The organism is Embleya sp. NPDC001921, from assembly GCF_053594475.1.
The window spans coordinates 1-56,913 of sequence record NZ_JBSFEO010000029.1 but is presented as its reverse complement, the minus strand read 5'-3'; the positions used below and the strand labels follow the sequence as shown (position 1 = coordinate 56,913).

General features: G+C 72.3%; 52 protein-coding genes and 2 tRNA genes (1 of these 54 only partly in view). 35 read left to right on the top strand and 19 right to left on the bottom strand.

Going from position 1 to position 56,913, the window contains the following annotated elements:
• The 5 genes from ffh to ACWCPW_RS30110 all read left to right on the top strand — a co-directional run.
• Window positions 1–886, top strand: partial view of a signal recognition particle protein gene (gene ffh, locus ACWCPW_RS30130; protein ID WP_406298616.1) — the 3' portion only. It extends 680 nt beyond the left edge of the window; 886 of the gene's 1,566 nt are visible here — the last part of the coding sequence; the start codon falls outside the window, past its left edge; the stop codon is at window positions 884–886.
• A 77-nt stretch (window positions 887–963) separates the two neighbouring features.
• Window positions 964–1,527, top strand: a complete 564-nt coding sequence (locus ACWCPW_RS30125) for a GNAT family N-acetyltransferase (protein WP_449764721.1) — start codon at window positions 964–966, stop codon at window positions 1,525–1,527.
• 26 nt (window positions 1,528–1,553) lie between these two features.
• A complete protein-coding gene (locus tag ACWCPW_RS30120) occupies window positions 1,554–3,272 on the top strand; it encodes an alkyl sulfatase dimerization domain-containing protein (RefSeq protein WP_449764720.1) in 1,719 nt (572 codons plus the stop codon).
• 204 nt (window positions 3,273–3,476) lie between these two features.
• Complete coding sequence (locus ACWCPW_RS30115; RefSeq protein ID WP_449764719.1) at window positions 3,477–5,777, top strand: bifunctional serine/threonine-protein kinase/ABC transporter substrate-binding protein; 2,301 nt, start codon at window positions 3,477–3,479, stop codon at window positions 5,775–5,777.
• Window positions 5,778–5,872: 95 nt separating this feature from the next.
• Window positions 5,873–6,409 carry a hypothetical protein gene (locus ACWCPW_RS30110; RefSeq protein ID WP_449764718.1) on the top strand — a complete coding sequence of 179 codons (537 nt, stop codon included), beginning with the start codon at window positions 5,873–5,875 and terminating at the stop codon, window positions 6,407–6,409.
• Between the two features lie 85 nt (window positions 6,410–6,494).
• On the opposite strand, the gene ACWCPW_RS30105 is transcribed toward ACWCPW_RS30110, so the two are convergent.
• The gene (locus tag ACWCPW_RS30105; RefSeq protein WP_449764717.1) at window positions 6,495–8,201 is read right to left on the bottom strand and encodes a proline--tRNA ligase; all 1,707 of its coding nucleotides are present in this window, start codon (window positions 8,199–8,201) and stop codon (window positions 6,495–6,497) included.
• 264 nt (window positions 8,202–8,465) lie between these two features.
• On the opposite strand from ACWCPW_RS30105, the gene rpsP reads away from it, so the two are divergent.
• The 18 genes from rpsP to ACWCPW_RS30015 all read left to right on the top strand — a co-directional run bounded on the left by rpsP (window position 8,466) and on the right by ACWCPW_RS30015 (window position 27,162).
• The gene (gene rpsP, locus ACWCPW_RS30100; RefSeq protein ID WP_360310613.1) at window positions 8,466–8,933 is read left to right on the top strand and encodes a 30S ribosomal protein S16; all 468 of its coding nucleotides are present in this window, start codon (window positions 8,466–8,468) and stop codon (window positions 8,931–8,933) included.
• 2 nt (window positions 8,934–8,935) lie between these two features.
• On the top strand, window positions 8,936–9,175 hold the full coding sequence (locus ACWCPW_RS30095) for an RNA-binding protein (protein WP_020553237.1): 240 nt from the start codon (window positions 8,936–8,938) through the stop codon (window positions 9,173–9,175).
• A 150-nt stretch (window positions 9,176–9,325) separates the two neighbouring features.
• Window positions 9,326–10,033: a ribosome maturation factor RimM gene (rimM, locus tag ACWCPW_RS30090; protein WP_449764716.1), complete on the top strand. Its 708-nt coding sequence runs from the start codon at window positions 9,326–9,328 to the stop codon at window positions 10,031–10,033.
• The gene (gene trmD / locus ACWCPW_RS30085) at window positions 10,030–10,848 is read left to right on the top strand and encodes a tRNA (guanosine(37)-N1)-methyltransferase TrmD (RefSeq protein WP_449764715.1); all 819 of its coding nucleotides are present in this window, start codon (window positions 10,030–10,032) and stop codon (window positions 10,846–10,848) included. The genes rimM and trmD overlap by 4 nt, the downstream gene beginning before the upstream one ends.
• 153 nt (window positions 10,849–11,001) lie before the next feature.
• Window positions 11,002–11,361: a 50S ribosomal protein L19 gene (rplS, locus tag ACWCPW_RS30080; RefSeq protein ID WP_020553234.1), complete on the top strand. Its 360-nt coding sequence runs from the start codon at window positions 11,002–11,004 to the stop codon at window positions 11,359–11,361.
• 65 nt (window positions 11,362–11,426) lie between these two features.
• Window positions 11,427–12,497 (top strand): signal peptidase I, encoded by a 1,071-nt coding sequence (gene lepB, locus ACWCPW_RS30075; protein WP_449764714.1) that lies wholly within the window; start codon window positions 11,427–11,429, stop codon window positions 12,495–12,497.
• Window positions 12,490–13,635, top strand: coding sequence for a signal peptidase I (gene lepB, locus ACWCPW_RS30070; RefSeq protein WP_449764713.1), 1,146 nt, complete (start codon window positions 12,490–12,492; stop codon window positions 13,633–13,635). The genes lepB (ACWCPW_RS30075) and lepB (ACWCPW_RS30070) overlap by 8 nt, the downstream gene beginning before the upstream one ends.
• 140 nt (window positions 13,636–13,775) lie before the next feature.
• Window positions 13,776–14,798 carry a signal peptidase I gene (gene lepB, locus ACWCPW_RS30065; protein WP_449764712.1) on the top strand — a complete coding sequence of 341 codons (1,023 nt, stop codon included), beginning with the start codon at window positions 13,776–13,778 and terminating at the stop codon, window positions 14,796–14,798.
• An 84-nt stretch (window positions 14,799–14,882) separates the two neighbouring features.
• A complete protein-coding gene (locus ACWCPW_RS30060) occupies window positions 14,883–15,452 on the top strand; it encodes an NUDIX hydrolase (protein ID WP_449764711.1) in 570 nt (189 codons plus the stop codon).
• Window positions 15,453–15,591: 139 nt separating this feature from the next.
• Entirely contained in the window at window positions 15,592–15,918 is a 327-nt protein-coding gene (locus ACWCPW_RS30055; RefSeq protein WP_406282178.1) for a DUF2469 domain-containing protein, read from the top strand.
• Between the two features lie 303 nt (window positions 15,919–16,221).
• Window positions 16,222–16,569, top strand: a complete 348-nt coding sequence (locus tag ACWCPW_RS30050; RefSeq protein ID WP_449764710.1) for a YraN family protein — start codon at window positions 16,222–16,224, stop codon at window positions 16,567–16,569.
• Between the two features lie 2 nt (window positions 16,570–16,571).
• Window positions 16,572–18,182 (top strand): YifB family Mg chelatase-like AAA ATPase, encoded by a 1,611-nt coding sequence (locus tag ACWCPW_RS30045; protein WP_449764709.1) that lies wholly within the window; start codon window positions 16,572–16,574, stop codon window positions 18,180–18,182.
• Complete coding sequence (dprA, locus tag ACWCPW_RS30040) at window positions 18,179–19,411, top strand: DNA-processing protein DprA (protein WP_449764708.1); 1,233 nt, start codon at window positions 18,179–18,181, stop codon at window positions 19,409–19,411. The genes ACWCPW_RS30045 and dprA overlap by 4 nt, the downstream gene beginning before the upstream one ends.
• 733 nt (window positions 19,412–20,144) lie before the next feature.
• Window positions 20,145–20,993, top strand: a complete 849-nt coding sequence (gene whiG, locus ACWCPW_RS30035) for an RNA polymerase sigma factor WhiG (protein WP_449764707.1) — start codon at window positions 20,145–20,147, stop codon at window positions 20,991–20,993.
• 114 nt (window positions 20,994–21,107) lie between these two features.
• Complete coding sequence (locus ACWCPW_RS30030; protein ID WP_449764706.1) at window positions 21,108–22,367, top strand: deoxyguanosinetriphosphate triphosphohydrolase; 1,260 nt, start codon at window positions 21,108–21,110, stop codon at window positions 22,365–22,367.
• Window positions 22,368–22,419: 52 nt separating this feature from the next.
• The gene (dnaG, locus tag ACWCPW_RS30025) at window positions 22,420–24,354 is read left to right on the top strand and encodes a DNA primase (protein ID WP_449764705.1); all 1,935 of its coding nucleotides are present in this window, start codon (window positions 22,420–22,422) and stop codon (window positions 24,352–24,354) included.
• 139 nt (window positions 24,355–24,493) lie between these two features.
• Window positions 24,494–25,648 carry an RNA polymerase sigma factor gene (locus tag ACWCPW_RS30020; protein ID WP_449764704.1) on the top strand — a complete coding sequence of 385 codons (1,155 nt, stop codon included), beginning with the start codon at window positions 24,494–24,496 and terminating at the stop codon, window positions 25,646–25,648.
• Between the two features lie 41 nt (window positions 25,649–25,689).
• A complete protein-coding gene (locus ACWCPW_RS30015) occupies window positions 25,690–27,162 on the top strand; it encodes an FGGY-family carbohydrate kinase (RefSeq protein WP_449764703.1) in 1,473 nt (490 codons plus the stop codon).
• A 135-nt stretch (window positions 27,163–27,297) separates the two neighbouring features.
• Here the strand turns inward: ACWCPW_RS30015 and ACWCPW_RS30010 are convergent, their stop codons facing one another.
• Window positions 27,298–27,597 (bottom strand): YtxH domain-containing protein, encoded by a 300-nt coding sequence (locus tag ACWCPW_RS30010; RefSeq protein ID WP_449764702.1) that lies wholly within the window; start codon window positions 27,595–27,597, stop codon window positions 27,298–27,300.
• Window positions 27,598–27,759: 162 nt separating this feature from the next.
• Between ACWCPW_RS30010 and ACWCPW_RS30005 the strand changes: the two genes are divergently transcribed.
• Window positions 27,760–27,832 (top strand) — tRNA-Asn (locus ACWCPW_RS30005).
• A gap of 60 nt (window positions 27,833–27,892) precedes the next feature.
• Here ACWCPW_RS30005 and ACWCPW_RS30000 read toward each other — a convergent pair.
• Window positions 27,893–28,429: a nuclear transport factor 2 family protein gene (locus tag ACWCPW_RS30000; protein ID WP_449764701.1), complete on the bottom strand. Its 537-nt coding sequence runs from the start codon at window positions 28,427–28,429 to the stop codon at window positions 27,893–27,895.
• A gap of 107 nt (window positions 28,430–28,536) precedes the next feature.
• Here ACWCPW_RS30000 and ACWCPW_RS29995 point away from each other — a divergent pair, with 107 nt between their 5' ends.
• On the top strand, window positions 28,537–29,511 hold the full coding sequence (locus ACWCPW_RS29995) for an LLM class flavin-dependent oxidoreductase (protein WP_449764700.1): 975 nt from the start codon (window positions 28,537–28,539) through the stop codon (window positions 29,509–29,511).
• Between the two features lie 125 nt (window positions 29,512–29,636).
• Here the strand turns inward: ACWCPW_RS29995 and ACWCPW_RS29990 are convergent, their stop codons facing one another.
• A complete protein-coding gene (locus ACWCPW_RS29990; RefSeq protein WP_449764699.1) occupies window positions 29,637–30,581 on the bottom strand; it encodes an NADP-dependent oxidoreductase in 945 nt (314 codons plus the stop codon).
• A 258-nt stretch (window positions 30,582–30,839) separates the two neighbouring features.
• Between ACWCPW_RS29990 and ACWCPW_RS29985 the strand changes: the two genes are divergently transcribed.
• Window positions 30,840–30,913: transfer RNA gene (locus tag ACWCPW_RS29985), tRNA-Ile, on the top strand.
• 168 nt (window positions 30,914–31,081) lie between these two features.
• Here the strand turns inward: ACWCPW_RS29985 and ACWCPW_RS29980 are convergent.
• On the bottom strand, window positions 31,082–32,029 hold the full coding sequence (locus ACWCPW_RS29980) for an SGNH/GDSL hydrolase family protein (protein ID WP_449764698.1): 948 nt from the start codon (window positions 32,027–32,029) through the stop codon (window positions 31,082–31,084).
• Between the two features lie 352 nt (window positions 32,030–32,381).
• Between ACWCPW_RS29980 and ACWCPW_RS29975 the strand changes: the two genes are divergently transcribed.
• Window positions 32,382–32,876 carry a DUF3145 domain-containing protein gene (locus tag ACWCPW_RS29975; RefSeq protein WP_026218798.1) on the top strand — a complete coding sequence of 165 codons (495 nt, stop codon included), beginning with the start codon at window positions 32,382–32,384 and terminating at the stop codon, window positions 32,874–32,876.
• Between the two features lie 124 nt (window positions 32,877–33,000).
• Here ACWCPW_RS29975 and ACWCPW_RS29970 read toward each other — a convergent pair whose 3' ends face one another.
• The 10 genes from ACWCPW_RS29970 to ACWCPW_RS29925 all read right to left on the bottom strand — a co-directional run bounded on the left by ACWCPW_RS29970 (window position 33,001) and on the right by ACWCPW_RS29925 (window position 43,859).
• Window positions 33,001–34,446, bottom strand: coding sequence for an acyl-CoA carboxylase subunit beta (locus ACWCPW_RS29970; RefSeq protein WP_449764788.1), 1,446 nt, complete (start codon window positions 34,444–34,446; stop codon window positions 33,001–33,003).
• 103 nt (window positions 34,447–34,549) lie between these two features.
• Window positions 34,550–35,851: a beta-ketoacyl-ACP synthase II gene (gene fabF / locus ACWCPW_RS29965; RefSeq protein WP_449764697.1), complete on the bottom strand. Its 1,302-nt coding sequence runs from the start codon at window positions 35,849–35,851 to the stop codon at window positions 34,550–34,552.
• Between the two features lie 133 nt (window positions 35,852–35,984).
• The gene (locus ACWCPW_RS29960; protein ID WP_395872719.1) at window positions 35,985–36,233 is read right to left on the bottom strand and encodes an acyl carrier protein; all 249 of its coding nucleotides are present in this window, start codon (window positions 36,231–36,233) and stop codon (window positions 35,985–35,987) included.
• Window positions 36,234–36,312: 79 nt separating this feature from the next.
• Window positions 36,313–37,323, bottom strand: a complete 1,011-nt coding sequence (locus ACWCPW_RS29955) for a beta-ketoacyl-ACP synthase III (RefSeq protein WP_449764696.1) — start codon at window positions 37,321–37,323, stop codon at window positions 36,313–36,315.
• A 73-nt stretch (window positions 37,324–37,396) separates the two neighbouring features.
• On the bottom strand, window positions 37,397–38,578 hold the full coding sequence (locus ACWCPW_RS29950) for an acyltransferase domain-containing protein (RefSeq protein ID WP_449764695.1): 1,182 nt from the start codon (window positions 38,576–38,578) through the stop codon (window positions 37,397–37,399).
• A 98-nt stretch (window positions 38,579–38,676) separates the two neighbouring features.
• On the bottom strand, window positions 38,677–39,855 hold the full coding sequence (locus ACWCPW_RS29945) for a PucR family transcriptional regulator (RefSeq protein ID WP_449764694.1): 1,179 nt from the start codon (window positions 39,853–39,855) through the stop codon (window positions 38,677–38,679).
• 369 nt (window positions 39,856–40,224) lie between these two features.
• Window positions 40,225–41,004 carry an adenosylcobinamide amidohydrolase gene (locus ACWCPW_RS29940; protein ID WP_449764693.1) on the bottom strand — a complete coding sequence of 260 codons (780 nt, stop codon included), beginning with the start codon at window positions 41,002–41,004 and terminating at the stop codon, window positions 40,225–40,227.
• A complete protein-coding gene (locus tag ACWCPW_RS29935; RefSeq protein ID WP_449764692.1) occupies window positions 41,001–41,813 on the bottom strand; it encodes an ABC transporter ATP-binding protein in 813 nt (270 codons plus the stop codon). Before ACWCPW_RS29935 ends, ACWCPW_RS29940 begins: the two co-directional genes overlap by 4 nt.
• A complete protein-coding gene (locus ACWCPW_RS29930; RefSeq protein WP_449764691.1) occupies window positions 41,810–42,862 on the bottom strand; it encodes a FecCD family ABC transporter permease in 1,053 nt (350 codons plus the stop codon). Before ACWCPW_RS29930 ends, ACWCPW_RS29935 begins: the two co-directional genes overlap by 4 nt.
• A 10-nt stretch (window positions 42,863–42,872) precedes the next feature.
• Window positions 42,873–43,859 (bottom strand): ABC transporter substrate-binding protein, encoded by a 987-nt coding sequence (locus tag ACWCPW_RS29925; protein WP_449764690.1) that lies wholly within the window; start codon window positions 43,857–43,859, stop codon window positions 42,873–42,875.
• Window positions 43,860–44,207: 348 nt separating this feature from the next.
• Between ACWCPW_RS29925 and ACWCPW_RS29920 the strand changes: the two genes are divergently transcribed.
• The 3 genes from ACWCPW_RS29920 (at window position 44,208) to ACWCPW_RS29910 (ending at window position 46,492) form a co-directional block, all read left to right on the top strand.
• The gene (locus tag ACWCPW_RS29920) at window positions 44,208–44,945 is read left to right on the top strand and encodes a pirin family protein (protein ID WP_449764689.1); all 738 of its coding nucleotides are present in this window, start codon (window positions 44,208–44,210) and stop codon (window positions 44,943–44,945) included.
• A 91-nt stretch (window positions 44,946–45,036) separates the two neighbouring features.
• The gene (locus ACWCPW_RS29915; protein ID WP_449764688.1) at window positions 45,037–45,516 is read left to right on the top strand and encodes a MerR family transcriptional regulator; all 480 of its coding nucleotides are present in this window, start codon (window positions 45,037–45,039) and stop codon (window positions 45,514–45,516) included.
• Window positions 45,479–46,492 (top strand): aldo/keto reductase, encoded by a 1,014-nt coding sequence (locus ACWCPW_RS29910; RefSeq protein WP_449764687.1) that lies wholly within the window; start codon window positions 45,479–45,481, stop codon window positions 46,490–46,492. Before ACWCPW_RS29915 ends, ACWCPW_RS29910 begins: the two co-directional genes overlap by 38 nt.
• 81 nt (window positions 46,493–46,573) lie before the next feature.
• On the opposite strand, the gene ACWCPW_RS29905 is transcribed toward ACWCPW_RS29910, so the two are convergent.
• The 3 genes from ACWCPW_RS29905 to aceE all read right to left on the bottom strand — a co-directional run bounded on the left by ACWCPW_RS29905 (window position 46,574) and on the right by aceE (window position 52,109).
• Window positions 46,574–47,734 (bottom strand): ARPP-2 domain-containing protein, encoded by a 1,161-nt coding sequence (locus ACWCPW_RS29905; RefSeq protein ID WP_449764686.1) that lies wholly within the window; start codon window positions 47,732–47,734, stop codon window positions 46,574–46,576.
• Window positions 47,731–49,119 carry a hypothetical protein gene (locus tag ACWCPW_RS29900; RefSeq protein WP_449764787.1) on the bottom strand — a complete coding sequence of 463 codons (1,389 nt, stop codon included), beginning with the start codon at window positions 49,117–49,119 and terminating at the stop codon, window positions 47,731–47,733. Before ACWCPW_RS29900 ends, ACWCPW_RS29905 begins: the two co-directional genes overlap by 4 nt.
• A 254-nt stretch (window positions 49,120–49,373) precedes the next feature.
• Entirely contained in the window at window positions 49,374–52,109 is a 2,736-nt protein-coding gene (aceE, locus tag ACWCPW_RS29895) for a pyruvate dehydrogenase (acetyl-transferring), homodimeric type (RefSeq protein ID WP_395872735.1), read from the bottom strand.
• 378 nt (window positions 52,110–52,487) lie between these two features.
• On the opposite strand from aceE, the gene ACWCPW_RS29890 reads away from it, so the two are divergent.
• Together ACWCPW_RS29890 and ACWCPW_RS29885 are read left to right on the top strand one after the other, a co-directional pair.
• Window positions 52,488–52,712: a DUF1918 domain-containing protein gene (locus tag ACWCPW_RS29890; RefSeq protein WP_395872736.1), complete on the top strand. Its 225-nt coding sequence runs from the start codon at window positions 52,488–52,490 to the stop codon at window positions 52,710–52,712.
• A 192-nt stretch (window positions 52,713–52,904) separates the two neighbouring features.
• Window positions 52,905–53,348, top strand: a complete 444-nt coding sequence (locus tag ACWCPW_RS29885) for a DUF3052 domain-containing protein (protein WP_026217985.1) — start codon at window positions 52,905–52,907, stop codon at window positions 53,346–53,348.
• Between the two features lie 459 nt (window positions 53,349–53,807).
• On the opposite strand, the gene ACWCPW_RS29880 is transcribed toward ACWCPW_RS29885, so the two are convergent.
• Window positions 53,808–54,761: a maleylpyruvate isomerase N-terminal domain-containing protein gene (locus ACWCPW_RS29880; protein WP_449764685.1), complete on the bottom strand. Its 954-nt coding sequence runs from the start codon at window positions 54,759–54,761 to the stop codon at window positions 53,808–53,810.
• Window positions 54,762–54,889: 128 nt separating this feature from the next.
• Here ACWCPW_RS29880 and ACWCPW_RS29875 point away from each other — a divergent pair, with 128 nt between their 5' ends.
• The 3 genes from ACWCPW_RS29875 (at window position 54,890) to ACWCPW_RS29865 (ending at window position 56,874) form a co-directional block, all read left to right on the top strand.
• The gene (locus tag ACWCPW_RS29875) at window positions 54,890–55,348 is read left to right on the top strand and encodes a peroxiredoxin (protein WP_449764684.1); all 459 of its coding nucleotides are present in this window, start codon (window positions 54,890–54,892) and stop codon (window positions 55,346–55,348) included.
• 176 nt (window positions 55,349–55,524) lie between these two features.
• The gene (locus ACWCPW_RS29870) at window positions 55,525–56,100 is read left to right on the top strand and encodes a TerD family protein (RefSeq protein ID WP_395872739.1); all 576 of its coding nucleotides are present in this window, start codon (window positions 55,525–55,527) and stop codon (window positions 56,098–56,100) included.
• Window positions 56,101–56,295: 195 nt separating this feature from the next.
• A complete protein-coding gene (locus ACWCPW_RS29865; protein WP_395872759.1) occupies window positions 56,296–56,874 on the top strand; it encodes a TerD family protein in 579 nt (192 codons plus the stop codon).
• The last annotated feature ends 39 nt before the right edge of the window (window positions 56,875–56,913 follow it).

Sequence of the window (56,913 nt, the reverse complement as noted above, 5' to 3'; positions counted from 1 at the left end):
CGGCCAGGACGCGGTGGTCACCGCGCAGGCCTTCCTCGACGGCGTCGGCTTCGACGGCGTGGTGCTCTCCAAGCTCGACGGCGACGCGCGCGGTGGTGCGGCGCTGTCGGTCGCGTCGGTGACCGGCCGGCAGATCATGTTCGCCTCCAGCGGCGAGAAGCTCGACGAGTTCGACGCCTTCCACCCGGACCGGATGGCCTCGCGCATCCTGGGCATGGGCGACATGCTCAGCCTGATCGAGATGGCCGAGGCCAAGTACGACCAGGACCTCGCGCTCAAGGCCGCCGAGAAGCTGCACGGCGGCGGCAACAACTTCACGCTGGAGGACTTCCTCCAGCAGATGGAGCAGGTCAAGAAGCTCGGCTCGATCTCGAAGCTGCTCGGCATGCTGCCCGGCATGGGCGCGATGAAGGACCAGATCGACAACATCGACGACCGCGACCTGGACCGGGTCGCGGCGATCATCAAGTCGATGACGCCGGCCGAGCGGGCCGACGTGAAGATCCTCAACGGCTCGCGCCGGGCCCGGATCGCCAAGGGTGCCGGTACCGAGGTCAACGCGGTCAACAACCTGATCGAGCGGTTCGTCGAGGCCCGCAAGATGATGGGCCAGATGGCCAAGGGCGGCGGCATGCCGGGCATGCCCGGGATGCCGGGCATGGGCGGCGGCGCCGGCAAGAAGAAGGGCAAGGCGCCCAAGCAGGCCAAGGGCAAGCGCCAGTCGGGCAACCCGATGAAGCGCAAGCAGGAGGCGGCGGCCGAGGCGGCCCGGCGCGAGGAGCGCGCGGCGAATCCGTTCGGCCTGCCGGCCGGCGGCGCGGGCGGCGCGGCCGACTTCGAACTGCCCGAGGAGTTCAAGAACTTCCTGCCTCCGGGCCAGAAGTAGGGTCGGAGGCGACGCGGCCCGACCGTGCCCCGGGGTTGGCCCGGGGAACGGTCGGCGAGGACGAGAAGGGGACGCGGATGGTCGGGACGCCGGATCTGTACACCGTGCCCGGCTGCCGGGTGGGCATCCGGGCGCCGCGGGCGTCGGACGCGGCGGCCTCCGCCGAGGCGATCCGCCGCTCCGACCACATCGCGCGCTGGAACCCGTCCGACCCGGACGACCTGCCGGACCTGATCCGCCGGCAGAGCGACACCTTCCGCACCTTCCTCGCGGTGGACATCGCCGACCGGGCGCTCGCCGGCCGGATCAACGTGTCGAACATCGTGCGCTCGCGGTTTTGCAACGCCTCGCTCGGCTACGACGCCTACAAGCCGTACGCGGGCACCGGGCGGATGACCGAGGCGCTCGCCCTGGTGATCGACCGGGTGTTCGCCGCGGACGGCTTCGGGCTGCACCGGTTGGAGATCAACGTCCAGCCGGGGAACGAGAATTCGATCGCGCTGGCGCGGCGGATGGGCTTTCGTTACGAGGGCTTCACGCCGCGCATGCTCTTCCTCAACGACGCGTGGCGCGACCACGAACGGTTCGCGCTGACCGCGGAGGAATGGCCCGGGGCGGAGAAGGCGATTCTTCCCTCGTAGGGCCGGACGTGGCAGGCTGCCCGGCCATGACGTACGAGGTCGAGCCTGCCGTTCATCCCGAACTCGCCGCCCACACCGCGCACTTCGCCAAGCGGGTGTACACCGTGGCCGAGCATGTACACGTCGCCGTGGGCTGGTCCTCGGCCAACGCGACGGTGATCGAGGGCCCCGACGGCCTGGTGGTGGTCGACACCGGCAGCGGCGCGGACCTGGCCGCGGTGATCGAGGCGGAGGTACGCCCGCACCTGGACGATCCGCGGGCGCCGGTCCGGGCCGTGGTGGTCACCCACCACCACCCCGATCACGTCAACGGGCTGAGCCACTGGGCCGCGACGCCGGACGTGGACGTGTACGCGCACCGGACCTTCCTGGCCGCGCTGACCGACCAGTCCGGGCCCGCGCTGCACATCATGGGCCTGCGTTCGGTGTACTCGCTGGGCAACCTGCTCGGCCCCTCGGACACCGAGGGCGTCAACGACGCGGTCGGTCCGCACGCGGGGGTCGGCACGCCGTCGTTCGTGATGCCCACGGTGCTGGTGGGCGACGAGTTGGAGACCGAGGTCGCGGGGGTGCGGCTGCGGTTGTTCCACAACCCCGGCGAGACCGACGACGCGATCAGCGTGTACCTCCCGGACAGCGACGTCCTGCTGTGCGGCGACACCATCCAGGGGCCGACCCTGCCGAACATCCACACCCTGCGCGGTTGTCGCTACCGCGACCCGATGCAGTGGGTGCGCAGCATCGACGCGCTGCGCGCCCACCGGGCCGCGCACCTGATCCCCAGCCACGGACAGCCGGTGTCCGGCGCGGCGAAGGTCGCCGAGGTGCTGGGCGTGGAGCGGGACTGCATCCAGTACATCCACGACCAGACCGTGCGCCGGATGAACGAGGGGCTGACCCCGGACGAGTTGGCCGAGACCGTCGAACTGCCCGAGCACCTGGCCTCGTACGCGCCCTACGCGCGGGAGTACTACGGCACGGTCAAGCACACCGTGCGGCAGATCTTCTTCGGCTACCTGGGCTGGTTCGGCGGCGACCCGGTGGACCTGGATCCGCTGCCCCGAGCCGAATACGCGCGCCGGACGGTGGAGTTGATGGGCGGCCGGGAGCGGGTGCTGGCGGCGGCGGGGCAGGCGTACACGGCGGGCGAGTACCAGTGGGCGGCCGAGTTGGCCACGCACCTGACCCGGATCGACCGCGAGGACGCGGACGCGCGCTCGGTCAAGGCCGCCGCGTTTCGCCGGCTCGGCTACGCGCAGCTCAACATCAACTGGCGGAACTGGTACCTGACCAGCGCGGACGAGCTGGAGGACCGGATCCAGCCGATCCTGCCGCTGATCAACTTCGCGGCGATCTTCGCGCCCCGGGACCTGGTCGCCCGGATCCCGGCGGCGTGGCTGATCGAGTTGTACACGACCCGGCTGCGCGCCGAGGAGGCGCTGGAGGTGGACGCCGTGCTGGGCTGGCGGGTCCGCGGCGGCGTGCACGGCGAGGAGGAGGTCGCGCTGCACATCCACCGGGGTGTCGCCCGCTTCCTGCGCGAGATCCCGGCGGATGCCGAGGTGGTCCTCGAACTCCCGCGCGAGACCGTGGAGTCCCTGCACCTGGGTCGCACCGACCTGCGCGGCGCGCTGGCCGGCGGGGACGCGGCGACCACCACCGGCACGCCGGAGCGGGCGGCCGCCCTGCTCGACCTCTTCGACCCGGCCCAACCGAAGAAGCCCACCGAACTCACGCTGCGCTGAACCCGGCCGATTCTCGGCGCGCACGGTGTACGCACGGTGCGCGTCGGGTACGCGGGCGGCCTCATCCGTGCGGTGTGCCTGCGTGGCGGGGTCGGGTTCGGCAACGATTGGGTGCAGCCGTGCACGCGGGGTGTGGCGTGCGTGGGATCTTGCCCGCGGCCGCCGGGTGGGATCGGCGGCCGGAGTCGATGACGGGGGAACCCAGTGGACGCATTGCGCACCGACGATCCGCGTCGGGTGGGGCCGTTCCGGTTGCTCGGCCGGCTCGGGAGCGGCGGCATGGGGCAGGTGTACCTCGGCCGGGGGCCCGCCGGGCGGACCGTGGCGGTCAAGCGGGTGCGGGTCGAACTCCTGGACGACGAGGACGCGTTCCGGCAGCGCTTCGCTCGCGAGGTGGAGGCCGCGGGCCGGGTGCGGGGCGCGTTCACCGCACCGGTCGTGGCCGCCGACGCGTACGCCGAGGTGCCGTGGCTGGCCACCGCGTACATCCCCGGGATGGCGCTCGGCGAGGCGGTCGGCACGTTCGGCCCGCTGCCCGCGCACACGCTCGCCGCGGTGGCCCGCGGTCTGGCCGACGCGCTGGTCGCGATGCACGCGGTGGGCCTGGTGCACCGGGACCTGAAGCCGGCGAACGTGCTGCTCGCGGTCGACGGCCCGATCGTGATCGACTTCGGCATCGCGCTGCTGGACGGGGCGACCGCGCTGACCCGCACCGGGCACACGCTCGGCACGCTCGGGTTCATGTCGCCCGAGCAGTTCGAGCGGGCCGATGTCGGGCCGGCCAGCGACGTCTTCTCCTACGGGGCGGTGCTGGCCTACGCGGCCACCGGACGACTGCCGTTCGGATCCGGGCCCTGGCCGGTCCTGTTGGCCAACCTGACCGGCCGCGATCCGGACCTGGAGGACGCCCCGGAGGCGTTTTTGCCGCTGTTGCGGGCCTGCCTGGACAAGGATCCGAGCCGCCGGCCGACGCCCACCCGGGCCCGCGCGCTGGTGCCGACCCGGACGGAGGAGGACCTGCCGGGCGGCTGGTTGCCGGCGCCGCTCGCGCACGCGCTGCTGCGGATCGCGGGGCGCGCGCTGGACGCCGAGGGCGCGCCGGATCCGCCGCCCGCCGAGGGCTTCGCCGACTCGGCGGGCCGGGAGACGGCCGTCCCGGCGGTCGAGGCGACCGCGGACCCGGCGGGCGCGGGGCTCGCCGACCCGGCGGTCGAGGACACCGGCGACTCGGTCGGATTCGGGCCGACCCGGGTCGGCGCCGAGCCGGCTCGGGACGCGCTGCCGCGGCGCGCGACGGACGCGGCGCTCGGCGAGGCGGCGGACGAGGTGCCGGGCGCGGTCGAACCGGCCGCGGCGCTCGCCCCGCGTGCGCTCGGCGCGGCACGGGGCGGAAGCCATCGACTGCCCCCGACCCGCCCGCGATACGCGGTGGTGGTCGCGGTGGCCGTCGCGGTCGCGCTGACGGCCGGGCTGCTGGTGTGGCGCGGGTTCGGGGGCGGCACGCGGAGCACCGCGAACACGCCCACCGCGTTCCGGATCGGCCTGCTGCTGCCCGACGATCGGGCCGGGGCACGTGTGCGACCGGCGTTCGAGGCGCGGATCCGACAACTGTGTCCCGGCTGCGCGGTGCGGTTCGAGCACGCCCGCCGGCGACCGGACGTGCAGCGCGCGCAGATCGACGCGATGATCTCGGCCGGGGTCCGGGTGCTGGTCCTGGGTCCGGTGGACCCCAAGGACACGGCGTCGGCGGTGACCAGGGCCCGGGAGCACGACATCCCGGTGGTCTCCATCGACAAGTTGGCCGCGGGTCCCGTGGCCGGACACGTCTCGTTCGACTTCCGGGCGGTGGGCCGACTCCAGGCGCAGGCGCTGCTCGACGCGGTGCGCGCGGCGGGCGGACCGCGACGGGGCTCGATCGTGATGCTCAACGGCCGCGCGGGGGACCGGGCCGGGAACGAGATCAAGCGCGGCGCACACGCCGTGCTCGACGGCGAGGTGACGATCGGGCGCGAGTACGACCTCGAGGACCCCGACGGAAACCGGGCCCAGCAGGTGATCGCGGACGCGCTGACCGCGCTCGGCGGGCCGACGCGGGTGATCGGGGTCTACGCGGCGGACGACACGATGGCCGCGGGCGCGCTCCGCGGCCTGACCGCCGCCGGCGTCGCGCCGGCCGTGCCGCTGACCGGACAGGATCCGGACCCGGCCACGCTGCGCCGGATCATCGCGGGCACCCAGACCGTCTCGGTGCTCAAGCCCGGCGGGCCGGAGGCCGAGGCCGCCGCCGAGATGGCGATCTCGCTGGGCCGGGGCGAAGCGTTGTCCCGGGTGGACGCCGCCCGCGACAACGGCACGACCCAGGTGCCGACGGTGGCACTCGCGCCGGTCGCGCTGACCCGGGCCAACCTCAAGGAGGTGTTGCCCCTGCTCGCCGGGACGGTGGATCCGCGCGAGGTGTGCACGGCCGAACTCGCGGCGGAGTGCGCCCGACTCGGGCTCGGCTGAGGCGCGCGGCGGTCGGCGGGGCGTCGGGCACGGCCGCCCGTGCCGGACGACGCGCCGGACGATAACGACGGCCGGGGTCGGTCGTTGATCGGGGCATGACTACTTCTCGACGGTTGCTCGGTGCCCTGATGGCGGGTTTCTGCGCGATCGCGTCGCCGAGCGGGGCGTGGCCGGCCGGGGCGACGCTGCTCGGCGAGTCGGCGGTCGGGCCGGATCCGGCCCGACCGTGGGTGTTGCGCGAGGGGCCGATGACCGTGTCGCCGAAGGACTTCGACTTCCTGTGCCGGGTGCCGGCCCCGACCCCCCGACAGATCACCCTGCGGCTCTTCCCCGACGTGATCGTCAAGGTCGTGGAGGACGCCGTGGAGATCGACGACGAGGGCACCGCGATGTGGTCCGGGCACGTCCTGGACGCCCCCGCGAGCCCGACCAACTTCGCGGTCACCGGCACCTGCCCGGGCGGTCCGGTGTCGGTGGCCGGCGCGGTGGACATCGGCGAACTCACCTACGCGCTCACCCCGGGCACGTTCGGCACCAACACGGTGCACGTCGAGGAGATCGCCCGCTGGGCCGTCCCGATCGACGAGAAGCCCACCCGCGCGGCCGGCGGGGGCGTCCCGGCACCGCGATGAGATCCGGGCGCGACGCCGTACCCGCGGGCGCGAGCGCCCCCGCCGGGTCGACCGGCGGGGGGCGCTCGCACGACGCGGAACGCGGTCAGCTCGCGTCGAGGACCAGCTTGCGGACGTACTCGACCGCCTCGGCGACCGGGATCAGCGCCTTCTCGCCGCTCGCGCGCGAGACGATCTCCACATTGCCCTCGGCCAGGCTGCGCGCGCCGACGGTGACCCGGAACGGGATGCCGACCAGCTCGATGTCCTTGAACTTCACCCCGGGACGCTCGGCGCGGTCGTCCAGGATCGTGTCCACCCGCTGCCGGACCAACTCGGTGTAGATCTCCTCCGCGGTGACGCGCGACTTCTCGTCTTCCACGTCCAGCAGCGCGACCGCGACCTCGAACGGCGCCACCGCGACCGGCCAGACGATGCCGTTCTTGTCGTGGTGCGTCTCCACGACCGCGGCCATCGCCCGCTCGACGCCGATGCCGTAGCTGCCCATGATCGGGGTGACCCGCTCGCCGTCCGCGCCCAGCACGTTCACGCCCAGCGCCTGGGTGTACTTGTAGCCGAGCTTGAAGATGTGGCCGATCTCGACGGTCTGCTCGACCTCCAGGCCGGTGCCGCACGCGGGGCACGGCTCGCCGGCCACCACCTCGCGCAGGTCGGCCCAGGTGCCCACGGCGATGTCCCGCTCGACGTCCACGCCGCGCACGTGCACCTTGTCGACGTTGGCGCCGGTCACCATGTCCCGACGACCACGCAGCGCCTCGTCGGCCAGGATCGGCAGGTCGCTCACGCCGACCCCGCCCAGGCTGCCCGGGTACGCGCCGAGCGCGGCCTTGATCTCGTCCGCGGTGGCCGGGCGCACGTCGGTGGAGCCGGTGGTGTCGATCAGCTTCTGCTCGACCAACGCGTGGTCGCCGCGCAGCAGGGCCAGGGTGAGCCGGCCGCCGACCATGTAGACCAGCGTCTTGATCTGCCGGTCGGCCGGCACGCCGTGCGCCTTGGTCAGGTTCTCGATGGTCTTGATGCCGGGGGTGTCGAACCGCTCCGGCGCGTCGAGCCCGGCGCCGTCCTCGATCTCGGCGAGCCGCGAGGTCGCCTTCTCGACGTTGGCCGCGTAGTCGCAGTTCGGACAGTGCACGACGAGGTCCTCGCCGGCCGTCGACGGGCACATGAACTCGGTCGAACCGCTGCCGCCCATGGTGCCGCTGGACGCCTGCACCGCGATCGCCGGGATGCCCAGCCGCTGGAAGATCCGCACGTACGCCTGCCGGTGCGCCTCGAACGAGCGGTCCAGCCCCTCGGCGTCCAGGTCGAAGCTGTACGAGTCCTTCATGGTGAACTCGCGCACCCGGATCAGCCCGCTCTTGGGGCGCGGCTCGTCGCGGAACTTGGTCTGGAACTGGTACCAGGTCTGCGGCAGGTCGCGGTAGGAGCTGAGCTCGTGCGCGAGGGTGGTGAAGATCTCCTCGTGCGTCATGCCCAGCGCCAGGTCCGAGCCCTTGCGGTCCTTGAGCCGGAACATCTCGTCGCCCATGACCTCCCAGCGGCCGCTCTTCTGCCAGATCTCGGCCGGGTGCATGGTCGGCAGGACCATCTCCTGCGAGCCGATCCGGCTCATCTCCTCGCGGATGATCGTGATCACCTTCGCCCGCACCCGCACCGCGAGCGGCAGCAGCGAGTAGTGGCCGGCCATGAGCTGGCGGATGTACCCCGCGCGCACGAGCAGACGGTGGCTGACCGCGTCGGCGTCGGCGGGGTCCTGGCGGAGGGTGGGTACGTACAGTTCGGACCAACGCATGAGACCGTGGCGACCTAACGACTAGAAGAAGAGGGAGAAGGGCGATGCGGCTTGCATTCTAAAAGCCGCGCGGCCCTCGACCGGCCGAATCGGTGCCCGGCTTTGGTCGGGGCCGGGAAGTCTGGCAGAATGGCGAGCTGAGTACCCGGGGCATTGCCGGACCCTCTCTCCGCATGCTTACCGTGTCCACGATCAGCCGAGCCTCATGTCCCCACGTGAACGCCGGCTGTTCACCCACGTCAAGATGCAGGAGACACCACTCTCGTGGCAGTCAAGATCAAGCTGAAGCGCCTGGGCAAGATCCGTTCGCCCCACTACCGCATCGTCGTCGCCGACGCCCGCACCAAGCGTGACGGTCGGGCGATCGAGGAGATCGGTATCTACCACCCGATGGAGAACCCCTCGCGCATCGAGGTCGACTCCGAGCGGGCGCTCTACTGGCTGGGTGTCGGCGCGCAGCCGACCGAGCCGGTCGCGCACATTCTCAAGCTCACCGGCGACTGGCAGAAGCACAAGGGTCTGCCGGCCCCGGCCCCGCTGCTCGTCGCCGCGGAGAAGGCCGACAAGAAGTCGCTCTTCGAGGCCGCCGCCCGTGAGGCGATGGACGAGCCCAAGGACGGCGCCACCACGCCGAAGGCCAAGAAGGAGAAGAAGGTCGAGGCCGCCGCCGAGACCGAGACTCCGGCCGCCGAGGGCGAAGCCGCCGCCGAGACCGCCGCTGACGAGGGCTGACCATGCTCGAGGAAGCCCTCGAACATTTGGTCAAGGGCATCGTCGAGCATCCGGACGAGGTCAAGGTACGGGCGCGTAATCTTCGCCGCGGCCGCATTCTCGAGGTTCGGGTGCATCCCGAAGACCTCGGGAAGGTCATCGGCCGAGGGGGTCGCACCGCGCGTGCGCTGCGCACCGTCGTGACCGCGCTCGGCGGCCGAGGAGTCCGCGTCGACCTCGTCGACGTCGACCAGGTTCGCTGACGTACCCGGACATCACGTCCAACCGGGAGCTGCCCGGCGGAATCCTCCGCCGGGCGGCTTCTTGGCATTTCCGCCTTCCCGGCGTTTTTCCCTCCTGCCCCGGGCATGAGGTCCCATCGGTCCCATCGGGCAGAGATTGAGGAGTCGCAGGTGCAGCTTGTGGTCGGCCGTATCGGCAAGGCACACGGCATCAAGGGCCAGGTGACCGTCGAGGTCCGTACCGACGAGCCGGAACTGCGGCTCGCGCCCGGCGCGGTGCTGATGACGGACCCTCCCTCGGTCGGCCCGCTGACCATCGCCGACGGCCGGGTGCACAGCGGCCGGCTGCTGCTGAGCATCGAGGGCGTGACCACCCGCAGCGAGGCCGAGGCGCTGCGCAACACCCTGCTGATCGCCGAGGTCGACCCCGAGGAACTCCCCGAGGACCCGGAGGAGTACTACGACCACCAGCTCGTGGGACTCGACGTGTTCACCGCCGACGGCGAGGCGGTGGGCGAGCTGACCGAGGTCGTGCACCTGCCGTCGCAGGACCTGCTCATGGTCCGCCGCTCGGACGGGCGCGAGGTGATGATCCCGTTCGTGCACCAGATCGTCCCGGAGATCGACCTGGAGAACCAGCGCGCGGTGATCACCCCGCCGCCGGGTCTGCTGGACGCGGAGAACGCCGTGCTCGCGGTGCCGGACCCGGAGGCGGGCGAGGCCGAGCCGGGCGAGCGCGAGCCGAGGAAGACCAAGCCGAAGAAGCTCACGGCCGCCGAGCGGGCCGAGGCGAAGGCGGCCCGGGCCGCGGCGAAGCCGGCGCCCGACCCCAAGCCGGAGCCGGGGGCCGCGTCGGAGTCGGAGCAGGACCCCTCGTGAGGATCGACGTCGTCACGATCTTCCCCGAGTACCTCGCGCCGCTGGACGTCTCCCTGGTCGGCAAGGCGTGCGCCAAGGGACTCATCGACGTACACCTGCACCAGTTGCGGGACTGGACCTTCGACGTGCACAAGACCGTCGACGACAGCCCGTACGGCGGCGGCCCCGGCATGGTGATGAAGCCCGAGCCGTGGGGGCTCGCGCTGGACGCGGTGCTGGAGCGGGGCCGCGGCGAGGCCGGCGCCGTGCCGCGGATGATCGTGCCGACCCCGTCCGGACGCCCGTTCACCCAGGACCTCGCGGTCGAATTGGCCGACGAGCCGTGGCTGCTGTTCGCGCCCGCCCGGTACGAGGGCATCGACCGGCGGGTGTTGGACGAGGCGGCGACCCGGATGCGGGTGGACGAGGTGTCCATCGGCGACTACGTGCTCGCCGGCGGCGAGGTGGCCGTGCTGGTCATGGTCGAGGCGGTGGCCCGGCTGCTGCCCGGCGTGCTCGGCAACGCCGAGTCGCACCGGGACGACTCGTTCGCGCCCGGCGCGATGGCCAACCTGCTCGAGGGGCCGGTGTACACCAAGCCCGCGCAGTGGCGCGGCCGCGAGGTGCCGCCGATCACGGTGTCCGGGAACCACGGCGCGATCGCCCGGTGGCGGCGGGACGAGGCGCTGCGCCGGACCGCGGCGCACCGGCCCGACCTGATCGCCAGGATCGATCCGGCGGCGGTGGACAAGAAGGACCGGGCCACCCTCGCCGAGCTCGGCTGGGTCGAGCGGGACGGTCGGTTTCAGCCGGCCGAGGCACCTGTGGCAGACTGAGACGCTGTTGCCATGTCCCGATCCGGACCGGGTTCCCCGGGAGCCGGACGGCACCCCTGCCACAGGGGGAGCGCCACTCGGGAGCGGCGACCCCACACCTGTGACCACGAAACCCGTGGGTGACCTGTGGCACCCACGAGAAAGCGACGCGAGATGAACAAGCTCGACCACATCGATGCCGCATCCCTGCGGGACGACGTCCCGGACTTCCGTCCCGGTGACACCCTCAAGGTGCACGTGCGAGTCATCGAAGGCAACAAGTCCCGCGTCCAGGTCTTCCAGGGCTTCGTGCTGCGTCGCCAGGGCGACGGCGTCCGCGAGACCTTCACGGTCCGCAAGGTCAGCTACGGCGTCGGCGTGGAGCGCACCTTCCCGGTGCACACCCCGGTGATCGAGAAGATCGAGCTGGTCACCCGCGGCGCGGTCCGTCGCGCGAAGCTCTACTACATGCGTGACCTGCGCGGCAAGGCCGCGAAGATCAAGGAGAAGCGCACGGACCGTCCGGGCCGCTGACCCGTACGTTCCACCCGGGGTGCCTCGACCGTGTCGAGGTGACCCGGACGCTAGGCTCGTTCGTGATGGACGACGCAGAGCAGAGCAAAGGCCGTGCCTCCACGGCGGAGGAATCCGCCGGTACCTCGTCCACCGAGGTCGTGGAGGCGCGGCCTTCGCGTGTCTCGGATCGGGCACGGAGCACGGACGGCGGCGGGAGCGGGCCCGAGGGGGCGGTCGCCACGGTCGCGGAGGCGGTCAAGTCCCCGCACCCGGCGAAGGATTCGCCCGCGGACCCGGTTCGGGGACCGGCCGCGGACCCGGGGCCCGGGGCGCTCGCCGACCTCGGCGCGGATCCGGTCGCGGACACCGACGCCGAGGCCGATCGCGACGCCGACTCCGACGCCGATCCGGCGGTGCGGCGGGACGAGTCCGCCGATGCCGATGCCGACGCGGAGGACGAGGACGCGCCGCCCGCGCCGGTCCGGCGGCGGATGCCCGCGTGGGTCGAACTGCCGCTGCTGGTCGCGGTCGCGATGGTGGTGGTGCTCGCGGTGAACTCGTGGGTGGCCCAGCCGTTCGTGATCCCCAGCGGTTCGATGGAGAACACGTTGCAGGTCGGCGACCGGGTCCTGGTCAACAAGCTGGCCTACGAGTTCGGCGACATCCGGCGCGGCGACATGATCGTCTTCGACGGGCGCGGTTCGTTCACCCCCGAGGACACCGACAAGCCCAACCCGGTGACCGGTGCGCTGCGCAAGCTCGGGGGCGTGTTCGGCTTCACGAACCCGGACGACAACGACTTCGTGAAGCGGGTGATCGGGATCGGCGGCGACGTGGTCAAGTGTTGCGACGCGCAGGGTCGGATCACCGTCAACGGGGTGCCGCTGGACGAGGGCGACTACCTGCATCCGGGCGACAAGCCCTCGGACTTCCCCTTCGAAGCCGAGGTGCCCAAGGGCAAGCTGTGGGTCATGGGCGACCACCGCAGCAACTCGGCCGACTCGCGCGATCACCTCGGCGAGCCCGGCGGCGGCATGGTGCCCGAGAGCCGGGTGATCGGGCGCGCGCAGTGGATCATCTGGCCGTTCGGCCGGATCCAGGGCACGGACCGGCCGAAGACGTTCGAGCGGTCGGACTTCGACCGTCGTGGGTAAGCGCGGCAAACCCAAGGGCGCCCGCGCCGCCGGCCCGTCCGGGCCGAGCGCGGGCCGGGACGCCACCGGCGCCGCCGCACCGCCCCCGGGGTCGGCCGGCGCGGTGGTGCTCGGCGAGGCCGAACCGCCGGCCGCGACGCCCCCGGGCCCCCCGGCCCCCGCGGCGCGGTCGGTGGAGACGGGCAGGCCCAAACGCCGCCGCCGCGGCCGGCGTTCGCGGCGCAAGGACAAGGTGGTTCCGCTGTGGCGCGAGTTGCCGATGTTGGCGGTGATCGCGCTCGCGCTCGCGCTGCTCATCAAGACGTTCCTGGTGCAGGCGTTCTACATCCCGTCCGGGTCGATGGAGCACACCATCGACGTCGGCGACCGGGTGCTGGTGGACAAGTTCTCGCCCTGGTTCGGGTGGACCCCCGAACGCGGCGAGGTGGTGGTCTTCCGGGACCCGGGCGGGTGGTTGGGCAAGAAGAACTCGGACGATCCGCCGCCGGGACTCAAGCAGGTCAAGCAGGGCCTGGTGTTCGTCGGGATGCTCCCCTCGGACGACGAACAGGACCTGATCAAGCGGGTGATCGGGGTCGGCGGCGACACGGTGGCCTGCTGTGACCCCTCCGGCCGGATCACCGTCAACGGCGTCCCGCTGGACGAGCCCTACCTGTTCAAGGGCAACGCGCCCTCGGAGAAAAGGTTCAGTGTGACCGTGCCCAAGGGTCGGTTGTGGGTGATGGGCGACCATCGCGGTGATTCGGCCGACTCGCGGGCACATATGGATCGGCCCTATCAGGGCACGATCCCGGAGGGTGATGTGGTCGGTCGGGCCTTCGTGGTGGCCTGGCCGTTCGGCCGGGCGCATCGGTTGCCCGTTCCGGAGACGTTCGGGAACAAAGCCCTGTCGGTTGCGATCCTCCCGTCCACCCCGGTCGTTATGGGAATGGTGGGTGCGGTTCCGATGGTCCTGCTACGCCGACGTGTACGCTCGCGCCGGCGCATGCCGGACCCTTGGGGTCGACATCGACCCGGCGACGTGCGCGGCACGGGTCGGAAATCATCAAGACAGAGCTGTGGGCAGCCGGTGGACAGCCCCGACCGGGTGCCGTCCGGCCTGCACGGGTACGAGGAGGCGCCGTGGGGGAAGTCGTGATCGGAGCGCGATCCGCTGGTGGAGACGACGATCGTGGGCGGGAGCCGCACGAGCGGCACCCGACCGACGCGCCGCACGATCCCGGAGCGCCACCGACCCAACCAACGAGCGGGGACGGGTCGACGCAGTCGCCCGATCTGGTGAAACGACCAGGAAACGGCGCCGCCCCCGACGCGGCGCCGATCTTCCCGCCGGCGGGTCCCACCCCCACCCCCGGCGGCGGCCCGGGCGAGGGTTCACCGCCCGACGCGGACGGTCCCGGCGGGTTCGGCGGCTCCGGCGGATCGGACGAGCCGCAGGGCTCCGGCGACGGCGAGGGCGCCTCGGACTCGGGCGAGCGGCGGAAGAAGAAGGGGTCGTTCTGGCGGGAACTGCCGCTGCTGCTGCTGATCGCCATCGTGCTGGCGCTGCTCATCAAGACCTTCCTGGTCCAGGCGTTCTCGATTCCCTCGGAGTCGATGGAGAACACCATCAAGGTCGGCGACCGGGTGCTGGTGAACAAGTTCTCGCCGTGGTTCGGCGCGGAGCCCGAGCGCGGTCAGGTCGTGGTCTTCCACGACCCGGGCAATTGGCTCCAGGAAGCCCCCAAGCAGTCCGACAACGCGGTGGTGCGCGGATTGCAGAAGGGCATGTCCTGGGTCGGCCTGATGCCGTCCGCGGACGAGAAGGACCTGATCAAGCGGGTGATCGGGGTCGGCGGCGACCGCGTGCAGTGTTGTGACGCGCAGGGTCGCCTGATGGTCAACGGCAAGCCCTTGGACGAGAGCTCGTACCTCAAGAAGGGCGTGGCCCCGTCGACGAAGGTGTTCGACGTGACCGTGCCCAAGGGTCGGATCTGGCTGATGGGCGACAACCGCGACAACTCCTCCGACTCGCGCTACCACATGGACCAGCCGGGCAACGGGACGGTCGACAAGGACCAGGTGATCGGGCGCGCGTTCACCGTGGTGTGGCCGCTGAACCGGATCCACGGACTCGGGGTGCCGGGCACGTTCGACCAGCCCGGTCTCGGGCTCGACGTGATCGGCGGCACACCGATGGCGGCCGGGCTGATCGGGGCCGTGCCGCTGGTGTTGTGGCGGCGCCGCCGTCGGGCCGGCGCGGACGACGCGTCGGACGCGCGCGTGGTCACGCGCGATCCCTCGGGAGCGCCGCCCGCCTGAGCGCGGGCCCTCGCGCACGGCCGGGTCGCTCGGGAATCCTCTCCCGGGCGACCCGGCCGCGCGCGTTCGGGGCACAATCCGTGGATGACGACTCAACCCGTGTCATGGCCCGGAGACGTGCCCGAGCCGGTTCCGGACTACCCCGCCGACCTGGCCCCCGACCTGGAGCGCCGCGCCGTGCGAGTGGTGCTGCTCGACCCCGAGGATCGGGTGCTGCTCTTTCGCACCCACGTCCCCGAATCCGATCCGCAGCACTGGTACGACCTGCCGGGCGGCGGCCTGGACCCCGGCGAGAGCTACGTGGACGCGGCGGTCCGGGAGATCCTGGAGGAGACCGGCCTGCGGATCGCGCCCGCGGATGTGGGCCCGCCCACCTGGCGGCGGAGTGTGACCTGGGTGCGACCGGGGCATCGGCGGGTGCAGCACGAGTTCGTGGTGCTGGTGCGGATCGCCGAGCGTACGCCGAAGGTCTGCGAGGATCGGTCGCTCTGGACGGCCGACGAATTGGCCGAGTACCAGGAGGCGGTGTGGTGGACGCCGGCCGAGATCGCGGCGGCCCAGGCACGGTTTTATCCGGGACGACTGCCCGAGTTGTTGCCGGCCTTCCTGGCCGGCGAATTGATCGACGAGCCGTTCGAGCGCTGGAACGGCTGAGCCGCGCCAGGCGCCCGGGATCCGCGGATCCGGGCCGGACGGCTGCTCCCGGACGGTTGTGCCATGGTGCGCCGGTGGCCGCGCGGGTCGCCGGTACACAATGGGAGACGTCAGCGAAGCGCAGGAGCGAGGGGCGCGCATGAGTGCGGAAGATCTCGAAAAGTACGAGACCGAGATGGAGCTGCAGCTCTACCGCGAGTACCGCGACGTCGTGGGTCTCTTCAAGTACGTCATCGAGACGGAAAGGCGCTTCTACCTCACCAACCAGTACGAGCTGCACGTGAGGTCGGCCGACGGGGAGGTCTTCTTCGAGTTGTCCATGGCGGACGCGTGGGTGTGGGACATGTATCGACCTGCGCGATTCGTGAAGAATGTCCGAGTCCTTACCTTCAAGGACGTCAACGTCGAGGAACTGACCAAGAGCGAGTTCGAGATGCCCGCGGGCAACGAGGGGTTCGGTAGCTGAGCGAACCCGCACACCCGCGAGGGCGGCGTCCACAGCGGCCGAGTTGTGCACAGGCGGACGCGGAACGACTCTCGACCACCTCCGGTTCCGGCACCGTCGGGGCCGGAGGTGGTCGTTGTGCGGACCGATGCGGCCGGCGGCGAGGACCGGGGCGAACAGCCCCGGGGTGCGGGAGACCAGGGCGCCGGACACCAGGGCGCCGGGACCCCACGTGCGGGAGATCCGGGCGCGGGGGGCCGGGGTGCGCCGCGTGGGGGCGCGCGGAGTCGGGGCGCGCCGGCCCGGCAGTCGCGGAACACCGCCGTGGGGCGGTACGGCGAACGGGTCGCCGCCCGATATCTGGTCGAGACCGGGATGGCCGTCCTGGACCGGAACTGGCGCTGTCGTGACGGCGAGATCGACATCGTCGCGCGGGACGGGCCCACGCTCGTGGTGTGCGAGGTCAAGACCCGGCGCGCGGGCGGCTTCGAGCATCCGTTGGAGGCGGTCGGCGCGGTCAAGGCGCGGCGGCTGCGGGTGCTCGCGGAGCGCTGGCTGCTCGCCCATCCGCTCGGCGGCCCGCCGGGGCGCGAGGTGCGCATCGACCTGGTCGCGGTGGTCCCGGCCGAGCGCGGTGCGGCCCTGATCGAGCACATCCGAGGGGTGGGCTGAGCATGGGCTTCGCACGCACACGCTCGGTCACCCTGCTCGGCGTGGACGGCGTGGTGGTGGAGGTACAGGCCGACCTGGAGCCGGGGGTGACCACCTTCACGCTGGTGGGCCTGCCCGACAAGACCCTGGTGGAGTCGAAGGAGCGGGTCCGCGCCGCGCTCGTCAACAGCGGCGAGGAGTGGCCGCAGCGGCGGCTCACGGTGGGCCTGTCGCCCGCGACCGTGCCCAAGACCGGCTCCGGGTTCGACCTGCCGATCGCGGCCGCCGTGCTGGCCGCGGCGGGCGTGCTCGACCCCCGCGCGATCGAGGACCTGGTGATGGTCGGCGAACTGGGCCTGGACGGGCGCCTGCGGCCGGTGCGCGGGGTGCTGCCGGCGGTGATGGCCGCCGCCGCGGCCGGCTGCGGGCGGGTCGTGGTGCCCGCCGTGGTGGCCTGCGAGGCCGAATTGGTGCCCGGGATCACCGTGTGCGGGGTGACCTCGCTGCGGCACCTGCTCGCGCTGCTGCGGGGCGAGCCGGTGCCGGTCGAGGAGCGGGCGGTGGCCGACATCCGCCTGGGCCCGGACCCGCCGGCCGTGGTCGGCACCCTGGCCGCCGGTCCCGCGCCGGCCGGTGCGGAGCCGGCCGACCTGGCGGACGTCGCCGGACAGGGCCGGGCCCGCCGGGCCCTGGAGGTGTGCGCGGCGGGCGGACACCACCTGTTCCTGCTCGGCAGCCCGGGAGCGGGCAAGACGATGCTCGCCGAACGGCTGCCCGGGATCCTGCCCGCGCTGGACGGTCCGGCCTCGCTCGAGGTCAGCGCGGTGCACTCGATCGCCGGCACCCTGCGCCCGGACCTGCCGCTGGTGACCGTGCCGCCGTTCTGCGCGCCGCACCACAGCGCCACGATGCCCGCCATCGTGGGCGGCGGCAACGGCCTGCCGCGCCCGGGCGCGGTGTCCCTGGCCCACCGCGGCGTGCTCTTCCTGGACGAGAGCCCGGAGTTCAGCGGGCGGGTGTTGGACGCGCTGCGCCAGCCGCTGGAGTCCGGCACGGTCACCGTCGCGCGCAGCGGCGGGATGTTGTGCTTCCCGGCGCGGTTCCTGCTGGTGATGGCGGCCAACCCGTGCCCGTGCGGGCGGTTCTCCGGGCGCGGCCTGGACTGCACGTGCTCGGTGCTGATGCGGCACAAGTACCTCTCCCGGCTGTCCGGGCCGCTGATGGACCGGATCGACGTGCGGGTCACCGTGGACGCGGTCTCCCGGGCCGAGCTGTTCGCGCCGGAGGGGACGGGGGAGCGGTCCGCGGTGGTGGCCGCGCGGGTGCTCGTGGCCCGGGAGCGGGCCGCGCGGCGGCTGGCCGGGAGCGGGTGGTCGCTCAACGCCGAAGTGCCCGGACGCGAGCTGCGCACCCGCTGGAGCGTCGAGCCGGACGCGCTGGATCGGGCCGCCCGGGACATGGAGCGCGGCCTGCTCACCGCCCGGGGCCTGGATCGGGTCCTGCGGGTCGCGTGGACCGTCGCCGATCTGCGCGGGCACGAGCGGCCCGGCCGGGACGACGTGGACGCGGCCCTGGAGCTGCGGACCGGGATCGTCCGGGGCGACTCGGCCGGCGACGACGGGCCCGCCCGGTGACCGGGCCGGACCCGCTGCCGTGGGGCGACTCGGACCCGGCGGTCCGGGCGGTCCGGGCAGCCCCGGCGGTCCCGGCGGCCCCGACGGCCCCGGCGGCCCCGATCGGCACGGATGTCGCGGACGAGCGGGTGGCCCGGGCCGCGCTGACCCGCCTGGTGGAGCCGGGTGACGCGGCGTTCGGCCGCGCGGTGCGCGGGCACGGCGCCGCACGGCTGCTGCGCGACCTGTGCGGGCCCGGACCGCTGCCGGTGGAGCTGGCCCGGCGGGATCCGGCCGGCTACCGGGTCCGGCTGGGCGGCCACGACCCGCGGGCGGACCTGGACCGGATCGCCGGGCTCGGCGGCGCCTTCGTGGTCCCGGGCGATCCGGGCTGGCCCACCCAGCTCGACGACCTCGGGGACGCCCGGCCGCTGGGCCTGTGGGTGCGCGGCGCGGCACCGCTGCGGCTCGCCGCGCTGCGCTCGGTCGCGGTCGTGGGCGCGCGGGCGTGCACCGACTACGGCGCGCACGTGGCCGCGACCCTGGCAGCCGACCTGGCCGAGGCGGGCTGGACGGTGGTCTCCGGCGGCGCCTACGGCGTGGACGCCGCCGCGCACCGGGGCGCGCTGGTGGTGGCCGGGCGTACCGTCGCGGTGCTCGCGTGCGGGATCGACGTGAACTATCCGCGCGGCCACGAGCGGCTGCTCGCCCGGATCGCCGAGGAGGGCACGCTGGTCACCGAGCTGCCGCCGGGCGCGCACCCGACCCGGTACCGCTTCGTCGAGCGCAACCGGGTGATCGCCGCGCTGACCAGGGGCACCGTGGTGGTCGAGGCGGCGCTGCGCAGCGGTGCGCTGATCAGCGCGCGTCGGGCGGCGCGGCTGGGGCGCCGGGTGATGGGCGTGCCGGGGCCGATCGGCTCGCCGAGCTCGGCCGGGGTGCACGCGCTGCTGCGCGAGCCCGGATCGGTGCTGGTGACCCGGGCGGCCGAGGTGATCGAAGAGGTGGGGCTGATCGGCGACGACCTCGCGCCGGTGTTGTCCGGTCCGGTCCGGCCGGGGGACGACCTGGCGCCCGAGACGCGCCGGATCCTGGAGACGGTGCCGATCCGCGACACGCTGTCCACCGCGCTGATCGCCCGCGAGGCCGGCGTCGCGCCCGCCGCCACCCGCCGCCACCTCGACGTCCTGGCCGCCCGGGAACTGGTCGATCGCACCTCGAAGGGGTGGCGTCGCCGTGGCGGTGCTTGACCTGGGGCGGCAGTGATCATCACCGTGAGGGGAGGCCCAATCGAGGAGGTGCCATACCCCGTGACCGACGAGAGCGTGGCCGAGGAGAGCGGCCCCGACCGGATCGTTCCGCCGACGGTCGGACCCGCGCGACCCGCGGAGCGGGATCCGGCCCACCGGCTCGCCCGCCACCCGCGTGCCCGGTACGCCGCCACACCCGCCCGGCTCGAACGCGCGTGCCCGGCCGGTACCGGCCCGATGTGCGACGACACGCCCGTACCGGCCCACGACCTCGCGGATTCGCCGGCCCCGGGACGGCGCCGCGGCGTGGCGGGCGCACCCGTCCGGGCCGGCGCGTTCGGGGCCGCCCCCGGGCGCGCCATGGCGCACCCGCCCGGCACACGCGGGCGAGAACGCGCGCTGCCCCGGGGCCGACGCCTCGCGCGCCCCCTCGGGCGGTGGATCACCGCCGGTGGGCGGCGACACACGGGCCCGATCGCGGGGGCCGACGCCGGGCGGATCGCCCCCGGGCCGCGCGCGCCCCACCCGGAGCCGCGAAGGCGCCCGGCGGCCGCTCCCGCGAACCCGCCCGAGATCGCGTGCCGCGATTCGCGCGGCCTCTGCCGCAGCACCGCGAGCCGGCCGATCGGGGCCGCACCCGATCTTCGTAGCGCTCGGCACTCGCCAGGTCACGCTACGCTCGCGAATACCCAGATTTGCACGCACGTCTCCGTGGAACGACACAAGGCCACGCATGCCCAAGCAAACCCCAGGGCGTAAGAGCGCCACCGCGGCCGGCTCCGAGGACGGACCGGCCGTCACCGTCGAGGACGGTGGCGCTTCCAACCGCGCGCTCGAGAACCTCTGGAGCGACTTCAAGCGCTCGGGGGATCCCACCCTGCGGGAACGCCTCATCCTGAATTACTCGCCGCTCGTGAAGTACGTCGCCGGGCGGGTCGGCGTCGGACTTCCGGCCAACGTGGACCAGGCCGACTTCGTCTCGTACGGGATGTTCGGCCTGATCGACGCGATCGAGAAGTTCGACCTCGACCGCGCGATCAAGTTCGAGACCTACGCGATCAGCCGCATCCGGGGCGCGATCATCGACGAACTGCGCGCGCTGGACTGGATCCCCCGGTCCGTGCGACAAAAGGCCCGCGCGGTCGAACTGGCCTACGCGGGCCTGGAGGCCAAGCTCAACCGCACGCCCTCGGAGGTCGAGGTCGCCCGCGAGATGGGCATCGCGCTGGAGGACCTGCACGCGATCTTCAGCCAGCTCTCGCTGATCAACGTGATGGCCCTGGACGAACTCCTGCACACCGGCCAGGACGGCGGCGACCGGCTCAGCCTGGTGGACACGCTGGAGGACACCACCGCCGACGACCCGGTCGAGGTGGCCGAGAGCCGCGAGATGCGGCACCTGCTCGCCCGGGCGGTCAACGCGCTGCCGGAACGGGAGAAGACCGTGGTGACGCTCTACTACTTCGAGGGCCTGACCCTGTCCCAGATCGGCCAGGTGCTCGGGGTCACCGAGAGCCGCACCTGCCAGATCCACACCAAGGCGGTGCTGCAACTGCGCGGCAAGTTGTCCGACGCGCGATGAAGGTTTCGCGCGCTGTTCGCGGCCCGGCCGTCGTCGGATGTCGGTGCGATTCCTTAATGTGGACAAGTGGACAGCAATTCGGCAGGCACGGCGGCACTTCCAGCGGGACGACCGGTGACCGCGGATCGATCGATCCGCGGTCACTACGAACCCGAGGACCTGGCCCGATGGGTCCCCGAGCCGAACAAGCGGCCCGGCCGCACCGCGTTCGAACGCGATCGGGCCCGGGTGCTGCACTCGGCCGCGCTGCGCCGGCTCGCGGGCAAGACCCAGGTGGTGGTCCCCGGCGAGACCGCCGCCGCGGGCCAGGACAGCCCGCGGACCCGGCTGACCCACTCGCTCGAATGCGCCCAGATCGGTCGGGAGCTGGGCCAGGCGCTGGGCTGCGATCCCGACCTGGTGGAGACCGCGTGCCTGGCGCACGACCTGGGCCACCCGCCGTTCGGGCACAACGGCGAGCGCGCGCTGGACGAGGCGGCCAAGAGCTGCGGCGGCTTCGAGGGCAACGCGCAGAGCCTGCGCCTGCTCACCCGGCTCGAACCCAAGACGTTCGGCCCCGACGGCCGCAGCGTGGGCCTGAACCTGACCCGCGCCGGACTGGACGCGGTGCTCAAGTACCCCTGGCCGCGCCGCTCGGACACCCACTCCTACGGCGCCTACGACGACGACCGCGCCGTGTTCGACTGGGTGCGCGGGGACGCCGACCCGAGCCGCCGCTGCCTGGAGGCCCAGGTGATGGACTGGTCGGACGACGTCGCCTACTCGGTGCACGACCTCGAGGACGCGGTCCAGTCGCACCGACTGGACCTGGTCCGGCTGCGCGACGCGGGCGAGCGGCGCGAGCTGCTCGACCTCACCGTGCGCCGCTACCGCCCCGACTGCGAGGCCGACGAACTCGGCGAGGCGCTGGACCGGCTGCTCGCGCTCGACTTCTGGCCCGCGGGCTACGACGGCTCGCGCCGCGCCCAGGCCCGGCTCAAGAACGCCACCAGCGGCCTGATCGGCCGCTTCTGCCTGGCCGCCGAGCACGCCACGCGCGAGTTGTACGGCACCGAGCCGGTCACCCGCTACGCCGCCGACCTGATCGTCCCGCGCGCGATCCGGCTCGAATGCGCCGTGCTCAAGGCGGTCACCGCGCGCTACGTGATGGCCCGCGAGGGCGCCGAGCGGCTGCGCGAACGACAGCGCGCGGTGCTCACCGAACTGGTCGAACTGCTGTTCGCCGACGCGCCGGAGAGCCTGGACGCGTCGTTGCGCGAGGACTGGGCCGAGGCCGCCGACGACGCGGCCCGGCTGCGCGTGGTGATCGACCAGGTGGCCTCGCTCACCGACCGCGCCGCGATCACCCTGCACGCGGCGCTGAGCGCGCGGTGACCACGCCGGTCGCCGCCCACGCCCGTCCGGTCGACCCGTAGACTCGACGATCGTGGCCGGCCGTATCCGTGAGGAAGACGTCAGGCGGGTCCGCGAGACGGCACGCATCGCGGAGATCGCCGAACAACACCTGCAACTCCGCAACGCGGGCGGAGGAAACTTCAAGGGGCTGTGCCCCTTCCACGACGAGAAGTCCCCGTCCTTCCAGGTCAGCCCGGCGAAGAACCTCTGGTACTGCTTCGGCTGCGGCGAGGGCGGCGACGTGCTCGACTTCGTCATGCGCCTGGACCACACCACGTTCTCGGAGACCGTGGAGCGGCTGGCGCAGCAGTACGGCATCGAGCTGCGCTACGAGGAGGGCGGCTACACCCCCGGCCGTCAGCAGGGCCGGCGCACCCGCCTGGTCGAGGCGCACAAGATCGCCGCGCGCTGGTTCGCCGACCAACTCGCCGGCCCCGAGGCGGAGACCGCCCGCCGCTTCCTCGCCGACCGCGGCTTCGAGCAGGACGCCGCCGAACACTTCTCGCTCGGCTACGCGCCCAAGGGCTGGGAGAACCTGGTGCGATTCCTGCGCGGCAAGGGCTTCACCCCGCAGGAGATGCTGGAGGGCGGCCTGGCCAGCGAGGGTCGCAACGGTCCGATGGACCGCTTCCGGGGGCGGCTGATCTGGCCGATCCGCGACATCACCGGCGACGTGATCGGCTTCGGCGCGCGCAAGCTCTACGACGACGACAACGGCCCCAAATACCTGAACACCCCCGAGACGCCGATCTACAAGAAGTCCCAGGTGCTCTACGGACTGGACCTGGCCAAGAAGGAGATCGCCAAGTCCGGCCGGGCGGTCATCGTCGAGGGCTACACCGACGTGATGGCCTGCCACCTCGCCGGCGCCACCACCGCGATCGCCACGTGCGGCACGTCCTTCGGCGACGAGCACATCAAGGTGCTGCGCCGGCTGCTGATGGACTCCGGCGAGTTCCGCGGCGAGGTGATCTTCACCTTCGACGGCGACGCGGCGGGCCAAAAGGCCGCGCTGCGCGCGTTCGAGGAGGACCAGAAGTTCGTCACCCGCACCTTCGTCGCGGTCGAGCCGGGCGGTCTGGATCCGTGCGACCTGCGCCTGGAAAAGGGCGACGAGGCCGTGCTCGGCCTGATCGACGCGCGCGTCCCGCTCTTCGAGTTCGCCATCAAGAGCCGGATCGAGGGCCACGACCTGTCCACCGCCGAGGGTCGCGTGGCCGCGCTGGACGCCGCCGCGCCGGTCATCGCGGGCATCAAGGACCAGGCCCTGCGGCACACCTACGCGGTCCGGCTCGACTCGATGCTCGGCTTCCTGGACGAGCGGTTCGTGGTCGGCCGGGTCGCCCAGATCAACCGGTGGCAGCGCGAGCGCGCCGCGCGCGGCGAACGCGGCGCGGGCCCGGGCCAGGCGCCCCCGCAGTCCGGCCGCCCGGCCCAGGCCCCGCAACGACCCGCCGGCTTCCGCCCGGACCCGCGGGACATGTGTCAGGCCGTGCAGCGCGAGGTGCTCAAGCTCGCGCTCCAGGCTCCCGAGCTGGTGGCCCCGGCGTTCGACCACTACGAGGCCGACGAGTTCACCGCGCCGTCGTACGCGGCCGTCCGGGCCGCGATCGCGACCGCCGGCGGCGTCTGCTGCGACCTCGCGCCGACTCCGAACTGGGTCGCCGAGGTGCGCGCCGCCGCACCCGACGACACCATCCGGCACATGGTCACCGAACTGGCGGTGGAGAGCCTGCACCGCACCGCCGACCCGGACCGCGCCTACGCCGACGGCAACCTGGTCCGACTGCGGGTGTTCTCCGCCGAACGCCGGATCGCGGACGCCAAGTCCCGTCTGCTGCGCATCGATCCGGTCCGCGACGCGGACGCGTACGCGCTGGTCTGGCAGGAACTGACCACGCTGGAGACGTACAAGCGCGCGCTGGTCGACCGAGGCGCCGAGGCGCTGTACGCCCCCGGCGGCTGATCCGCCCGCCGCCCGCCGGCGGGAAACCGCCCCACAGGGCGGGCGCACCACGTCGATCGCCGCGATCGCCCCGTGCGCGGGCGAGATTTCCGCGCCTGGCTCTCGGCTACAGGCCCCCTCGTACAGCAGACTGGGGAAGGTGCATCGGCACACCAGACGGGGGAAAACGCCCGGCGGCGACCCCGCCCACACGGATCGGACGGATGAGCCTGAACCGGGCCCGGCCACCGTCCTCACCCAGCACGCCACCCCAGGAACCGCGCCACCCGTGCCGGACGCGGCACCCGCACCGACCGCGCCCGCCGTGTCGAACACGGCCGAGCAGACCGCGGGAGCGGACACCGACGCCGAGTCGGACGACACCCCGCGGCCGGCCGAGTCCGGCGGCTCGTCCGCCGACCTGCTGCGCCAGTACCTGCGCGAGATCGGGCGGGTGCCGCTGCTGAGCGCCGCGGACGAGGTCGATCTGGCGCGTCGGGTCGAGGCCGGTCTGTTCGCCGGGGAACGCCTGCTCGACGACCCGCCCGCCGACCCCGCCGCCCGCGACGCGCTGACCACCCTGGTCCGCGACGGCGAACGGGCCAAACGCCGCCTGATCGAGGCCAACCTGCGCCTGGTGGTCTCCATCGCCAAGCGCTACGTCGGCCGCGGCCTGGGCCTGCTCGACCTGGTCCAGGAGGGCAATCTGGGCCTGATCCGGGCGGTGGAGAAGTTCGACTACACCCGCGGCTACAAGTTCTCCACCTACGCGACCTGGTGGATCCGCCAGGCGATGAGTCGGGCGCTGGCCGACCAGGCCCGGACCATCCGGGTCCCGGTGCACGTGGTCGAGTTGATCAACCGGGTCATCCGGGTGCAGCGCCGACTGCTGCAGGAGCGCGGCGAGGAGCCCACCGCCGAGGACGTCGGCGAGGTCCTCGACCTGACCGCCGAACGGGTCACCGAGATCCTGCGGCTGGCCCAGGAGCCGGTGTCGCTGCACACACCCGTCGGCGAGGACGAGGTGCTCCTGGGCGACATCGTCGAGGACGGCGACGCGACCTCCCCGGCCGAGGCCGCCGCCTACCTGATGCTGCGCGAGCACCTGGAGGCGCTGCTGTCCACCCTGGGCGACCGCGAACGCCAGGTGGTGCAACTGCGGTACGGGCTCGCCGACGGCGAACCGCACACCCTGGAGGAGATCGGCCGGGTCTTCGGGGTGACCCGCGAGCGAATACGCCAGATCGAGTCACGCACCCTGTCCCGACTCCGCGAACGGTCCTACTCGGAACAACTGCGGGGCTATCTCGACTGATCCCTACCGTTCCGGGGTTCGTCTGCTGTCAGAATTCGCCCATGCCGACAAGCCCCACACCCACCCTCGTCGCCGGGGTGCACTGCTCAGCGCGCCAGTTGCGCATCCTCGTCTGCGACGCCGCGACCGGTACGCCCCTGCGCCAGGGGCGCGCCGCGTACGCCGAGGGCGCCGCGACCACGCCCGGCGCGTGGCTGCGGGCCTTCGGCGAGGCCGCGGCGGGCGGCCTCCTCGACGGTGTGGCGGCGATCGGGGTGGCCGCGCAGAACCACGGCGCGGTCCCGCTGGACGCGCAGGGCGTGGTGCTCGGGCATCCGCTGCCCGGGGACGACCTCGGGGCCTCCGGGGCGGCCGCGGACCTCGTGGACGCGCTGGGCGGGCCGGGGGCGTGGACGGCCGCGACCGGATCGGTGCCCGGTTCGTCGTCGGCGATCGCCCAACTGCGGCGATTCGCCCGGTTCGAACCGGACGCGGTCACCCGGATCGCCTCCGTCCTGCTTCCGCACGACTGGGTCACCTGGCAACTGCTCGGCTGCCCGCCGGAGCCGGTCACCGACCGCGCGGACGCCTCCACGACCGGTTACTACGCCACCACCGGCGAGTGGCGCGAGGACCTGCTGCACCTGGCCATCGGCCGGGTCCCGCGCACGCCGCTCGTGCTGCCGCCGGGCGGCGCCGCCGGGCGCACCCCCGAAGGCGTGCTGGTCTCCGCCGGCACCGGCGCCGAGGCGGCCCTGGCGCTGGGCGCGGGGCTGTCCGACGGCGACGTGGTGGTGGCGATCGGCACCACCGGCACCGCCTTCGCGCCGCACCCGGTGTCGGTGGCCGACCCGACCGGGGTGGTCGCGTCCTACGCCGACGCCACCGGGCGCTACCTGCCGCTGGTGCGCACCCTCAACGCGGCCCGGGTGCTGCGCGGCACCGCGTCGATACTGGGACTGGACGCCGAGGAGTTCGACCGGGTCGCGCTGGAGTCCACCCCGGGCGCCGCCGGCCTGGTGCTGCTGCCCTACCTCGAAGGCGAGCAGATCCCCGACCTGCCGCACGCCGCGGGCACGCTGACCGGGCTGCGCCGGGAGAGCATGACGCCGGCGTCGCTCGCGCGGGCGTCGGTGGAGGGGATGTTGTGCGGCATCTCGGACGCGTTGGACGTGCTGCGCGATCGGGACGTGGCGGTGGACCGGGTGATTCTGGTCGGCCCGGGCGCGCGTTCGGCCGCGGTGGCCACGATCGCGCCGGCGCTGCTCGGGCTGCCGACCGCGGTGCCCGCGGCGGCGCTCGCCGGGCGCTATGTGGCCCAGGGCGCGGCCCGGCAGGCCGCGTGGGCGCTGTTCGGCGTGCTCCCGGCGTGGCCCTCGGGGGTGGGCGCGTTCCCGGATCCGGGCGAGGAGGAACTGGCGCTCGGCGACGCGGTGCGGGCGCAGTACCGCGAGGTGCGCGATCGGCTGCACCCGGGCGCGGTGCCGCCGCCGCGCGAGGGCGCGGACGCGGGTGGGCGCCACCGCAGGGGGTGATCGGCCGGGGCGCCGACCGACGGATGGTCGGCCGGCGCCGGACGGGCCCGATCCGCGGCCCCGTCCGACCGGCGGTCGCGGGCGCCACGGGTGCCGCGGCGCCGCAGGTGTCTTCCCGTGTCGGGCGCTTCGGTACTACAGCCCCTGTCCGTAGCGCGGCGGCGTCACCGACGTGCCGTTCGTGCCGTGCCGGCCGAACCGGTCCGGCAGGTGCCGACCCACCCGCTCCGGCAGGTGCTCGCCGATCGCCCGGCCGGCCTTGGCGCCGGCCTCGCGGCCGAGTTCGGCCGCCGCGTGCCCGGCCTTCTGGGCGGGCGGGCTGCCCGCCACCGTGCCGGACAACTTCCGGATCTGCTCGTACCGCTCACGCCCGGCCTTCGCCCCCAGCACGTAGCCGACGGCGAGGCCGGTGACGAAGGTGAGCTTGTTGATCATGGTGTCCTCCGCGGTCGTGTGTCCCGCCCGTGCACGTCAGCGCCTACCCGGGCGCGGTGCGTAGGCAACCTGTGAGGTCCTACCGGAAAAACCCTGGTGCGGGCCACCCCCGGGAATGCGCTAATGTATTCCACGCAGCGACCGCCGAACGGTCCGACGCAATCCCGCATAGCTCAATTGGCAGAGCAGCCGGCTGTTAACCGGCAGGTTATTGGTTCGAGTCCAATTGCGGGAGCCGCCGCGAGCGCCCACCAGGTTCACCTGGCGGGCGCTTTCGCGTTGCCCCGCCGGGGTGCTACTCGCTCCCGGTGCGGGACCAGAACTCGCGCCACGACGCCCACGCCTGGGGCAGCTCCGCCTCGGTGATCATCGGGTTGTTCGGGAAGTGGAAGCGGCCGGGCACGGTCGACGGGTGCTCCAGGACGTCGGCCGCGTAGAAGACGCTCGGCTTGCGGCTGCGGAAGTACCACCGCCCGTCCCGCCGTTCGTAGCGGTCCCGGTAGATCATCGGCATCACCACCCACAGCTCGCCCACCTCGTGCTCCGGGCGGCAGTACACGACGCCCGTGGCGTGGTCCCGGTCCACCAGGTCGATCACGTGGTTCCCGATCAGGTGAAAGGTGATCCCGTACGGGCGCAGCACCGGGTCGAACCACCGGGCCAGCGCGTCCCGGCCGACCCCGCCGTCACCCGTGCGGACGTCGTCCACGAACAGCGCGGCCAGCGCCGGCACGTCCCGACCGTCCAGGGCGAGCGCGTAGCGGGCGGCGAGTTGGCGGATCTGCTCGTGCGCCTCCAGGCGATCGAGCCGGGTGGTGATCGGGTCCGACATGCTGCCTCCGTAAGCTGACGGTCAGTCAGATATCACCGTGTCAGATGCCCGGCCGGGACGATGCCCCGGGTTCGCGCGTTCGGCACCCACCCGTGGGGAGCGGTCGCATGGTCGACGTCGGCATCTACCTGGACCTGCGCAACCCGGTCGAGTGGCGGCAGGACTGGTCCCGGCTGTACGCGTTCACGCTGGAGCTGTGCGAGGAGGCGGACCGGCTCGGAGTGCACTCGATCTGGACCACCGAGCACCACGGCTTCGACGACGGCTACCTCAGCCAGCCGCTCACCCTGGCCGCCGCGATCGCCGCTCGCACGAAGCGGGCCCGGATCGGCACCGGCGTCACGATCGCGCCGCTGCGGCACCCGGCGCACCTGGCCGAGGAGGCCGCGATCGTGGACCTGGTCAGCGGCGGCCGACTGGAACTGGGCATCGGCACCGGCTACCGCAAGCCCGAATACGACCTGTTCGACCGATCCGACCTGATCGGGACCCGGTTCTCGGCCACCGACGCGAGCGCGCGCGAGATCCGCAGGTTGTGGGAGAGCGGGACGGTCACGCCGGGGCCCGTCCAGCGCCGGCCGCGGATCTGGCTCGGCTACCAGGGGCCGCAGGGCGCGCGGAGGGCCGGGCTGCTGGGCGAATCGCTGCTGACCGCGAATCCGGCGATGGCCGCGCCGTACCTGGACGGACTGCGCGAAGGGGGCCACGACCCGGCCGGTGCCCGGATGGCCGGGCTGCTGAACGGATGGATCACCGAGGACCCCGAGCGGGACTGGCCGGTGGTCTCCCGGCACCTGGCGCACCAGTGGGACGGCTACCACCGGTACGCGGTCGAGGGCACCGACGCCGCACCGCCGCGCCCGATCGACCCGGACCGGTGGCGGGCGCGCGGACTCTCCGCCGCGCCGGGCCACTTCCTGCACGCGACGCCCGAGGACGCGGCGCGGGAGATCCGGGCGTACGTGGCCGATACGCCGATCGAGACGGTGTGGTTCTTCGCGTCGTTGAGCGGCATGGGCGAGGAGATGGCGCGCGCGCACGTGACGACGCTGTGTTCGCGGCTGGCGCCGCTGGTGGCGTGACCCGGGCGCCGACCCCCGGTGCCGGCCGGTGCGGCCCGGCGCCGGTGCTCCCGAGCGCCGCCCGGGCGCGTGGGCGCGGTGCGGGCGGCGTTCGGGCGAGGTCGGAGGGAGGCGCCCCGCCGGGACTACGGGATGATCACCGTCTTGCCCCGGGCGCCGCCGAGGCGGCTGCGGGCGATGGCGGTGGGAGCGTCGCTCAACGGCAGGCGGGCCTCGATCGGCACGGTGATCCGGTGCCCGCGCAGTTCGTCGGCGAGCCGGTCGTACAACTCCGCGGTGGACTTCTGGCCGTGATTGATCGCCTCGACCCCGCGCCCCGCCAACTCCCGCGCGTCGGCCACGAACTGGGTGGTCAGCGCCACTCCGCCGTCCCGGATCAGCCGGGCGTAGGCGGCGAAGTCGGCCGCGTCGGAGACCAGGTCGACCAGCGCGTCCACGCCGTCGGGATAGTCCGAGCGCACCTTGTCCGCGACGATCCCGCCGGTCGCGTCGTAGGTCTGGGCGGCGCCGAGCGCGCCCATCTTCGACGCGCCGACGCCCCGGGTGACCGCGAGCACCCGCACGTCGCGCGCCGCCGCGAGCTGGGTCAGGAAGGTGCCGACGCCGCCCGCCGCACCGACCAGCAGGAGGGTCTGACCGGCGCGCACGCCACCCGCCTCCAGCAGGCCCAGCGCGGTGCCGGCGGCGGTGGGCAGCGTCGCGGCCTGGGCCGGGTCCAGATCGGCCGCGGAGGCGATCAGGCCGGTCGAGGGCACGGTCAGGAACTCGGCGTACGCGCCGACCTCGCCGACCGGCGCGCGCAGCGCCGAGCCGAACACCTTGTCGCCGATCGAGAACCGCACCGCGTCCGAACCGGCGTCCACGACCGTGCCGGCGAAGTCCACCCCGAGCACGAGCGGGAACGAGTGCTTCATCGACTCGGCGAGCATGCCGTCCGCGACCTTCCAGTCGAACGGGTTGACGGCCGCCGCCGCGACCTCGATCAACAGCTCACCCCTGGCGGGGGCGGGTTTCGAGAGGTCGACGACCTTCGGGTCGCCTCCGAACTCGTTCACGGCGACAGCGCGCATGGTGGATCACTCCTCGCACGAAATCCAACGATGACCGGGATCACCCGAGTGACCGCGCGCGGCGCGTCGTAAACGACCGGCGGGCATGGGCGGCCCGGACCCGACGGCGTGATGTGGCGCACGCGGCCCCGACCCGATCGAGCGATGGGATGCGAACACTTTCGGGCAGGATGAGACAACGCTCGCGAGGATCCCCCCAAGCGTTGGTCGCGCCTGACCGGTTATGCTGCGTCAGGCTGTCCGGCAGCGGACGGCACGGGGGCGGTAGCTCAGCTGGTTAGAGCAGGGGACTCATAATCCCTTGGCCGTGGGTTCGAGTCCCACCCGCCCCACCCGTTCAGGTCGGCGTCTCGCTGCGCGTGTCCCACGTCGTATGTCTCGATCGTATGCTTTCACCGCTTGGCTTCGTCGCTGTGTGTCGTCGAGCGACTCTTTTCCGTAGTCGAGTGAGAGCTTAGCGGGCTCACCGGGGATTCCGGGAGGGAAATCACTCGTACGGGCTATCCCCATGTATATCCCTGGCGTGACGTGACCTCGGCCAGCGTGCGCTGACCCGCCACGCTCGGGTGGAACCAGTCCCAGTGGCTGACGTCGTTCTTGCCGAACCGCTGGGTGTTCACCACGCCGCCGTCGTAGCGGCAGTTGGACCAGGTCGAACACACCTCGCGCAGCTTGGCGTTGTAGGCGGTCACCCGATCGCGCACCCGCTGCCGGCGGTCCAGCGCGGCGGGCTTGGCCGATTGCGGGTCCTCCAGCATCGACTGGCACACGTTCGCCATCGACCACACCGCGCGGGCCATCATCTCGTCGTGGCCGGTCTCCCACATGCGACCCAGGTCCGGCACGCTGACCACCAGGACGCGCGTGCGCGGCAGGCCCTCGCGCAGCACGTCCAGCGCGTCGCGGAACTGGCTCTCGAACGTGCCCGGCGAGGTCATCTCGGCCTCGGAGCGCCGGCACGCGTCGTTGGCGCCCATCAGGATCGTGACGTACTCGGCCCGCTCCTGCACCGCCTTGCGGGCCTGGCCGGCCAGATCCGACATCCGGGCTCCGGTCTCGGCGTTGTTGAACACGGCGTCCGCGGGCAGCCCCAGCCGCTTGGCGTGACTGTTCACGTCGGCCGAGGTGCCGGTGGCCCACGACTTCTCCGGGCAGTCCTGGAGCGGTGAGCACGTGTCGAAGCCGCGCGTGATCGAGTCGCCCAGGGCCGCCATCGAGCGCGGTCGGGGCGGCGTGGTCGCGGTCGCCGGCGCGTCCGGTGTCGGGACGACCGCCTTCGTGTTGGGCTGTTCGGCCGAGGTCGGGTTGCCGGGTTTCCCGGTCTGCCTTCCGCTCGGCTCGGCCGGCGGCTTGCCGCCGACCGCCGCGGGGGCCGCGTCCGCGCCACCACCCGAGTCGTTGCACGAGGACACTGCCAACAGCGTCGCCACCATCGTGGCGGTGACCACCCCTACTCGTCGTTTCCCGCCCACGCCGCCCCTCCCGACCCCTAGCATCGACACGACGATGTCCATCGACGGTACGTCACTCCTTCGTGTGAAGGCCGACAAAGCCGGGAGTGGCGTTGTCGACGGCCGGGCACGTTGAGTGCAGTGGCTCACCATTCCGAGACGGTGAGTAACGAATTGTTCCTTCACATCGGACAATTGCCCACATGTGATTACGGACAGCAACTGGTGCCTGTGGTACATCCGTGGTCTGTGGGGCACAATGGAAGACCGGGATTCGAACAGGCAGTCCGAGACAAGGGTTGAGGCCGCTGGGGAAGGCGAACCTCGTCCTTGAAGCCTGGAGGTCCCGGTGACGACACGTGGAGTTCTGTACGTGCACTCCGCGCCGCGTGCGCTGTGCCCGCACGTCGAGTGGGCCGCAGCGGGCGTTCTTGGCGTGCGCGTGAGTCTGGACTGGGTCCGCCAGCCGGTGGCGCCCGGCATGTTGCGGGCCGAGCTGTCCTGGCAGGGCGCGCCCGGTACCGCGTCGCGCCTTGCCTCGGCACTGCGCGGGTGGCACCTGTTGCGCTTCGAGGCCACCGAGGAACCCTCGGCCAACGCCGAGGGGGAGCGCTACAGCAACACCCCCGATCTCGGCATCTTCCACGCCGTCACGGGGGCGCACGGCGACATCCTGATCCCCGAGGACCGGCTGCGCGCGGTTCTGGGTCGGGCCGCCCGCGGCGAGGTCGACCTGCGCTCCGAAGTGGAGAAGCTGCTCGGCAAGCCGTGGGACGACGAGCTGGAGCCCTTCCGCTACGCGGGGGAGGGCACGCCGGTGCGCTGGCTGCACCAGGTGGTCTGAGCCCGGGCGCCGGCCCCGGGGCGGCGGCCTGAGCAGCCGGGGAGAAGACATACGTATAGACATACCGACGCGTGGGGCCCTTCCGAATCATCCGGAAGGGCCCCACGCGTCTCCGACTTCGGGCCTACAACGGGATGTTGCCGTGGGCGCCGCGGGTCCGCGGCGCGGCGGCGATCGCCTTCGCGATCGCGATCCGGCTCTCGTCCGGGTCGATCACCTCGTCCACGACACCGAGTTCGATCGCGCGCTCCAGACCGCCGGCGACCTTCTCGTGCTCGGCCGCCAACTCCAGCTCCACCTGCGGCTTCAGCTCGTCCGGGACCTCGGCGAGCCGGCGCCGGTGCAGGATGCGCACGGCGGCGACCGCGCCCATCACCGCGACCTCGGCGGTCGGCCAGGCCAGTACTCGGGTCGCCCCCAGCGAACGCGAGTTCATCGCGATGTACGCGCCGCCGTACGCCTTGCGCGTGACCATCGTCACGCGCGGCACGACGCACTCGCCGAACGCGTGCAACAGCTTCGCGCCCCGGCGCACCACGCCGTCCCACTCCTGGCCCACGCCGGGCAGGTAGCCGGGCACGTCCACGACCACCACGAGCGGCACGCCGAACGCGTCGCACATGCGGACGAAGCGGGACGCCTTCTCGGCCGACGCCGAGTCCAGGCAACCGCCCAGGCGCAGCGGGTTGTTCGCGACCAGGCCCACCGTGCGCCCGCCGAGCCGGCCGAGCGTGGTGACGATGTTCGGCGCCCACTTGGGGTGCAGTTCCTGGCCGGGCTCGTCCAGCAGGCCCTCGACCACCGGGTGCACGTCGTAGGCCCGCTTGGCCGACTCGGGCAGCAGCGCGCCCAGTTCACGGCGGCCTGGGCCGGTCGGGTCGATCTCGCCCTGGTTGGCCAGCAGGTCGGCCAGGCCGCGGGCCCGGTCGATCGCGTCCTGCTCGGAATCGGCGACCACGTGCACCACGCCGCTGCGTCGGCCGTGCGGCTCGGGGCCGCCCAGGCGCAGCGCGTCGACGTCCTCGCCGGTGACCGAGCGGACCACGTCCGGGCCGGTGACGAAGATCCGGCCCTCGGGCGCCAGGATCACGATGTCGGTCAGCGCGGGCCCGTAGGCCGCGCCGCCGGCGGCCGCGCCGAGCACGACCGAGATCTGCGGGATCCGGCCCGAGGCCATGGTCATCGCGTGGAAGATCCGGCCCACCGCGTGCAGACTGGCCACGCCCTCCTGGAGCCGGGCGCCGCCGGAGTGGAACAGCGCGATGATCGGCGTCCGCTCGGCCATCGCCCGCTCGTACGCCTCGACCACGATGGCGCAGCCCTCTTCGCCCATCGCGCCGCCCTGGACGGTGGGGTCCGAGGCGTAGGCGACCACTCGGGCGCCGTTGATCGTGCCGACGCACGCGAGGGTGCCGGAGGTGGTCTCGTAGGCGGAGATCTCCTCGTACGAGCCCGGATCCACCAGCTTGCGCAACCGCAGCCTCGGGTTGCGCGGGTCGTCGTCGCGGTGCGGACGGGTGGGCCTGGCGGCGGGCGCGGACGCGGCCCTGCCTCCGGGTCGGTTGTCCATCACGGTCACGTGTATACGGTCCGTCCTGCCCACCGCGTCACGCGTGTCGGGCATGGTGCCGCCCGGCGGCGCGCGTCGCGGACGAGCGCGAGGAGCCCGGGGGTCACCCGAACCGGCGGAAGGCGACGACGACGTTGTGCCCGCCGAAGCCGAACGAGTTGTTGAGCGCGGCGATGTCGCCGTCGGGCAGCGTGCGCGGCTCGCCCCGGATGATGTCCAGGTCCACCTCGTCGTCGAGGTCGTCCACGTTGATCGTGGGCGGCGCCGTGCGGTGGTAGAGGGCGAGCACCGTGGCGACCGACTCGACCGCGCCGGTGCCGCCGAGCAGGTGGCCGGTCATCGACTTGGTGCTGGTGACGGTGACCTTGTCGGCCGCCGCGTCGCCCAACGTGGCGCGGATCGCCCTGAGTTCGGTGACGTCGCCCGCCGGGGTCGAGGTGCCGTGCGCGTTGACGTGCACGATCTCCTCCGGCGCGAGGCCGCCGTCCTCCAGGGCCAGCGCCATCGCGCGGGCGATGTCGCGGCCGGTCGGCTCGGGCTGGGCGATGTGGTGGCCGTCGGAGCTGAGTCCGGCGCCCGCGACCTCGGCGTACACGCGGGCCCCGCGGGCCGCCGCGTGCTCGGCGCTCTCCAGGACCAGGACGCCCGCGCCCTCGCCCATCACGAAGCCGTCGCGGCCCTTGTCGTACGGACGCGACGCGCGCTGCGGCTCGTCGTTGCGCTTGGACATCGCCATCATGTTCGCGAAGGCGGCCATCGGCAGCGGGTGGATCGCGGCCTCGGTACCGCCGCAGACCACCACGTCGGCGCGGCCCGAGCGGATCATCTCCAGGCCGTAGGCGACTGCCTCGGCGCCCGAGGCGCACGCGCTGACGGGAGTGTGCACACCCGCTCGCGCGCCCAGCTCGATGCCGACGTTGGCGGCCGGGCTGTTGGGCATGAGCATCGGGACGGTGAGCGGGCCCACGCGACGCGGGCCCTTGTCGTTGAAGGTGTCCCACGCGTCGAGCAGGGTGGTGACGCCGCCGATGCCGGAGGCGATGACCACACCGAGGCGGATCGGGTCCACGACGAGCGCGTCCGGGGCGTCCTCGGGCGCGGTGTTCTTCGCCGCGTAGCCGGCGTCCAGCCAGGCCTCGCGCGCGGCGATCATCGCGAACTGGCCGGAGCGGTCCAGGCGACGCGCCTCGACCTTGGGCATGACCTCCAGCGGCTCGACCGCGATGCGCGCGGCGAAGGTGACCGACAACTGCGCGGCCCATTCCTCGGTCAGCGCCCGCGCGCCGGACGTGCCCGCGAGCAGCGCGGACCACGTGCTCGCGACATCCCCGCCGACCGGCGTGGTCGCGCCCAGACCGGTGACGACCACGGTTCGCGCGGCGTCGTTGCGCTCGGTCGACTTCACTGTCTTCTCACTCCCACGCTGTTGTCTCGGGCGATCCGGCGGCTGGGGTGCCGGTGCCGGTGGTGCTGCGACCGACCGGGCCGGACTCGCGGGTGCGGGTCCGGCCCGGAGTACGGCCGGCGCTGCTTGCGACCTAGGCGGCGGCCTTGACGATGTAGTCCACCGCGTCGCGGACGGTCTTGAGACCCTTGACGTCGTCGTCCGGGATCTTGACCTCGAACTTCTCCTCGGCCGCCACGACGACCTCGACCATCGACAGCGAGTCCACGTCCAGGTCGTCGATGAAGGACTTGTCCAGCTCGACCTCGTCCTGCGGGACGCCGGCGATCTCGTTGACGATGTCGGCGAGGCCCTCGAGGACCTGCTCCTGGCTGGCAGCCATGTTGCTCCTTGATTCGAATCTTCTGCGGTGACGGGTACTGCTGATGTTGCTCGTCCGGTCGGCGGCGACCGACGGGGGACTACGGAAGCGTAATGACCTGCCCCGCGTAGACGAGGCCGGCCCCGAATCCCATGATCAGGGCGGTGCCTCCGCTGACCGCTTCGCCGCTTTCGAGCATGCGCTCCATCGCGAGCGGGATGGACGCGGCGGAGGTGTTGCCGTTCTCGGCGATGTCGCGGGCGACCGGCACTTCGGCGGGCAGCTTCAGCGCCTTGATCATCGCGTCGGTGATCCGCATGTTGGCCTGGTGCGGGATGAACGCGTCCAGGTCCTCGGCCTTGACCCCGGCGGCGTCCAAGGCCTGCTCGCAGACCTTGGCCATCTCCCACACGGCCCAGCGGAAGACCTTCTGGCCCTCCATCTTGAGCGTGGGGAATTCCTGCTCGCGATCCTCGCGCAGGTCGTTCCAGTCGACGGTCTGGGTGATCGCCTCGGACTGCGAACCGTCCGAACCCCACACGACCGGACCGATGCCGGGCGTTGCCGAGGGACCGATCACGACGGCGCCCGCGCCGTCGCCGAAGATGAACGCGGTGCCGCGGTCCGACAGGTTGGTCAGGTCGCTGAGTCGCTCGACCCCGATCACCAGGACGTACTCGGCGCTGCCGCCGCGGACCATGTCGCTGCCCAGGGAGACGCCGTAGCAAAAGCCCGCGCAGGCCGCGGAGACGTCGAACGCCGCCGCCCGCCCGCCGCCCGCGCCCAGGCGGTGCGCGATCTCGGTCGCGATGGCCGGGGTCTGCTTGAGGTGGGTGACCGTCGAGACGATCACGCAGCCCACCTGCGAGGCGTCCAGACCGGCGTGCGCGAGGGCCTTGCCGGCCGCCGCGATGGACATCTCGGCGACGGTCTCCTCGGGGGAGGCCCAACGCCGGGTCTTGATCCCGGACCGGCTCTGGATCCACTCGTCGGACGAGTCGATCCGGTCCACCAGCTCGGAGTTGGACACGATCCGAGCCGGGCGGTAACCGCCGACGCCGAGGATGCGCGCGTGCGCGGCACCGGCGCGGGGGGTGATGGTAGCGGTCACGCGTGGTCCTCCCGTACGGGTTCGAGGCCGGGTGGGTTCGCGGCCGGGTGCGGAGCGACTGTCACGACGTACGTCACAGCGAGCTCTGCGGGTGGATGCGCAGCAGCGGCATGCCGGGCGCGACCGGGTCGCCGTCCTCGACGAGCCACTCGACCACGGTGCCGCCGTGCGGGACGGTGATGGTCTGCTCGTCACGGTGCGAGCGCACCGTGGCGACGCGGGAGCCGGGTGCCAGCGAGTCGCCCGTCTTGACGCCGGCGCGCTCGACGATGCCCTTGAACGGCGCGACCACCAGGCGCCACGTGGGCGAGGCGTCGATCGTACTGGGGCTGCCGTGCCGCTCGACCAGCTTGCGGGCCGCCTCCAGGTCGTCCGGGGTCTTGAGCGCGACCCTCTCCACGTCCGGCAGGGCGCGCTTGGCCAGACCGGTCAGGGTGCCGGCCGGGGCCACCTCGATCAGGCCGGTGACGCCCAGGTCCTTCATGGTCTCCATGCACAGGTCCCAGCGCACCGGGTTGGAGACCTGGGTGACCAGCCGCTTGACCACGTCGCGGCCGTCGTGCAGCACGGCGCCGTCGGAGTTGGAGATGAACGGCGTGCGCGGGTCGCGCACGGTCACGCCCGGGACCAACTCGGCGAGCCGGCTCACCGCGGAGGCCATGTGCTCGGTGTGGAAGGCGCCGGCCACCGCGAGCGGTCGCACCTTCGCCCGCTCCGGCGGGTCGGCGGCGAACGCGGCGAGCTGCTCCAGGGTGCCGGCCGCGACGATCTGGCCCGCGCCGTTCATGTTCGCCGGGGTCAGGCCGTGTTCGGCGATCTTGGCGAGCACCGCCTCCGGGGTGCCGCCGAGCACCGCGCTCATGCCGGTCTGTGTCACGGCGGCCGCGGCGGCCATGGCCTTGCCGCGCTCGCGGACGAGGGTCATCGCCGACTCGGCGGTGATCACCCCGGTGCCGGCGGCGGCGGTCAGCTCGCCGACGCTGTGACCGGCGGCGGCGCCGACCACGCGGTAGGCGTCGGAGGGGTGCGGGAAGAGCGCGAGGGCGGCGACCAGACCCGAGGCGACGAGCAGCGGCTGGGCCACCGCCGTGTCCCGGATCTCGTCCGCGTCGGCCTTGGTGCCGTAGTGGATCAGGTCGAGGCCCGTGACGGCGGACCACCAGCGCAGCCGATCGGCCACACCGTCGAGGTCGAGCCAAGGGGCGAGGAATCCGGGCGTCTGGGCACCCTGTCCGGGAGCGACGAGTACGAGCACGAGGTCAAGCCTCTCTCCTGCCAGGGGTGTGAGCCCCTTATCGGCAGGGACGAAGATCCGATGGCGACTTTGTGGGTTTCCTACAAAAGGTGTCCGGGCTAGCTCTCGATCGCGGCGAGCCGGCCGAGGATCAGCGAGACCTGGAGGGTGAACGCGGAACGCGTCTCGGTCGGTACGAGTCCGGTAACGTCCACGACACGTCGCAGCCGGTAGCGCACGGTATTCGGGTGAACGAAGAGCATCCGGGCGGCCCCTTCGAGACTCGCCGCCTGCTCCAGGTACACGGAGAGTGTCTCCAGCAATGCGGAGCCGGCCGCGTGCAGAGGTATGTAGATCTCCTCCACCAACTGGTCCCGGGCCTCCTCGTCGCCCGCGAGCGCGCGCTCGGGCAGGAGATCGTCGGCGGACACCGGGCGCGGGGCGTCCGGCCACGCGACGCACGCGCGGTGTCCGGACATCGCGGCCTGCGCGGAGCGGACGGCGGCCAGCAGATCCGGTACCTCGGGGCCGACCACCACCGGGCCCGGGCCGAACTGGCCGATCAGCGAACGGGTGGCCCGGATCGGGTCCTCGGTACCGCCCAGGATCACCACGAGCCGCTCGCCCTGGACGCCGGTGAGCACGTTCAGTCGGGCGTGCCGGCCGGCCCGGTGGATGCCGTCCACGACCGCCTGGGTGTCCGCGTCCGGGGCGTTGCCCACCACGACCATGACCGAGTCCGGCGAGCCCCAGCCCAGCGCCGAGGCGCGGGAGAGGATGCCCTCGTCGGCCTCGCCGCGCAGCAGCGAGTGCACGACCAGCGCTTCCAGTCGGGCGTCCCACGCGCCGCGCGTCTCGGCGGCGTGCGCGTACACCTGCGCGGTCGCGAAGGCGATCTCCCGGGAGTACAGCAGCAGCGCCTCGCGCAGCGCCTGCTCGTAGCCGGGCGCGGCCAGGGTGGCGATCTCGGCCTCGACCACCTCGATCGTGGTGCGGATCAACTCCACGGTGTGCGGCAGCGTGATGGTGCGGGTCAGTTCGCGCGGCGCGGTGCCGAACACGTCGGCGCTGACCTTCTGCGGGGTCTCCGGATGCCGGAACCATTCGGTGAACGCGGAGATGCCGGCCTGCGCGACCAGGCCGATCCAGGAGCGGTTGTCGGCCGGCATGTTCCGGTACCAGGGGAGCGCCTCGTCCATCCTCGCCAGGGCGGCTCCGGCCAGCGCGCCGGCGGACTTCTCGAGCCGGCGGACGGTCGCGGCGCGCAAATCGGGCTTGGAACTCACCTTGCCTATCATCCTCTGCCTGATGGGCGGGTTTGCCGCCGGCTCGCGGGTGGGGTGGGGCGGGGGTGCGGGGGCGCGGGGTGTCGGGGCGGGTGTCGTGGGTGGGGCGCGGAGTGCCGGGCCGGGGTCGTGGGGCGGGGGTGCCGGGCCTGGGGTCGTGGGTGGGGTGCGTGTGGGGTGCCGGGCCGGGGTCGTGGAGGGAGCGGTGCTGCTTGTTGGGCGACTTCGTCGCCGGCTCGCGAGGCGCCGCTTTTTCTCTCCCCCGCAAGCTCCTCCGAGAAAAAGCGGCGCCTCGCTCGTGACTTCGTGTCCCTGCGCTTCGCTCCGGGTCACGAAGTCAAAGGTCTGCGGCTCCGCCGCTCTCCGCGCTTCGCGCGTCGATCACCGGGGTGGGGGTGGGTCGGGGGCGCTGACGCGCCGGGGGGTGGGCGTCGGTGATGAGGGGGTGCGCGCGTCGTGGGGTTTGTGGTGTCTGCGGTGGCGGTCGGTGTGGGCGCCGTGGAGTACCGCGGTGTAAACCGCTCGGGCCAGGCGGGCGCCCCATAGCGAGCGGGGGCCGCCGAAGGGTTCGGTGGGGGTGTCGGGGGTGGGGGTGCGGGACGCGACGCAGATCGCGTCGGAGGGGGTTCCGGTGCAGGCGTAGCCGGCGTCCAGCAGGGCCTGCACCTTCGCTTCCGTGGCGGTGGCCACGGCGTTGATCAGGGCCGCGTCGGAGAGGGCGGCGGGGATGGCGGCGAGGATGTTGATCGTGCCGGGCGGGGGTGTGCCGGGCCGGCCCGGGGCCGGGTCGGCGGCCCAGGTCGGGACGCCGATGCCGGTGGTCACCGCCGCTTGGACGCCCTCGTCCGCGCCGTGTGTCCACGCGGTGACGTCGGCGGCGGTCATCAGACCCACGCCCGGACCGGTCAGGTCCAAGGGGGCGGCCACCTCCTCCAGATGGGTCACCGGGTCCATGCGGTCGTAGCCGGGGCGGACCTGGAGGTTGAGGACCCACGCGCGTTCGCCGATACCGCCGCCCAGCAGCGCGGAGGAGGCCATGCGCCAACCGGGGCCGGCCCGCCACAGCAGCGCCGGGCGGCGGCCGGCGTCCTCGTCGCGCCACACCGTTCGCGGGCGGAGCAGGCCGGCCGGCGTCTCGCGCGGGTGCGGCAGGGTGCTCACGGGGACTCCTCGGCGGTGTCCCGGCCCAGGTGCCCGGGGCGGACCGGGTGCACCCGCGGGCGGCCGTCCGGACCGGTGTCGACCGACACCCGAGCCTGGTAGTGCTCGGCGATCGACTCCGGGGTGAGCACCTCGGCGGCCGACCCCGACGCCACCGGCCGTCCGTCGACCAGCATCAGCAGCCGATCCGCGTACTGCGCGGCCACGCCCAGGTCGTGCAGCGTGGTGAGTACGGTCAGGCCGTCGTCGCGGCGCAGCCCGTCCACGATCTCCAGCACCTGCTGCTGATGGCCCAGGTCGAGTGCGGTGGTCGGCTCGTCCAGGAGCAGCACCGGCGCCCGCTGGGCGAGCGCCCGCGCCAGCACCACCCGTTGCCGCTCGCCGCCGGAGAGCCGGCCCACGTCCCGCCCGGCGAACGGGCCCAGGTCCAGACGCTCGATCACCTCGTCGGTGATCGCCCGGTCGCGCCGCCCGGGACGAGCCAGGTAGCCCAGGTGCGGGGTGCGGCCGAGCAGGATGTACTCGTGCACCGGCATCTGCGCCGGCACCACCGGGCTCTGCGCGGTGTAGGCGATGCCGCGGCCGAGTTCGCGCCGGGACAACTCGCGGACCGGGCGCCCGGCGACGCTGATCGAGCCCAGGTAGGGCAGCAGGCCCGCGACCGCCTTGAGCAGCGTGGACTTGCCCGCGCCGTTGGGGCCGATCACCGCGAGCCACTCGCCCGGCTCGACGTCCGCGTGCACGCCGCGCAGCACCGGGACCCGGTCGCGGTCCACGCCGGTGTCGCGCAGCAGCAACCGGGCGCTCATACGTCCACCTTGCGGGTGCCGCGCAGCACGAAGACGAAGAACGGCGCGCCGACGAACGCGGTGACCACGCCGATCGGCAGTTCGCCGGGTGCGGTGAGGGTGCGCGCGAGCAGGTCGGTGAGCACCAGGAAGGCCGCGCCGCACAGCAGCGACATGGGCAGGACCCGGCGGTAGCTGCCGCCCACGAAGCGGCGCACGATGTGCGGCACCACGATGCCCACGAAGCCGATCAGGCCGCTGATCGCGACCGCCGACGCGGTGGCCAGGGAAGCGGCGAGCAGCACCACCAGGCGCACCCGGCCGGCGCGTACGCCCAGGCCCGCGGCCTCCTCGTCGCCGACCGACATGATGTCGAGCAGCCGTCCGTGGACGAGCAGCACGGCGGTGCTCACCAGCGCGTACGGCAGGATCATCCGCAGGTCGGCCCAGCCGACCCCGGACAGCCGGCCGAAGATCCACGAGTAGATCCGGCGCAGTTCGTCGGTGTTGGCCGACTGCACGTAGGTCTGCGCGGCGGCCAGGAACTGGGCGACCGCGACCCCCGCCAGGACCAGGTTCGCGGTGCCGTCCGAGCGGCCCGCGCTCGCGCCGAGTCCGTAGGCGAGCAGCACCCCGCCCATCGCGCCGACGAACGAGGCGAGCGGCACCACCGGGATGCCGCCCACGCTGTCGCCGTCCGCGTACACGATCACCAGCGTCGCGCCCAGGCCGGCGCCGGAGGCCGCGCCGAGCAGGTACGGGTCGGCCAGCGGGTTGCGGAAGACGCCCTGGTAGCCGGCGCCGGCGATGGCCAGCAGCCCGCCCACGGTCACCGCGGCCAGCACCCGCGGCAGCCGCAGGTCCATCAGGACCGCGTACTGGACCGGGGACAGGCCGTGGTCGAGGTTCACGAACGGCAGCTTGTCCAGCAGCGCGAGCACCACCCCGCTCGCGGGCAGATCGGCCGCACCGACGGTCAGCGCGAGTACGACGACGCCGACCAGCAGTACGCCCGCGCAGAGCAGGGGCAGTACCGCCGGTCGGGATCGGGTGGGCAGGAGGTCCCGCACGAGCCGGCCGTCAGCCCTGCGTCGCGCCGGCCTTGGTGACCGCGCCGGAGACGGCCCGGACCAGGTCCACCACGCGCGGTCCCCAGCGCGAGGCGATGTCGTCGTCGAGCCCGACCACGCCGCCGTTGCGCACGGCGTTCACCTGCTCCCAGCCCGGTCGCTTGGCCACCACGTCGGCGTTTTGGCCGCAGCACTTGGTGTCGGCGAGGAAGACCAGGTCGGGGTTGGCCTGCACGAGGTACTCGGCGGAGAGCTGCGGGTAGCCGGTGCCGGCCTTGTCCGCGTCGTCGGCGATGTTCTTCAGGCCGAACTGCGCGTACACCTGGCCGATGAAGGTCTTGGAGGTCGAGGTGTAGAGCGTGTTGTCCAGCTCGTGGAAGTAGCTCAGTTGCCTCGCGGGCTTGGGCGTCGCGGCGACGATGCCCGCTATGTCGGTCCGCATCCTCGCCGCGACCTCGCCGGCCTCCCGGCTGTGGCCGGTGGCCGTGCCCAGCGTGGTGAGCTGTGCGTACGAGTCGTCGAAGGTCTTGGCCGCGGGGGTCAGCACGACCGGGATCCTGAGCTTGTTCAGTGCCGCGACCAGGCCGTCGATGTCGTCCGAGGCGACCACCAGGTCCGGGGTGTAGTTGGTGATCGCCTCGATGTTCGGCTTGAAGCCGGACAACTTGGTCTTGGGCGCGCTCGCCGGGAAGTTCGACTGGTCGTCGACCGCGGTGACCTGGTCGCCGGCACCGATCGCGAACAACATCTCGGTGGCGGTGGGGGTCAGCGAGACGATCTTCTTCGGCGCGCTCGCGATGGTGACCTTGGTGCCGGCGGAGTCCACGGTGGCCGGGAAGGCCTTGGCGTCGGGACCCGTCCCGGTGGAGCCGCCGGCCGCCGCGGGTGTGCCCTGGGGCTTCCCGTCCTTGGAGTCGTCCGAGTCACCGCACCCGGTGAGGACGAGCGCGCCGAGCAGCAGCGCGGCGGCGGAACGAAGCAGGGGTACGGATCTCAAGGAAAACTCCAGGTCCCGGGACACGGCAGGTGTCGGGACCCGTGGAGACGGATCGCCCCTCCTGCGAGGCCGATGTCGTCGGCGCGGACGAGGCGACCTGGCTTGTCCCCGAACACCCGGAGCGGGGCGGGGCATCACAGTTGCGGGACAGCGCCGGGATCCCACCGGACTTCGCTGCGTTCGACGCCGTCGGCGACAAACCGGTCGCCGACGCGCGAACGATATCAACCGGGCCGTTCACCCTCGGTGATCGGGTCCGGTTCGCGGATGATCCGCCCGCACCCGAGGGCGCCTCCGGCCGGACCGGGCGCGGGAACAGCGCCCGGTCGGTCCGCGGTTGAAACCGGCATGACCACCTTCGACGTGCGCCGGGCCGGCGACCGCTTCCATACGCGCGCGGGCTGGCTCGACTCGCACCACAGCTTCTCCTTCAGCCGGCACTACGCGCCGGACAACACGCACTTCGGACTGCTCCTGGTCAACAACGACGACGTGGTGGCGCCCGGTACCGGCTTCGACACGCATCCGCACCGGGACATGGAGATCCTCACGTGGGTGCTCTCCGGCTCCCTCGTGCACCAGGACTCCCAGGGCCACAACGGGATCATCCACCCGGGTCTGGCCCAGCGGATGAGCGCGGGCCGGGGCATCCTGCACTCGGAGAGGAACGACGCGGCCGGCTCGGCCGAGCCGGTGCACTTCGTGCAGATGTGGGTGGTGCCGGACGAGACCGGGATCACTCCGGGTTACCAACAGCACGACGTGCGGGCCGAACTGGAGCGTGGCGGGCTGGTGCCGATCGCGTCCGGGCGGCCCGGGCACGACGCGGCGATCCGGATCCACCAGAAGGACGCCGCGCTGCACGTGGCGCGACTGCCCGCGGGCGGCACCGCGACGCTGCCGGACGCGCCGTTCGCGCACGTGTTCGTCGCGCGCGGCGTCGTCGAGCTGGAGGGCGCCGGCGTGCTCGCGGCCGGTGACGCGGTGCGCCTGGCGGACGCCCAGGGGCAGCGGATCACGGCGTTTCCGGACGGCCCGGCCGAGGTGCTGGTGTGGGAGATGCACGCCGGGTTGACCGACGCGTGAGGATTCGGGCTTGCTTGGAGTGCGCTCCAACTCCGTAGCGTTCTCGTCGTGCCCGCCCCACCGGGGCGGGCTCCCCACCGGAGGCTCAACGATGTCGGCCACGCAGCAGGTCACCGCACCTCGGGACTACGAGGTCGGCAAGTACTCGATCGGCGAAGTGGTCGCCCGCACCGGCCTGACCGCGCACACGCTGCGCTGGTACGAGCGGATCGGCCTGATGCGGCACGTGAGCCGGCAGGGCCCCGGGACGGGACGAGACGGGAACGGGCGGGGGAGTCGGCGTCGCTACAGCGACCACGACCTCGACTGGCTGGAGTTCGTCGGCAAGATGCGGCTGACCGGGATGCCGGTGGCGGACATGCTCCGGTACGCGGAGCTGGTCCGCCTGGGCGACGAGACCCGGGCCGCTCGCCGAGAACTGTTGGAGGACCACCGCGAGGAGGTCCGCAACCGGATCAGCGATCTCCAGAGCTGCCTGCTCGTCATCGACCACAAGATCGAGACGTACGCGGACGCGGAGCGGAGTAACGACGATGAGCACTCACAAGACGAACACTCTCAGGCTGGGTGACGACGGTCCCGAGGTCTTCGCCCAGGGACTGGGCTGCATGGGCATGAGCGCCTTCTACATGGGCGCCGAACACGACGAGTCGGTGGCGACTCTGGAACGCGCGCTCGACCTGGGCGTCACCCTGTTCGACACCTCGGACGTCTACGGTCCGCACACCAACGAGGAACTGCTGGGGGCCTTCCTCGCCGAGGGCGGCCGGCGCGAGCGGGTCACCCTCGCGACCAAGTTCGCGATCGACATCTCGCCCGAGGGCGTGCGGGAGATCCGCGGCGACGCGGCCTACGTCAAGCGGGCCGCCGAGGCGAGTCTGCGCCGGCTGCGCACCGAGGTGATCGACCTGTACTACATGCACCGTCGCGACGTGCGGGTGCCGATCGAGGAGACCGTCGGCGCGATGGCGGAACTGGTGCGCGAGGGCAAGGTCCGGCACCTGGGCCTGTCCGAGGTGACCGCCAAGGAGCTGCACGCGGCGGCGGCCGTGCACCCGATCGCCGCCGTGCAGTCGGAGTGGAGCCTGTTCACCCGCGACATCGAGGACTCCGTGGTGCCCGCCACCCGCGAGGCGGGCGCGGCGCTGGTCGCCTACTCGCCGCTCGGCCGGGGCTTCCTGACCGGTGCCTGGGCCGCCGCCGAGACGCTGCCGGAGGGCGACTTCCGTCGCTTCCAGCCGCGCTTCACCGGCGACAACGCCGCCGCGAACGCGGCGATCCTGGAGCCGGTGCGGGCGATCGCGCGGGCGCACGGGGCGACGCCGGCGCAGGTGGCGCTGGCGTGGGTGCAGTCGCGCACCGACGCGTGGGGCCTGTCGGTGGTGCCGATTCCGGGCACCACCAAGCGGCACCGGCTGGCGGAGAACGTGGCCGCGGTCGACCTGGTGCTCACCGAGGCCGAACTGGCCGCGCTGGAGCCGATCGCCGGGCAGGTCACCGGCGCGCGGTACCCGGACATGGCGGCCACCTTCAACGACCGCGACTGAACCGGCCCGAGGGCGGGTCCCCAATCGCCCGACGGGGGATCGAAGACCCGCCCGAGGCCGCCTCGCCGACGCGGGGCGGCCTCAGCCGCGGCGGCGTCCGTCGCGATCGAGGCGGTCCACCACGTGTTGCCGGAGCAGCCCGTCGAAGCCCGAGTCGCGGATCCGGCGGGTCAATTCGGACGGCGTGGTGTGCAACGCGGTCGCCGTCGCGACCAGGTCCCACTCGTGCGCGCGCAGGTTGGCGAGCAGGTGGCCCCTGCGGGTCTGCGCCGGGGACAGCCGGAACGTCTTGCAGTACGCGAGCCGGCCGTCCTCGTGGGTGATGCGCTCGCCGATGTGGTTCTCCTCGTCGAGCCGGAACGAGGGCAGGAATCGGGTGAGTTCGAACGAGCCCATCCGGTACACCGATTCACTCGTGTACGCGCCCTCGCCGGTGAGGCCGGCCAGCATCAGATGGTGGAACCGCTCCCACGCGAGGGACTGTTCCGCCGCCTCGCGGCGCAGGTTCGCGAGCGAGGACACCCGCCCGCCGTCGATCGCCACGACGAAGTCCGGTACCGCCTCGACGTAGTTGGCGTAGTGGAACAGCACCTCGCCGTACAGGTCCTCGAGCAGCGTGGTGTGCAGGGCCCGGTAGTCGGAGGGATGCGGCACCACGAACACGCTCGCGAGCGTGTCCGCGACGTACAGCGCGACCCCGCACTGACCGCGATGGATCTCGAACACCTTGAGCGCGTCGGCCAGACCGCGCACGACACAGCCGCAGAACGCCTCCTCCGTGCGCGGCGACAACCCCTTGCGCACGGCCCGGTCGGTCCATTCCTCCCACACGATCGACGGCCCGCCGAAGTGCAACGAGAGATATCCCTCCATGGCCAGGTGCATCGGGAGGAAACGCAGCCGGTTGCTGCTCTCTCGGTGGGCCATCCGTCGCAACGCGCGCCGGGGCGCCCGCATCCGCGCGCTCGGGGGCGCCGCCGGCCGGTCCTGGAGCTGGGTGCCGAACGCCGCCGACGGGTCGGCGTCGGTGTCCCAGGAGGCCACGAACGCGTGCGGGATGAAGGCCTGGTAGCAGGTGCCGTCGCCGACGTCGACGATCGAGGGGTCGCCGGCCCCGTACACCCGCCGATCCAGCCGCAGGCCCACCAGCGGCTCCTCGCGCACCAGCGGCACCAGCCGGATCGCGCCCCACACCTGCGCGGGCCGGGCGGTCAGCCCGGTCGTCGCGAACGTGTCGCTCATACCGCCGCCTTCCGGGCCCGGAATCGGTCCTGACGATCCGCCAGGTAGTGCCGCAGCTCCTCGAACCCGGCCCGCCCCTCGGCGAACCTGGCCAACTCGACCAGCGCCGGCACGTCCTCCGCGTCGCGCACCCCCACCGTCGGCACGCTCGCCGACAGCCGCTTCACGTCGAAGCCGTCCGCGTCGTACACGGGATTGAGATGCACCACCGTGGTCGCCCCGTCCGGATCCAGCCGTTCGCGCCACACCCGCAGCACCTCGGCGGCCAGCCCCGGCGGGCTGTTGTCCCAGCCGTCGGAGACCACGACCAGGCGGTCCGGGGCCAGTTCGAGCGCGTCGATCAGCCGCTCGCCCAGCGGCGTGGGTCCGCTCGGTCGCACCAGCAGCGGATCGTGCAGCCCCGAGGTCCACAGGCCGGTGAACTCCCGGGCGAGCGCCTTCAACAGGAACCGGCAGGCCAGCGCGACGGCCAGCGGCCGCTGCCGCTTCGCGGTCGACCCGAACGAGGAGAAGCTGTCGTCGAGCACCGCGACGACCCGACCCCAGGATCCCGCGGCGTCTCCCGCCGCCCGACGCGCGGATTCGGTCAGCGCGTGCCGCAACTCGTCGTATCGGGCGGTGCGATCGGCCCGAGGCAGGGACAACACGTAGGACGCCAGCCGGGTCAGCGGCATCCGGGAGAGGTCCGCCCGCACCGCGCCGACCTCGGCCCGCTCGCCGGCGCCCTGCAGCCGCAACCGCTCCAGCCGGGTCAGTTGCGGGGCGATCCGCTCCAGGAACGTCGCGCGCTTGATGCCGTGCTTGGAGGCGAGCCCCTCGGCGACCGTGTACGGCAGTTCGTACAGCGCGCTCTGCGCGTAGTGCGCCTGTCGCCAGGTCTCGAACAGCGGGGTCCGGAAGGCCGCCACCTTGCGGGGCGCGGTGAACAGGAACGTGCCGGTCTCGTCGGGCGTGCGCAGGTGCGCGTGCCGAAGCGTGGCCTTGACCCCGGTCCGGTACTTCACCGCGTCGAAGACCGGATCACGGCGACCCGCCGTCCACTCGCGCATGATCGCGCGCGTGCGGCGGTTGTTGACGCCGCGTCGGGCCAACTCGCGAAAGAGCTTCCAGACCCGCTGAGGGGCCATCAGTTCCAGCCGGCCCGCGATCAGTTCGCCCTCGCGGCGGCGCACCTCGGGAGCCAGGTCGCGGCTGCTCTCCAGCAGGTTGCGGACGATCAGGGCGGCGTTGAAGTCGTTGATGTCCAGCGCGAGGGTGGCGGCGTACAACTCGCGGTAGTTGCCCGCGATGTACTCGTGCAGGAACCCGACCGACAGTCGTTGTGCGTCCGCGTCGTCGCGGAACTCGCGCTGGCCGGTGGCGGTCACCGCGGCGTTGACGAACATCACCACGTCTTCGCACGCCGCCACTTCCCGGCGATCCACCACACGTCCCCTCGGCCGGACGAAAGCTGACGCCGGCCGGGGAATGGAGGCGCGAACAGCGAAGTGACGCTTAAGAGGCGATTCCGAAAGTCGCAGCCGAAGTCCCGCGGCCGGCCCCGCGAGTCTAGCCCCGAGGCGATCCCGAAGGCTCGGCAATAACGGCCGCGGCCCCGATCCCGGAAAGGGATCGGGGCCGCGGCCGGACTACGTGCCGATCAGGCGTCGCCGCCGACCGTGCCCACTCCGGCCGCCTTGACGTCCAGGAGTTCGTAGCGCTTGATCGCGTCCGCGACCACGCCGGGCTCGATCTCGCCGCGCCGGGCGAGCTCGGACAGCACGCCCACCACGACGGACTCGGTGTCCACGTGGAAGAAGCGCCGGGCCGCGCCGCGCGTGTCGGCGAAGCCGAAGCCGTCGGTGCCCAGCGACGCGAAGTCCGCCGGGACCCAACGCGAGATCTGGTCCGGCACGGCCCGCATCCAGTCGCTGACCGCCACCACCGGGCCGGGTCGGCCGTCGAGTACTCGGGTCACGTACGGGATGTGCGGCTCGGCCTCGGGGTGGAGCAGGTTGTGCTCCTCCGCCGCGACCGCGTCGCGCCGCAGCTCGTTCCAGGACGTGACCGACCACACGTCGGCGACCACGTTCCAGTCCTCGGCGAGCAGCTTCTGCGCGTCCAGCGCCCACGGCATACCGACACCGGAGGCGAGGATCTGGGCCCGCAGCGCGCCCTCCTTGGCGGGACCGTCCTGGTAGAGGTACAGGCCCTTGAGGATGCCGTCCACGTCGACGTTCGCGGGCTCCGCCGGCTGCGCGATGGGCTCGTTGTAGACCGTCATGTAGTAGAAGACGTCCTCGGCGTTCTCGCCGTACATCCGCCGCAGACCGTCCTTGACGATGTGCGCGATCTCGTACGAGAAGGCCGGGTCGTACGCGACACAGGCCGGGTTCGTCGAGGCCAGGAGCTGCGAGTGCCCGTCCGCGTGCTGGGTGCCCTCGCCGGTCAGCGTGGTGCGACCGGCCGTGGCACCGAGCACGAAGCCGCGGCTGAGCTGGTCGGCCATCTGCCAGAACTGGTCACCGGTGCGCTGGAACCCGAACATCGAGTAGAAGACGTACACGGGGATCATCTGCTCGCCGTGCGTCGAGTACGTCGAGCCCGCGGCGATCAGCGACGCCACACAGCCGGCCTCGGAGATGCCGTCGTGCAACATCTGACCCTGCGCCGACTCCTTGTACGACAGGAGCAGCTCACGGTCCACCGAGTCGTAGGTCTGCCCGTGCGGGTTGTAGACCTTGGCGGTCGGGAACATCGCGTCCATGCCGAAGGTGCGGTACTCGTCCGGCGCGATCGGCACGAAGCGCTTGCCGATCTCCGAGTCGCGCATCAGGTCCTTGAGCAGGCGCACGAACGCCTGCGTCGTGGCGACCGGCTGCTTCGAGCCCTTCTTCAGCACGCTGTAGACCGGGTCGCCGGGCAGCTTGAGCGGCTTGGAGCGGTCCAGCCGCTGCGGCAGCGAACCACCGAGCGCGGCACGCCGCTCGCGCATGTACTCCATCTCCTCGGACTTCTCACCGGGGTGGAAGTACGGGGGGACGTCGCCTTCGAGCTGCTCGTCCGAGATCGGCAGGTAGAGCCGGTCGCGGAATGCCTTCAGGTCCGACTTGGTGAGCTTCTTCATCTGGTGCGTGGCGTTGCGCGACTCGAAGTTCGGGCCGAGTGTCCACCCCTTCACCGTCTGCGCCAGGATCACCGTCGGCTGACCGACGTGCTCACGTGCCGACTTGAAGGCCGCGTAGACCTTGCGGTAGTCGTGCCCGCCGCGACCGAGCTTTTGGATGTCCTCGTCGGTCAGGTCCTGCACCATCCGCCGCAGCCGCGCGTCGTCGCCGAAGAAGTGCTCGCGCACGTACGCGCCGGACTCCACCGCGTAGGTCTGGAACTGGCCGTCGGGCGTCGTGTTCATCTTGTTCACGAGCGCGCCGTCGGTGTCCTGGGCCAGCAGCGGGTCCCAGTCGCGACCCCAGACGACCTTGATCACGTTCCAGCCGGCGCCGCGGAAGTACGACTCCAGCTCCTGGATGATCTTGCCGTTGCCGCGTACCGGACCGTCGAGTCGCTGCAGGTTGCAGTTGATCACGAAGGTGAGGTTGTCCAGCTCCTCACGGGCGGCCAGGCCGATGTTGCCGAGCGACTCCGGCTCGTCCATCTCGCCGTCGCCGAGGAACGCCCAGACGTGGCTGCGCGAGGTGTCCTTGATGTTCCGGTTGTGCAGGTACCGGTTGAACCGGGCCTGGTAGATCGCCCCGAGCGGGCCCAGGCCCATCGAGACGGTCGGGAACTCCCAGAACTCCGGCATCATCCGCGGGTGCGGGTAGCTCGGCAGCCCGTTCGGGGCGGCCGACTTCTCCTGGCGGAAGCCGTCGAGCTGGGCCTGGGTGAGGCGTCCCTCCAGGAAGGCACGTGCGTAGATACCCGGAGACGCGTGTCCCTGGAAGTAGATCTGGTCGCCCGACTCCCCGTGGTCCTTGCCGCGGAAGAAGTGGTTGAAGCCGACCTCGTACAGGCTCGCCGAGGACGCGTAGGTGGCGATGTGTCCGCCGACCCCCAGCCCCGGGCGGTTCGCCCGGGACACCATGATCGCGGCATTCCACCGGACGAACGCACGGATGCGCCGCTCGATGTTCTCGTCGCCGGGGAACCAGGGCTCGCTCTCCGGGGCAATCGTGTTGATGTAGTCCGTGCTGCGCAGGCCCGGCACGCCGACCTGTCGTTCACGGGCCCGTTCGAGCAGCTTGAGCATGATGTAGCGGGCTCGCTGGCGGCCCTGCTCGTTGATGACTGCGTCCAGCGACTCCAGCCATTCCCCGGTCTCGTTCGGATCGATGTCGGGGAGCTGGCTCGGGAGGCCGTCGCTGATGATCGAGAAGCGCTCTCGTCCGGAAGCCACGCTGTTCCTTCGCCTTATCGGTAGATGGGGACCCTCCCCGCGAGAGCGGGGTCGACCACCCTGAGCGGTGTCGCGCCGTCCCCATCGTGGTACCCGGACGTTGGATCCGTCATCTCTACCGACCGGTAATGGACCGGCGGGGTGCCCGCCTGCGCCACATGTACCGAGCCCGATCCGTGTTCGGTTACCGCGAAAGGAGCGGAGCTGCCCTGATCGTCCGACTGTCGCCGGACGCTCCACGCGGCGGTTCGCGATTGCGGGGTGATGCAACCGTGAACCTCCAAGACCTTACGCCGACTGTCTTACGCGCGGCGCACTGGCGTAGTTCCCTGGGGGTGTGAGTGGTTTCGCACCTGTTCGAGAAGGAGGTCACAACCGATGCGGGCACGAATTGGCGACCGGCTCCACGTGCACGGGAAGACGGTCGGTCGAGGGGATCGATTCGGGGAGATCGTCGAGGTCAGGGGACCGGACGGGGCGCCGCCGTATGTGGTGCGGTTCGAGGACGGACACACCGGGCTGGTGATCCCCGGCGCGGACGCGGTGATCGAGACCGCCGGCGGCGCCGATCCGGCCGCGGGACGGCCCCGGCGGACCTGGTGAGCATTCGTCTGTCAGGCTGGACCCTCGAATACGTTGCGTGATCCACACCTGGCGGGGGTAGCTTCCGCACAGGGCGCGGTGTGGCGTTTGCGCGAGTACGTGACCTGGGTACTTGCGCGAACAGCCTGGCGCGTGTGGACTTACGCGCGTGAGCCCCGAAGCGTTGTGGGGCCGGACAAGGGAGGTTAATTCGTGAGCGCGACCGCGGACCACGCGGAAGAGCGGGCCAACTCGGCCGTTCGACTTGGGTTCCAGCCCGGACAGGTGGTCCAGGAGCTCGGTTACGACGACGACGTGGACGAGGAGCTGCGCGAGGAGATCGCGGAGCTCACCGGAAACGAACTCGTCGATGAGGACTACGAGGAAGACGTCGCGGACGTCGTCCTGTTGTGGTTCCGCGAGGACGACGGCGACCTCGTCGACACCCTCGTGGATGCCCTCGCCACGCTCACGGATGGTGGCCATATCTGGCTGCTGACCCCCAAGACCGGCCGTGACGGATATGTAGAACCCTCGGACATCGGTGAGGCCGCGCCGACGGCGGGCTTGGCCCGCACGACGAGCTTCGGCGCCGTCAAGGATTGGTCGGCGACCCGTCTGGTGTCGCCCAAGGCGGTGCGCAGCGGCAAGAAGTAACCCGATGCCACTGCGGTAAGCAGACGAATGCGAGTCCCCGGTCGGTGATTAAGGTCACCGGGCGGGGCTCGCTGTTTTGTTGGGGGTGTTGGGGGCTTGGGGGTGGCGGGCTTGAAAGCTTGCGTGTGAGGGCGTGGGCGTGGGCGCGGCGGGGCGTGCCGGGCCGGAGTCGTGGGTGGGGCGTTGCTGTTCGTTGGGCGACTTCGTCGCCGGCTCGCGAGGGACCACTTCTTTCTCTCCCCCGCAAGCTCCTCCGAGAAAAAAGCGGCCCCTCGCTCGTGACTTCGTGTCCCTCCGCTTCGCTCCGGGTCACGAAGTCGAAGGTCTGCGGCTCCGCCGCTCTCCGCGCTCCGCGCGTCGATCACTGGGGTGGGCTGGGTCGGGGGCGCTGACGCGCCTGGGGTTGGGCGGGCGGTGGGGGCTGGGGTGGGGCGTTGACGAGTCGGAGTCGGGGTGGGGTCAGGGGCGGGGGCGGGGGCGGCTCAGGGTGGGGAGTAGGGATGTCATTCGGGCGACGTTGGTGAGGGCGCCGGCGGTGAGGCGTAGGGCGGGGCCGCCGGGGAGGCCGGGGACGTGGTCCAGGAGCGGGGCCAGGGCGAGCAGGCCGGGCAGGTTGTGGGGCCTCAGGTCGCGGCGGGCGAGCAGGGCGGGGGCTGCGCGGCGGCCGGCGGAGGCGTCCAGGAGCAGGGCGGCGGTGCGGGCCTCGACGGCGGGCAGGTGCGGCTGGCCGGGCGGGAGCGGGAAGACCTCCCAGCCGATGCCGCCGGCGCCGGGCGCGGCGAAGCCCCAGCCGCCCCCGGGCACCGCCAGTCCGGTCCGGGCCCGGACCCCGTGCCGGGCGGCCAGGGCGCCGGTGATGTCGGCCAGTGCCAGCACCCCGGCGTCGAGCAGTTCGGGGGCGGGCTCGCCGGCGCCGCACGGGGCCAGGTCCAGCGCGTGTACGGCCAGTTCGTAGGCGATCGCGCCGAACTGGGTGAGCAGCGGGACCGGGCCGACCTGTGAGCCGGTGCGGGCGAGCGCCAGTTCCGGGTCCGCGGCGGTGGCGTCGAACGCGGCGGCCAGGCGCCGGCGGCCGTCGTCGAGCGCGGCCAGCAGGTCCTCGAGGCGGGCGTCGCGGTGTGCCAGGACCAGGCGCGCGTTGACGTCGTCCTGGTTCATCGGGGCGGCGTCGGGAGCCCGTCGGCCGCTCGCCTCGGCGAGCAGGCGGGCCAGCAGCGGGGCGTCCGGCCACGAGGCGAGGTGGCTGATCACGGCGCGGCCGTCCCAGCCCGGCAGCCGGGACGGCGCGTTCGGGTCGACCCGGGCGGCCAGGTCGCGGAAGGCGTCCCACGCGGCGAGGGCCCGCTCGCGCTGCGTTCGGGCGGGCATGGAGGCGGTGCCCCAGGGGCCGCTCACGATCTCGATCGAGGACATGCCCGCATACTGCCCGTTCGCCCGGTGCCCGAACGCCGCACCCCGGCCGCCCCGAGCGCGCCCGAGGCCCCCGGCTAGGCTCGCGCCGAGAGGCGGACGTCGCCGCCCGGGACAAGGAGATGCGCATCATGGCCGTCGAGATCGGTAGCAAGGCCCCCGAGTTCGAGCTCAAGAACCAGCACGGCGAGATCGTTCGGCTCGCGGACTTCCGCGGCGAGAAGAACGTCCTGCTCGTCTTCTACCCGTTCGCGTTCACCGGTGTGTGCACCGGCGAGCTGTGCGCGCTGCGCGACGACCTGCCCAACTTCCAGAACGACGACGTGCAGGTCCTGGCCGTGTCCTGCGACGCGCCGTTCTCGCTGCGCGTATTCGCCGAGCAGGAGGGCTACGAGTACCCGCTGCTGTCGGACTTCTGGCCGCACGGCGGGGTCGCGCAGGCGTACGGCGTCTTCGCCGAGGACAAGGGCTGCGCCGTGCGCGCGACCTTCGTCATCGACAAGGAGGGCGTGGTCAAGTGGAGTGTGGTCAACGCGATCCCGGACGCGCGGGACCAGGCGGAGTACCTCAAGGCGCTCGCGAGCGTCTGATTCGGCGCGGTCGGGGGTTCTCCGGCCGGTTCGGGCGTAGGTCGGGCCGGGGCGGGGTACCCATGCCGCGGCGAGACTCCCGCCGGTCAGGAACTCATGACTAGGATCGGCGCGTTGTCTCGTCTGTAGGCGAAAATTCCGGGGCACCAGTTGCTCCATGAACCTTTGGAGGACTCGTGGGCGTCAGCCTGAGCAAGGGCGGCAACGTCTCGCTCTCGAAGGAGGCTCCGGGCCTCACCGCTGTTCTGGTCGGCCTGGGCTGGGACGTGCGTACGACCACCGGCACGGACTTCGACCTCGACGCGAGCGCGATCCTGCTCAACGGAAGTGGCCAGGCGCCGTCCGACGGCCACTTCGTCTTCTTCAACAACCTCAAGAGCCCCGACGGCTCCGTCGAGCACACCGGTGACAACCTCACCGGTGAGGGCGAGGGCGACGACGAGGCGATCAAGGTCAACCTGGCGGGTGTCCCGGCGGATGTCGAGCGGGTCGTCTTCCCGGTCTCGATCTACGACGCCGAGACGCGCCAGCAGAGCTTCGGCCAGGTCCGCAACGCGTTCATCCGCATCGTGAACCAGGCCGACAACAAGGAACTCGCCCGGTACGACCTCACCGAGGACGCGTCCACGGAGACCGCGATGGTCTTCGGCGAGCTCTACCGCAACGGCGCGGAGTGGAAGTTCCGCGCGGTGGGCCAGGGCTACGCCTCGGGCCTGCGCGGCATCGCCAAGGACTTCGGGGTCAACGTCTGATAGGCGAGACATCACGAACGCCCGCCGACCGCACCCGCGGTCGGCGGGCGTTCGTCGTCCCGGACCGGGGTGGGGTCGTGCGCGCCGCCGTCGGAACGCCCCCTCGCGCACGCCGTGAGCTGTGCGAAAAGGGGGTCCCGCCGGGTCGGGGGCATGGCAAGGTTGAAGCGAATGTACGACGATCAGGAGGAATCGATGGGGGTCACCCTCGCCAAGGGCGGAAACGTCTCGTTGAGCAAGGCCGCACCCAATCTCACCAATGTCTTGGTGGGTCTGGGCTGGGACGCGCGCGCCACCACGGGCGCCTCGTTCGACCTGGACGCGAGTGCGCTGCTGTGCGGTGGTGCGGGCAAGGTGCTCGGCGACGACTATTTCGTCTTCTACAACAACCTCAAGAGCCCCGAGGCTTCGGTCGAGCACACCGGCGACAACCTCACGGGCGACGGTGACGGCGACGACGAGGTGATCCTCGTCGATCTGATGGCCGTTCCCGATCAGGTCGAGAAGGTGGTTTTCCCGGTCTCGATCTATGACGCCGAGATGCGCGGGCAGACCTTCGGGCAGGTCCGCAACGCCTACATCCGGATCGTGAACCAGGCGGACAACAACGAGCTCGCGCGTTATGACCTCACCGAGGATGCGTCAAGCGAGACAGCCATGATCTTTGGAGAACTTTACCGTTACCAGGGGGAGTGGAAGTTCCGCGCGGTAGGGCAGGGGTACGCTTCGGGCCTGCGGGGGATCGCACTCGACTTCGGCGTCAGCGTGCAATGAGTACGTACTGACGGTGTGTGTCAGGGTCGGTCACCCGGT

Excerpts from the sequence above, each read along its gene's own strand:
- ACWCPW_RS29935 (WP_449764692.1), bottom strand. The coding sequence starts at position 41,813 with ATGAGCGCCCGGTTGCTGCTGCGCGACACCGGCGTGGACCGCGACCGG.
- ACWCPW_RS29995 (WP_449764700.1), top strand. The coding sequence starts at position 28,537 with ATGGTCGACGTCGGCATCTACCTGGACCTGCGCAACCCGGTCGAGTGG.
- ACWCPW_RS30000 (WP_449764701.1), bottom strand. The coding sequence starts at position 28,429 with ATGTCGGACCCGATCACCACCCGGCTCGATCGCCTGGAGGCGCACGAG.
- ACWCPW_RS29945 (WP_449764694.1), bottom strand. The coding sequence starts at position 39,855 with ATGATAGGCAAGGTGAGTTCCAAGCCCGATTTGCGCGCCGCGACCGTC.
- ACWCPW_RS29970 (WP_449764788.1), bottom strand. The coding sequence starts at position 34,446 with ATGGACAACCGACCCGGAGGCAGGGCCGCGTCCGCGCCCGCCGCCAGG.
- ACWCPW_RS30015 (WP_449764703.1), top strand. The coding sequence starts at position 25,690 with ATGCCGACAAGCCCCACACCCACCCTCGTCGCCGGGGTGCACTGCTCA.
- ACWCPW_RS30110 (WP_449764718.1), top strand. The coding sequence starts at position 5,873 with ATGACTACTTCTCGACGGTTGCTCGGTGCCCTGATGGCGGGTTTCTGC.
- ACWCPW_RS29910 (WP_449764687.1), top strand. The coding sequence starts at position 45,479 with ATGAGCACTCACAAGACGAACACTCTCAGGCTGGGTGACGACGGTCCC.
- ACWCPW_RS29875 (WP_449764684.1), top strand. The coding sequence starts at position 54,890 with ATGGCCGTCGAGATCGGTAGCAAGGCCCCCGAGTTCGAGCTCAAGAAC.
- ACWCPW_RS30010 (WP_449764702.1), bottom strand. The coding sequence starts at position 27,597 with ATGATCAACAAGCTCACCTTCGTCACCGGCCTCGCCGTCGGCTACGTG.
- ACWCPW_RS29990 (WP_449764699.1), bottom strand. The coding sequence starts at position 30,581 with ATGCGCGCTGTCGCCGTGAACGAGTTCGGAGGCGACCCGAAGGTCGTC.
- ACWCPW_RS30120 (WP_449764720.1), top strand. The coding sequence starts at position 1,554 with ATGACGTACGAGGTCGAGCCTGCCGTTCATCCCGAACTCGCCGCCCAC.
- ACWCPW_RS29890 (WP_395872736.1), top strand. The coding sequence starts at position 52,488 with ATGCGGGCACGAATTGGCGACCGGCTCCACGTGCACGGGAAGACGGTC.
- ACWCPW_RS29880 (WP_449764685.1), bottom strand. The coding sequence starts at position 54,761 with ATGTCCTCGATCGAGATCGTGAGCGGCCCCTGGGGCACCGCCTCCATG.
- ACWCPW_RS29960 (WP_395872719.1), bottom strand. The coding sequence starts at position 36,233 with ATGGCTGCCAGCCAGGAGCAGGTCCTCGAGGGCCTCGCCGACATCGTC.
- whiG (WP_449764707.1), top strand. The coding sequence starts at position 20,145 with ATGCCCAAGCAAACCCCAGGGCGTAAGAGCGCCACCGCGGCCGGCTCC.
- ACWCPW_RS29915 (WP_449764688.1), top strand. The coding sequence starts at position 45,037 with ATGTCGGCCACGCAGCAGGTCACCGCACCTCGGGACTACGAGGTCGGC.
- ACWCPW_RS30060 (WP_449764711.1), top strand. The coding sequence starts at position 14,883 with ATGACGACTCAACCCGTGTCATGGCCCGGAGACGTGCCCGAGCCGGTT.
- ACWCPW_RS30045 (WP_449764709.1), top strand. The coding sequence starts at position 16,572 with ATGGGCTTCGCACGCACACGCTCGGTCACCCTGCTCGGCGTGGACGGC.
- ACWCPW_RS30095 (WP_020553237.1), top strand. The coding sequence starts at position 8,936 with ATGCTCGAGGAAGCCCTCGAACATTTGGTCAAGGGCATCGTCGAGCAT.
- ACWCPW_RS29905 (WP_449764686.1), bottom strand. The coding sequence starts at position 47,734 with ATGAGCGACACGTTCGCGACGACCGGGCTGACCGCCCGGCCCGCGCAG.
- ACWCPW_RS30105 (WP_449764717.1), bottom strand. The coding sequence starts at position 8,201 with ATGCGTTGGTCCGAACTGTACGTACCCACCCTCCGCCAGGACCCCGCC.
- ACWCPW_RS30055 (WP_406282178.1), top strand. The coding sequence starts at position 15,592 with ATGAGTGCGGAAGATCTCGAAAAGTACGAGACCGAGATGGAGCTGCAG.
- rplS (WP_020553234.1), top strand. The coding sequence starts at position 11,002 with ATGAACAAGCTCGACCACATCGATGCCGCATCCCTGCGGGACGACGTC.
- ACWCPW_RS29865 (WP_395872759.1), top strand. The coding sequence starts at position 56,296 with ATGGGGGTCACCCTCGCCAAGGGCGGAAACGTCTCGTTGAGCAAGGCC.
- ACWCPW_RS29900 (WP_449764787.1), bottom strand. The coding sequence starts at position 49,119 with ATGTTCGTCAACGCCGCGGTGACCGCCACCGGCCAGCGCGAGTTCCGC.
- lepB (WP_449764714.1), top strand. The coding sequence starts at position 11,427 with ATGGACGACGCAGAGCAGAGCAAAGGCCGTGCCTCCACGGCGGAGGAA.
- ACWCPW_RS30125 (WP_449764721.1), top strand. The coding sequence starts at position 964 with ATGGTCGGGACGCCGGATCTGTACACCGTGCCCGGCTGCCGGGTGGGC.
- ACWCPW_RS29920 (WP_449764689.1), top strand. The coding sequence starts at position 44,208 with ATGACCACCTTCGACGTGCGCCGGGCCGGCGACCGCTTCCATACGCGC.